At 72.9% G+C, this 49,776-nt stretch carries 49 protein-coding genes and 1 pseudogene (1 of these 50 only partly in view); 34 read left to right on the top strand and 16 right to left on the bottom strand.

Annotation, left to right across the window (positions count from 1 at the left end; all coding sequences use genetic code 11):
- Positions 1–158: the end of a DsrE family protein gene (locus AQJ30_RS17580; protein WP_067234575.1), read on the top strand. 205 nt of this gene lie to the left of the window's left edge; only the last 158 of its 363 coding nucleotides appear in the window; its start codon lies beyond the left edge, outside the window; its stop codon occupies positions 156–158.
- Between the two features lie 89 nt (positions 159–247).
- Here AQJ30_RS17580 and AQJ30_RS17585 read toward each other — a convergent pair whose 3' ends face one another.
- Positions 248–508 carry a DUF3099 domain-containing protein gene (locus AQJ30_RS17585; protein WP_067234578.1) on the bottom strand — a complete coding sequence of 87 codons (261 nt, stop codon included), beginning with the start codon at positions 506–508 and terminating at the stop codon, positions 248–250.
- A gap of 79 nt (positions 509–587) precedes the next feature.
- On the opposite strand from AQJ30_RS17585, the gene AQJ30_RS17590 reads away from it, so the two are divergent.
- The 6 genes from AQJ30_RS17590 (at position 588) to AQJ30_RS17610 (ending at position 4,618) form a co-directional block, all read left to right on the top strand.
- Positions 588–842 (top strand): MoaD/ThiS family protein, encoded by a 255-nt coding sequence (locus AQJ30_RS17590; RefSeq protein WP_067234582.1) that lies wholly within the window; start codon positions 588–590, stop codon positions 840–842.
- Positions 843–852: 10 nt separating this feature from the next.
- Entirely contained in the window at positions 853–2,148 is a 1,296-nt protein-coding gene (locus AQJ30_RS17595) for a hypothetical protein (RefSeq protein WP_067234583.1), read from the top strand.
- Positions 2,149–2,263: 115 nt separating this feature from the next.
- The gene (locus AQJ30_RS17600) at positions 2,264–2,986 is read left to right on the top strand and encodes an LmeA family phospholipid-binding protein (protein ID WP_067234586.1); all 723 of its coding nucleotides are present in this window, start codon (positions 2,264–2,266) and stop codon (positions 2,984–2,986) included.
- Between the two features lie 241 nt (positions 2,987–3,227).
- Entirely contained in the window at positions 3,228–3,308 is an 81-nt protein-coding gene (locus tag AQJ30_RS40125) for an Ms5788A family Cys-rich leader peptide (protein ID WP_350751515.1), read from the top strand.
- A 135-nt stretch (positions 3,309–3,443) separates the two neighbouring features.
- Positions 3,444–4,289 carry a sulfurtransferase gene (locus AQJ30_RS17605; RefSeq protein WP_067234589.1) on the top strand — a complete coding sequence of 282 codons (846 nt, stop codon included), beginning with the start codon at positions 3,444–3,446 and terminating at the stop codon, positions 4,287–4,289.
- A gap of 41 nt (positions 4,290–4,330) precedes the next feature.
- The gene (locus tag AQJ30_RS17610) at positions 4,331–4,618 is read left to right on the top strand and encodes a DUF1416 domain-containing protein (RefSeq protein ID WP_067234592.1); all 288 of its coding nucleotides are present in this window, start codon (positions 4,331–4,333) and stop codon (positions 4,616–4,618) included.
- A 104-nt stretch (positions 4,619–4,722) separates the two neighbouring features.
- Here AQJ30_RS17610 and AQJ30_RS17615 read toward each other — a convergent pair whose 3' ends face one another.
- Positions 4,723–5,577, bottom strand: a complete 855-nt coding sequence (locus AQJ30_RS17615; protein ID WP_079084111.1) for an alpha/beta hydrolase family protein — start codon at positions 5,575–5,577, stop codon at positions 4,723–4,725.
- A gap of 170 nt (positions 5,578–5,747) precedes the next feature.
- Between AQJ30_RS17615 and AQJ30_RS17620 the strand changes: the two genes are divergently transcribed.
- The 6 genes from AQJ30_RS17620 to AQJ30_RS17645 all read left to right on the top strand — a co-directional run bounded on the left by AQJ30_RS17620 (position 5,748) and on the right by AQJ30_RS17645 (position 12,578).
- Entirely contained in the window at positions 5,748–6,536 is a 789-nt protein-coding gene (locus tag AQJ30_RS17620; protein ID WP_067234597.1) for a winged helix-turn-helix transcriptional regulator, read from the top strand.
- A 96-nt stretch (positions 6,537–6,632) separates the two neighbouring features.
- Complete coding sequence (locus tag AQJ30_RS17625) at positions 6,633–7,655, top strand: LacI family DNA-binding transcriptional regulator (protein ID WP_079084112.1); 1,023 nt, start codon at positions 6,633–6,635, stop codon at positions 7,653–7,655.
- A gap of 143 nt (positions 7,656–7,798) precedes the next feature.
- On the top strand, positions 7,799–8,890 hold the full coding sequence (locus AQJ30_RS17630; RefSeq protein ID WP_067234602.1) for a S1C family serine protease: 1,092 nt from the start codon (positions 7,799–7,801) through the stop codon (positions 8,888–8,890).
- 242 nt (positions 8,891–9,132) lie between these two features.
- Positions 9,133–9,867 carry a response regulator transcription factor gene (locus tag AQJ30_RS17635; protein WP_067234605.1) on the top strand — a complete coding sequence of 245 codons (735 nt, stop codon included), beginning with the start codon at positions 9,133–9,135 and terminating at the stop codon, positions 9,865–9,867.
- Positions 9,864–11,357: a HAMP domain-containing sensor histidine kinase gene (locus AQJ30_RS17640; RefSeq protein WP_067234607.1), complete on the top strand. Its 1,494-nt coding sequence runs from the start codon at positions 9,864–9,866 to the stop codon at positions 11,355–11,357. Before AQJ30_RS17635 ends, AQJ30_RS17640 begins: the two co-directional genes overlap by 4 nt.
- 99 nt (positions 11,358–11,456) lie before the next feature.
- Positions 11,457–12,578 carry a pectinesterase family protein gene (locus tag AQJ30_RS17645; RefSeq protein ID WP_067234610.1) on the top strand — a complete coding sequence of 374 codons (1,122 nt, stop codon included), beginning with the start codon at positions 11,457–11,459 and terminating at the stop codon, positions 12,576–12,578.
- A gap of 153 nt (positions 12,579–12,731) precedes the next feature.
- On the opposite strand, the gene AQJ30_RS17650 is transcribed toward AQJ30_RS17645, so the two are convergent.
- Positions 12,732–14,534 (bottom strand): bifunctional metallophosphatase/5'-nucleotidase, encoded by a 1,803-nt coding sequence (locus tag AQJ30_RS17650; RefSeq protein WP_067234613.1) that lies wholly within the window; start codon positions 14,532–14,534, stop codon positions 12,732–12,734.
- Between the two features lie 180 nt (positions 14,535–14,714).
- Here AQJ30_RS17650 and mshD point away from each other — a divergent pair, with 180 nt between their 5' ends.
- Positions 14,715–15,641 (top strand): mycothiol synthase, encoded by a 927-nt coding sequence (mshD, locus tag AQJ30_RS17655; protein ID WP_067234616.1) that lies wholly within the window; start codon positions 14,715–14,717, stop codon positions 15,639–15,641.
- A gap of 81 nt (positions 15,642–15,722) precedes the next feature.
- Here mshD and AQJ30_RS17660 read toward each other — a convergent pair whose 3' ends face one another.
- The 5 genes from AQJ30_RS17660 to AQJ30_RS17680 form a co-directional block, all read right to left on the bottom strand.
- The gene (locus AQJ30_RS17660; protein ID WP_211279003.1) at positions 15,723–16,436 is read right to left on the bottom strand and encodes an ABC transporter; all 714 of its coding nucleotides are present in this window, start codon (positions 16,434–16,436) and stop codon (positions 15,723–15,725) included.
- Positions 16,420–17,976, bottom strand: a complete 1,557-nt coding sequence (locus AQJ30_RS17665; protein WP_067234620.1) for an ABC transporter — start codon at positions 17,974–17,976, stop codon at positions 16,420–16,422. Before AQJ30_RS17665 ends, AQJ30_RS17660 begins: the two co-directional genes overlap by 17 nt.
- The gene (locus AQJ30_RS17670) at positions 17,973–18,842 is read right to left on the bottom strand and encodes an ABC transporter ATP-binding protein (RefSeq protein WP_067234622.1); all 870 of its coding nucleotides are present in this window, start codon (positions 18,840–18,842) and stop codon (positions 17,973–17,975) included. Before AQJ30_RS17670 ends, AQJ30_RS17665 begins: the two co-directional genes overlap by 4 nt.
- Before the next feature lie 193 nt (positions 18,843–19,035).
- Positions 19,036–19,875 (bottom strand): cupin domain-containing protein, encoded by an 840-nt coding sequence (locus AQJ30_RS17675; RefSeq protein ID WP_067234625.1) that lies wholly within the window; start codon positions 19,873–19,875, stop codon positions 19,036–19,038.
- 181 nt (positions 19,876–20,056) lie between these two features.
- Entirely contained in the window at positions 20,057–20,599 is a 543-nt protein-coding gene (locus AQJ30_RS17680) for an RNA polymerase sigma factor (RefSeq protein WP_067234628.1), read from the bottom strand.
- 181 nt (positions 20,600–20,780) lie between these two features.
- Here AQJ30_RS17680 and AQJ30_RS17685 point away from each other — a divergent pair.
- From AQJ30_RS17685 to pstB, 11 genes and pseudogenes are all read left to right on the top strand, one after another.
- Positions 20,781–21,155: pseudogene (locus tag AQJ30_RS17685) on the top strand (GntR family transcriptional regulator); the annotation flags it as partial.
- A 194-nt stretch (positions 21,156–21,349) separates the two neighbouring features.
- Positions 21,350–22,306 carry an ABC transporter ATP-binding protein gene (locus AQJ30_RS17690; protein WP_067234630.1) on the top strand — a complete coding sequence of 319 codons (957 nt, stop codon included), beginning with the start codon at positions 21,350–21,352 and terminating at the stop codon, positions 22,304–22,306.
- Complete coding sequence (locus AQJ30_RS17695) at positions 22,303–23,412, top strand: ABC transporter (RefSeq protein WP_067234633.1); 1,110 nt, start codon at positions 22,303–22,305, stop codon at positions 23,410–23,412. The genes AQJ30_RS17690 and AQJ30_RS17695 overlap by 4 nt, the downstream gene beginning before the upstream one ends.
- Entirely contained in the window at positions 23,409–24,389 is a 981-nt protein-coding gene (locus AQJ30_RS17700; protein WP_067234634.1) for a hypothetical protein, read from the top strand. The genes AQJ30_RS17695 and AQJ30_RS17700 overlap by 4 nt, the downstream gene beginning before the upstream one ends.
- 313 nt (positions 24,390–24,702) lie before the next feature.
- Positions 24,703–26,934, top strand: a complete 2,232-nt coding sequence (locus tag AQJ30_RS17705; protein WP_067234637.1) for an RNA degradosome polyphosphate kinase — start codon at positions 24,703–24,705, stop codon at positions 26,932–26,934.
- A complete protein-coding gene (locus tag AQJ30_RS17710; RefSeq protein WP_067234640.1) occupies positions 26,915–28,246 on the top strand; it encodes a CHAD domain-containing protein in 1,332 nt (443 codons plus the stop codon). Before AQJ30_RS17705 ends, AQJ30_RS17710 begins: the two co-directional genes overlap by 20 nt.
- A gap of 52 nt (positions 28,247–28,298) precedes the next feature.
- Positions 28,299–28,766 carry an NUDIX hydrolase gene (locus AQJ30_RS17715; protein WP_067234642.1) on the top strand — a complete coding sequence of 156 codons (468 nt, stop codon included), beginning with the start codon at positions 28,299–28,301 and terminating at the stop codon, positions 28,764–28,766.
- Between the two features lie 232 nt (positions 28,767–28,998).
- Entirely contained in the window at positions 28,999–30,132 is a 1,134-nt protein-coding gene (pstS, locus tag AQJ30_RS17720; RefSeq protein ID WP_067234645.1) for a phosphate ABC transporter substrate-binding protein PstS, read from the top strand.
- 126 nt (positions 30,133–30,258) lie between these two features.
- Positions 30,259–31,269 (top strand): phosphate ABC transporter permease subunit PstC, encoded by a 1,011-nt coding sequence (gene pstC / locus AQJ30_RS17725; RefSeq protein WP_067234647.1) that lies wholly within the window; start codon positions 30,259–30,261, stop codon positions 31,267–31,269.
- Positions 31,266–32,318 carry a phosphate ABC transporter permease PstA gene (pstA, locus tag AQJ30_RS17730; protein ID WP_067234649.1) on the top strand — a complete coding sequence of 351 codons (1,053 nt, stop codon included), beginning with the start codon at positions 31,266–31,268 and terminating at the stop codon, positions 32,316–32,318. Before pstC ends, pstA begins: the two co-directional genes overlap by 4 nt.
- A 73-nt stretch (positions 32,319–32,391) precedes the next feature.
- Positions 32,392–33,168 carry a phosphate ABC transporter ATP-binding protein PstB gene (pstB, locus tag AQJ30_RS17735; protein ID WP_067234651.1) on the top strand — a complete coding sequence of 259 codons (777 nt, stop codon included), beginning with the start codon at positions 32,392–32,394 and terminating at the stop codon, positions 33,166–33,168.
- Between the two features lie 172 nt (positions 33,169–33,340).
- Here the strand turns inward: pstB and AQJ30_RS17740 are convergent, their stop codons facing one another.
- A complete protein-coding gene (locus AQJ30_RS17740; RefSeq protein ID WP_067234654.1) occupies positions 33,341–34,339 on the bottom strand; it encodes an inorganic phosphate transporter in 999 nt (332 codons plus the stop codon).
- An 8-nt stretch (positions 34,340–34,347) separates the two neighbouring features.
- Positions 34,348–34,968: a DUF47 domain-containing protein gene (locus tag AQJ30_RS17745; protein WP_067234655.1), complete on the bottom strand. Its 621-nt coding sequence runs from the start codon at positions 34,966–34,968 to the stop codon at positions 34,348–34,350.
- Between the two features lie 206 nt (positions 34,969–35,174).
- On the opposite strand from AQJ30_RS17745, the gene AQJ30_RS17750 reads away from it, so the two are divergent.
- Positions 35,175–35,540: a metal-sensitive transcriptional regulator gene (locus AQJ30_RS17750; protein ID WP_067234658.1), complete on the top strand. Its 366-nt coding sequence runs from the start codon at positions 35,175–35,177 to the stop codon at positions 35,538–35,540.
- 109 nt (positions 35,541–35,649) lie between these two features.
- On the opposite strand, the gene AQJ30_RS38735 is transcribed toward AQJ30_RS17750, so the two are convergent.
- Both AQJ30_RS38735 and AQJ30_RS17755 read right to left on the bottom strand, forming a co-directional pair.
- Positions 35,650–35,826: a hypothetical protein gene (locus AQJ30_RS38735; RefSeq protein ID WP_168375120.1), complete on the bottom strand. Its 177-nt coding sequence runs from the start codon at positions 35,824–35,826 to the stop codon at positions 35,650–35,652.
- A 133-nt stretch (positions 35,827–35,959) separates the two neighbouring features.
- Entirely contained in the window at positions 35,960–36,817 is an 858-nt protein-coding gene (locus tag AQJ30_RS17755) for an SCO4651 family lipoprotein (RefSeq protein WP_067234661.1), read from the bottom strand.
- A gap of 175 nt (positions 36,818–36,992) precedes the next feature.
- Here AQJ30_RS17755 and AQJ30_RS17760 point away from each other — a divergent pair, with 175 nt between their 5' ends.
- Together AQJ30_RS17760 and AQJ30_RS17765 are read left to right on the top strand one after the other, a co-directional pair.
- Positions 36,993–37,175, top strand: coding sequence for a hypothetical protein (locus AQJ30_RS17760; protein WP_067234664.1), 183 nt, complete (start codon positions 36,993–36,995; stop codon positions 37,173–37,175).
- A gap of 96 nt (positions 37,176–37,271) precedes the next feature.
- Positions 37,272–38,852, top strand: a complete 1,581-nt coding sequence (locus AQJ30_RS17765; RefSeq protein WP_067234666.1) for an FAD-binding oxidoreductase — start codon at positions 37,272–37,274, stop codon at positions 38,850–38,852.
- Positions 38,853–38,879: 27 nt separating this feature from the next.
- On the opposite strand, the gene AQJ30_RS17770 is transcribed toward AQJ30_RS17765, so the two are convergent.
- From AQJ30_RS17770 to AQJ30_RS17780, 3 genes are all read right to left on the bottom strand, one after another.
- Positions 38,880–39,590, bottom strand: coding sequence for a phosphatase PAP2 family protein (locus AQJ30_RS17770; RefSeq protein WP_067234668.1), 711 nt, complete (start codon positions 39,588–39,590; stop codon positions 38,880–38,882).
- Positions 39,591–39,782: 192 nt separating this feature from the next.
- Complete coding sequence (locus AQJ30_RS17775; RefSeq protein WP_245726969.1) at positions 39,783–40,790, bottom strand: C40 family peptidase; 1,008 nt, start codon at positions 40,788–40,790, stop codon at positions 39,783–39,785.
- A gap of 69 nt (positions 40,791–40,859) precedes the next feature.
- Entirely contained in the window at positions 40,860–41,606 is a 747-nt protein-coding gene (locus tag AQJ30_RS17780; protein ID WP_067234670.1) for a trypsin-like serine peptidase, read from the bottom strand.
- Positions 41,607–41,974: 368 nt separating this feature from the next.
- Here AQJ30_RS17780 and AQJ30_RS17785 point away from each other — a divergent pair, with 368 nt between their 5' ends.
- The 6 genes from AQJ30_RS17785 to AQJ30_RS17810 all read left to right on the top strand — a co-directional run bounded on the left by AQJ30_RS17785 (position 41,975) and on the right by AQJ30_RS17810 (position 49,160).
- Positions 41,975–42,283 carry a hypothetical protein gene (locus tag AQJ30_RS17785; protein WP_014673544.1) on the top strand — a complete coding sequence of 103 codons (309 nt, stop codon included), beginning with the start codon at positions 41,975–41,977 and terminating at the stop codon, positions 42,281–42,283.
- 177 nt (positions 42,284–42,460) lie between these two features.
- Positions 42,461–43,324 (top strand): DUF8175 domain-containg protein, encoded by an 864-nt coding sequence (locus AQJ30_RS17790; RefSeq protein ID WP_067234673.1) that lies wholly within the window; start codon positions 42,461–42,463, stop codon positions 43,322–43,324.
- Positions 43,314–44,666 carry a hypothetical protein gene (locus AQJ30_RS17795; protein ID WP_067234675.1) on the top strand — a complete coding sequence of 451 codons (1,353 nt, stop codon included), beginning with the start codon at positions 43,314–43,316 and terminating at the stop codon, positions 44,664–44,666. Before AQJ30_RS17790 ends, AQJ30_RS17795 begins: the two co-directional genes overlap by 11 nt.
- Positions 44,663–46,222 carry an SCO6880 family protein gene (locus tag AQJ30_RS17800; RefSeq protein WP_067234678.1) on the top strand — a complete coding sequence of 520 codons (1,560 nt, stop codon included), beginning with the start codon at positions 44,663–44,665 and terminating at the stop codon, positions 46,220–46,222. The genes AQJ30_RS17795 and AQJ30_RS17800 overlap by 4 nt, the downstream gene beginning before the upstream one ends.
- A 7-nt stretch (positions 46,223–46,229) precedes the next feature.
- Positions 46,230–47,645, top strand: coding sequence for an ATP-binding protein (locus AQJ30_RS17805; RefSeq protein ID WP_067234681.1), 1,416 nt, complete (start codon positions 46,230–46,232; stop codon positions 47,643–47,645).
- 54 nt (positions 47,646–47,699) lie between these two features.
- A complete protein-coding gene (locus AQJ30_RS17810; RefSeq protein ID WP_067234683.1) occupies positions 47,700–49,160 on the top strand; it encodes a type IV secretory system conjugative DNA transfer family protein in 1,461 nt (486 codons plus the stop codon).
- Between the two features lie 3 nt (positions 49,161–49,163).
- On the opposite strand, the gene AQJ30_RS17815 is transcribed toward AQJ30_RS17810, so the two are convergent.
- Complete coding sequence (locus tag AQJ30_RS17815) at positions 49,164–49,718, bottom strand: GNAT family N-acetyltransferase (RefSeq protein ID WP_067234685.1); 555 nt, start codon at positions 49,716–49,718, stop codon at positions 49,164–49,166.
- Positions 49,719–49,776: the final 58 nt, after the last annotated feature.

Raw genomic sequence — 49,776 nt, forward strand, 5'->3', positions numbered from 1 at the left:
AGGCGGTCCTCGCGGGCGGCCGTCTCACCCTGTGCACCCAGTGCGCGGCCCGCCGGGACATCACGGAGAAGGACGTCATCGAGGGCGTGCGCATCGCGGGCGCCCAGGTCTTCGTGCAGGAGTCCCTGGCGGACGACACCCAGGCACTCGTGTACTGACGCGGCACGGGACCCCGGCCCGCCCCTAGGCCGTGTCCGCAAAGTCCCGCCTGCCCTCCGGGCGGACGACGGGACTTTGCGGACACGACCTACCGCGGGCGCTTGCGGCCGTCGAGTTCGTCCCACCACTCGTCGGACTTGGGGTCGCCGGACGGGTCGTCCCACCAGCGGTCCTCGGGTCCGCGGCGGTTGGCGACCATCGCGGCGAGGGGCGGGATCACCATGGCCACGACGCACATGCCGACGGCCGCGGGGACCGACCAGATGCGCACGACGCCCCAGGCCAGGACGAAGAGGGCCAGGCAGGTCCCCATCATGGCGAAGTACACGTGCCGTCGCCTTGCGTACATGGGTCCAGGGTAGGCCGCGCGGGCCCAGTAGCCTGAGCGGTGTTCACAGCCGATTCCGCATGACCGACAGAGGGACGAGATGGCAGAGGTCACGGTGCGCTACTGGGCCGCCGCCAAGGCGGCCGCGGGCGTCGCCGAGGAGCCGTACGACGCGGTCACCCTCGCCGAGGCGCTCACCGCCGTGCGCGCGCGGCACCCCGGTGAGCTGACGCGCGTCCTGCTGCGCTGCTCGTTCCTGGTCGACGGCGACCCCGTGGGGACCCGCGCGCATGAGACGGTTCGGCTGGCCGAGGGCGGCACGGTCGAGGTGCTTCCGCCGTTCGCAGGAGGGTGACGAGACACCGATGACCGATCAGCCGTACCAGCCGTACCAGCAGCACCCGCCGTACCCCGAGGGGCAGGACGGGCCGGAGCCCCACGGGTCCCCGCAGTCCGCCGCCTGGCCGGGGCAGCAGCCGTACCCGCAGGAGCCGGGGTACGGGCGGTACGAGGAGCAGCCGTACGACGACCAGTACACCCAGCAGTGGCAGGGCCAGACCTGGGAGACCAGCACGCAGCCGCCGGTGACGGCGGCCGGCCCGGCCGAGACGTCGTACCTGCCCCCGGTCCTGGCGGCGGACGCCTGGCAGCAGGCACCGCAGTCCCCGCAGGACTCGTACGCCCCGTCGGCGTACGGGCAGCCCGCGCAGCAGTACCCGGACGCGCAGGCCTACGCCTACGCCCCGCAGCACGCCGCCGCGCAGCCGACCCCCCAGCCGTTCGACGCGGCGCTGCCCCCGGCCGAACCGGTCGCCGCCGCTCCCGCCGCTCCCGCCGCCGCCCAGGCGGCCGCCTCCGGCCAGGCACCCGAGTACGGTCCCGCCACGCTCGCCGGGAACGCCCGGATCACCGACGCCCAGCGGGCCCGTCTGGAGGGCCGTTCGCCGGTCATAGAGCCCGGGATGCAGCCGGCGGCGCTCACCGCGCTGCTCGGGCTGCTCCTGTCGGGCACGGCGGCGCTCGGGACGTACGCGTTGCTCGTGCCGCTGGTCGTGCTGCAGGCGGTGACGGCGGCCGGCTGGTTCCGGCTGAACGGCATGTGGCCCGCCCGGCAGGGCATCGCGCTGGCGTTCCTCGGCGCGCTGGTCTCCGACGCCGCCCTGCTGGTGGCCGGCCGCGACAACGGGCCGGCCGCGATCCTCGGCACGCTCGGCGTGTGGGTCCTGCTCTGCCTGGTGCTCCAGCTGCGCTCGCACGCCGACCCGGACGAGCGGATGTACGGCCTGATGGCGACGGTCGCCTCCTCGGCCCTGGCGATCCTGGCGACCGGCTTCCTCGCCGCCGAGCCGGACGCGGTGACGGTCGGCGCGGCCGCGGTGGCCGTCGCCCTGGTGGCCCGGGCGCTGCCGCTGCCGACGCCGGCGTCCGTGGTGGTGGCGCTGCTCGCCGCCGCGGGCGCGGGCGTCGCGGTCGGCGGGCTGACCGACGTCGGCGCGCGGGGCGCGCTGCTCGGCGCGGGCGCCGCGGTGTGCGCGCTGGTCGGCCACCGGGTCGCGAGCTACGACTACCCGTCCCGCTTCGTGCACTTCACGGCCGGCGTGGCCCTGCCCCTCGCGGCGGCGGCCCCGGCGGTGTGGGTGCTGGGGCGGGCCCTGGTGTGACGGCGGTCCTCTGTCACAGCTGATCGACAAATCACCGGCCGGTCTTGCCCCCAGGTTTACCGTGAGTGGTCACTGACCGTCAGGCCGGCCGTCCCGGGTGGGGGAAACAACTGCAATGCGTGCGCTGCGAATACTGCTGATCGTCGTCGTGGTCCTGGGTGGCCTGTTCGTGCTGGCGGACCGGCTGGCCGTCCACTTCGCCGAGGGCGAGGCCGCCGACAAGCTGAGGACCAGCGAGAACCTGGCCTCCACCCCGGACGTGTCCATCAAGGGCTTCCCCTTCCTCACCCAGGTGGCCGGCGGCTCGCTGGACGACGTCGAGGTCGGCATCAAGAGCTACCAGGCGGACACCGGCAACGGCAGGGACCCGATCCGCATCGACGACCTCAAGGCGTCGATGAAGGGCGTGGAGTTCTCCTCCGACTTCGGCTCCGCCACCGCGTCGACGGCCCGCGGCACCGCGTCGATCACCTACGACCAGCTGCTGAAGGCGGCCAAGTCGCAGCCCACGGAGCTGGGCTTCGGGCTGACCGCGCGCGTGGTGAGCCTGGCCGACGGCGGCAACGGCAAGATCAAGGTGGGCGTCAGCGCGGCGGGCCTGCCGACGGTGTACGTGCTGAGCTCCGTGTCCGTCGAGGGCGACACCGTGCGGGTGCACGCCGACTCGCTGCCGAGCATCGGCGGGGTCAGGATCGGCGAGAACCAGGTCCGCTCGGTCACCGACTTCGAGCAGAAGATCGACGACCTGCCGGGCGGCATCGGCCTGGACACGGTGGTGCCCGCGAAGAACGGCGTCGAGATCACGGTGAAGGGTTCCGGCGTCCGCCTGGCCGGGTAGGCAGCACCTGGCCGGAACACGTCGTACGGCCGGGCGCCGCCGCGCAGGGCCACCACGGACGGCAGGTGTCCGACAGGCGAGACGGTGCCGTCCGTACCGCAGCCGCCAGGGCCCGCGGGGTGCTCCGCCGTGCCCGCGGGCGGGGTCCGGACACCTCACTCATCCCGCTATTCGGACGATCGCGTCTCGCCATATGACACGGCGGTGACACACGTCCCGATCCGTCCCTACGATCGGGACCATGAAGCGACAGGCGGACCTCACGAAGCGGCGGGCAGTAGACCTGTGCCGCGTCGCCGCCATGCTCTGTCGCCCCTTCTGAGCGGACCCCGACCCCAGAGCCGGGCACCCGCGTTCCCCGCCGCCCTGCCCAGGGCGTCCGTGCGCCCCGCCCCTGCGCCCGCGCACGTCCCTCACCTGCACACCCCCGCCGCGACTGCCCCGGAGGAGAACGAGCATGAGCCGCAGCGACGTCCTGGTCGACGCCGACTGGCTCCAGGAGCACCTGGACGACCCGACCATCGCCATCGTCGAGGTGGACGAGGACACGTCCGCCTACGAGAAGAACCACATTAAGAACGCGATCCGCATCGACTGGACCAAGGACCTCCAGGACCCGGTCCGCCGTGACTTCGTCGACCAGGAGGGCTTCGAGAAGCTCCTGTCGGAGAAGGGCATCGCCAACGACACCACGGTGATCCTCTACGGCGGCAACAACAACTGGTTCGCGTCCTACGCCTACTGGTACTTCAAGCTCTACGGCCACGAGAGCGTCAAGCTCCTCGACGGCGGCCGCAAGAAGTGGGAGCTGGACGCCCGCGAGCTGGTCCCGGGCGACGAGGTCCCCGAGCGCCCGAAGACCGACTACAAGGCCAAGCCGCAGGACGCCTCGATCCGCGCCTTCCGCGACGACGTGGTCCAGGCCATCGGCGCGCAGAACCTGGTCGACGTGCGCTCGCCCGACGAGTTCTCGGGCAAGCTGCTCGCCCCGGCCCACCTGCCGCAGGAGCAGTCCCAGCGCCCCGGCCACGTGCCGTCCGCGAAGAACATCCCGTGGTCGAAGAACGCCAACGACGACGGCACGTTCAAGTCGGACGAGGAGCTCAAGGAGCTCTACACCCAGGAGGACGTGGACCTCGCCAAGGACACGATCGCCTACTGCCGCATCGGTGAGCGCTCGGCCCTGACCTGGTTCGTGCTGCACGAGCTGCTGGGCGTGGAGAACGTCAAGAACTACGACGGCTCCTGGACCGAGTACGGCTCCCTGGTGGGCGTGCCGATCGAGCTCGGCACCGGCAAGTAACCCCACCCACCGACCGCATCCGACCCCTTCAGGAGTACGACATGTGTGGAGCGAAGGCCGGCGGGCCGGACGCCTCGACGATCAAGCCCGGTGAGACCACCATCCAGGGCCAGGTGACCAAGGACGGCGAGCCGGTGCAGGGCTACGTGCGCCTGCTCGACTCGACCGGCGAGTTCACCGCGGAGGTCCCGACCTCCGCCACCGGACAGTTCCGCTTCTACGCGGCCGAGGGGACCTGGACCGTCCGCGCCCTCGTGCCCGGCGCCAGCGCCGACCGCACGGTGGTCGCCCAGCACGGCGGCCTCGCGGAGGTCGCGATCGCGGTCTGAGCGGACCGCACCGCACACGAGGGCCGCACCCCGCGGGTTGGACACCTGGGGTGCGGCCCTCGCGCGTGCCCGCACGGCCACGAGGGGCACCGGCCGCCCGGCGGTCAGCCGTCCTCCCGGAGCCGGGCCACCGTCCACTCGGCGATCCGGGTCATCAGCGGGTCCGCGGCGGCGTGCTCGGCGTGGCCCATGCCGGGTTCGAGCCAGAGCGCGGCGTGACCGGCGGCGGCCTCGGCGAGCATCCGCGGGTGGTCGACGGGGAAGTAGCCGTCCTGGTCGCCGTGGACGACGAGCAGCGGGGTGGGGGCGATCCCTGGCACCGCCTCCACCGGGGACAGCGGCACCGGGTCCCAGTCGCGGTGGTGGATGCGGGTGCGGAAGCCGTAGCGGCCGACCAGGCGGCCCGCCGGCCGGGTCACCAGCCAGTGCAGCCGCCGCATGGGGGCCGTCCCCCGGTAGTACCAGCGGGCGGGGGCGCTGACCGAGACGACGGCGTCCGTGCCCTCGGCGTCCCGGTGCAGGGCCGCGTGCCGCAGCACCACCGAGCCGCCCATGGAGAAGCCGACCGTCGCCACGCGCGTGTGCCCGAGCGAGCGCGCCCAGCCGACCGCGGCCGCCAGGTCCAGCACCTCCCGGTCGCCGACCGTGGAGCGCCCGCCGGAGGCCCCGTGGCCGCGGAAGGAGAAGGTGACGACGGCGCCGTACCGCGCGAGGACGCGCACCACCCGGCGAACGTGCGGACGGTCCACGTCGCCGGTGAACCCGTGCGCCACGACGAACACCGGATGATCGGCGGGTGACGGTGACGTGTCGTATACAACGGGTCCCGGATCGTATACGGAATCGATCGAGATCCCGTCTTCCGTGTACAGGAACGTCCGCAATGGTGCGGTTCCCGTCGTCTCGCCATGCGGACGAACGGGGGAACGTGCCCCACGACCTGCCGAACCGTTGCTCATGTCGGCTATTGTGCTGGGAAGAGGACTCGGGCAGTGAAGCCCCCGGGTCCTTTCGTGCTTTCGGAAGCGTTGTATACGAGTGGGGAAACCGCTGGTGTACGGGGCCCCGGGATCGCAGAGCAGTGCCGCACCGCCCACGTCCTCGCAGGGACCGAGGAGGAACCAGACGTATGAGTTCTCTGCTGCTCCTGACCAACGCCCTCCAGCCGTCGACGGAGGTGCTGCCCGCCCTCGGACTGCTGCTGCACACCGTGCGCGTCGCCCCGGCGGAGGGCCCCGCCCTCGTCGACACCCCGGGCGCCGACGTCATCCTGGTCGACGGCCGCCGCGACCTCCCCCAGGTGCGCAGCCTCTGCCAGCTGCTGCGCTCCACCGGGCCCGGCTGTCCGCTCGTCCTGGTCGTCACCGAGGGCGGCCTGGCCGCCGTCACCGCCGACTGGGGCATCGACGACGTCCTCCTGGACACCGCCGGACCGGCCGAGGTGGAGGCCCGCCTGCGGCTCGCCATGGGCCGCCAGCAGATCGTCAACGACGACTCCCCCATGGAGATCCGCAACGGCGACCTGTCGGTGGACGAGGCGACCTACTCCGCCAAGCTCAAGGGCCGGGTCCTGGACCTGACCTTCAAGGAGTTCGAGCTCCTGAAGTACCTCGCCCAGCACCCCGGCCGCGTCTTCACGCGCGCCCAGCTGCTGCAGGAGGTCTGGGGCTACGACTACTTCGGCGGCACCCGCACGGTCGACGTCCACGTACGGCGGCTGCGCGCCAAGCTCGGCCCCGAGCACGAGTCGCTGATCGGCACCGTCCGGAACGTCGGTTATCGATTCGTTACTCCCGAGAAGGGCGACCGCTCCGCGGACGAGGCGAAGGCCCCGAAGGCCGCGGCGGACCGGCCAAAGCCGGGCGATGCGGACAACGCGGCCAGGATCGGTGCCGAAGAGGTCGCGGCGGACGTGTAGCACCCCCGCCACCTGGGCGTTGCCACCGCACGGGCGTCCCGGGGCAAGCCCCCGGACGCCCTGCCCAGGGCGGGTCTCTCCGCGTAGACTCCGCGCGTGGCCAAGGTGACTCGGGACGACGTGGCGCGGCTGGCGGGGACTTCGACCGCCGTCGTGAGCTACGTCATCAACAACGGACCCCGGCCGGTCGCCCCGGCCACGCGCGAGCGTGTCCTCGCCGCCATCAAGGAGCTGGGGTACCGGCCCGACCGGGTCGCCCAGGCCATGGCGTCCCGGCGCACCGACCTCATAGGCCTGATCGTCCCGGACGCCCGCCAGCCGTTCTTCGCGGAGATGGCGCACGCGGTCGAGCAGGCCGCCTCCGAGCGCGGGAAGATGGTCCTCGTCGGCAACTCCGACTACATCGGCGAGCGCGAGGTCCACTACCTGCGGGCCTTCCTCGGGATGCGCGTCTCGGGCCTGATCCTCGTCTCCCACGCGCTCAACGACTCCGCCGCCGCCGAGATCGACGCGTGGGACGCCCGTGTGGTGCTGCTGCACGAGCGGCCCGAGGCCATCGACGACGTGGCCGTGGTCCTCGACGACGTCAACGGCGCCCAGATGGCCGTCCGGCACCTGCTGGAGCACGGCTACGACTACGTCGCCTGCATGGGCGGCACCGCCGAGACGCCGGCCGTGGGCGACCCCGTCTCCGACCACGTCGAGGGCTGGAAGCGGGCCATGGAGGAGGCCGGCCTGCCCACCGAGGGCCGGGTCTTCGAGGCCCCGTACAACCGCTACGACGCCTACCGCGTGGCGCTCGACATCCTCTCCGGACCCCGGCGCCCGCCCGCGGTGTTCTGCTCCACCGACGACCAGGCCATCGGCCTGCTGCGGGCCGCCCGCGAGCTGCGCATCGACGTGCCCGGCGAGCTGGGCGTGGCCGGCTTCGACGACATCAAGGAGGCGGCCCTCGCGGACCCGCCGCTGACGACGGTCGCCTCGGACCGCTCGGCGATGGCCCGCGCGGCGGTCGACCTGGTCCTGGACGACGGGCTGCGGGTCGCGGGCTCGCGCCGGGAGCGGCTGAAGGTGTTCCCGTCGCGGCTGGTGGTACGGCGGTCCTGCGGCTGCGCGTGAGGCCGCGGGCGGCTTTCCTGAGAGCTGCCTGAAGGACCCGCCCAGGTCCGCAGCAAGCCACTTATACGGGGCGAACGAGCTTCTGCCGGGCTTCTCAGGGAGCACTCAGGGAGCTCTCATGGTCGGGCGGCAGTCTCGGGGACATGACCGAGAGCTTCCGCCGCGAAGGCGAGTACGACAGCGCGTACCCCCACCCTCACCAGGGCGCCCAGCAGCACGCCTCCACCCCCGCCGCCCCCTCGCCGGTCAACCCCGAGTGGCCGCCCCCGCCGCAGTACCGGCCCCTCACGGCGCAGGGCGCCGGGGACGGCGACGGCGGCACCGCTCTCCTCACCCCCGGCACGGCCGAGCCGGCGCCCCGCGCCCGCAGGCGCACCCGCGGCCCGCTCGGGCTGCTGGCCGCCGTCGCGATCGTGGCCGCGGCCATCGGCGGCGGCACCGCCTACGGCATCCAGGAGCTGACCGGCAAGAACGAGGTCGTCTCGTCCTCGACCACCACCAGCGTGGTGCCGACCGGCAGGACCGGCAGTGTCGCCGCCATCGCCGCGGCCGTCAGCCCGAGCGTCGTCGAGGTCCAGGCGACGTCGGGCTCCGGCCAGTCCACCGGCTCCGGTGTGATCATCACCAGCGGCGGCGAGATCGTCACCAACAACCACGTCGTCGCCGGCGCCTCCTCGGTCAAGGTGAGGACCAGCACCGGCAAGACCTACACCGCGCAGGTCGTCGGCACCGACAGCAAGAAGGACCTCGCGCTGATCAAGGTGCAGGGCGCCTCCGGGCTGAAGGCGGCCACGCTCGGCGACTCCGCCGGCGTGCGGGTCGGCGACACCGTCGTCGCCATCGGCTCCCCCGAGGGCCTCAGCGGCACCGTCACCAGCGGCATCGTCTCCGCCCTGGACCGGGACGTCACCGTCTCCACCGACGAGGGCCAGCAGCAACAGCAGCAGGGCGGCGGCTGGCCGTTCGAGTTCGGCGGCCGGCAGTTCAACGGCGACACCGGCTCCTCCACGACGACCTACAAGGCGATCCAGACCGACGCCTCGCTCAACCCCGGCAACTCCGGGGGCGCGCTGATCGACGCCGGCGGCAACATCATCGGCATCAACTCCGCCATGTACTCGGCCAGTTCCTCGTCCTCCTCGGACGCCGGCAGCATCGGCCTGGGCTTCGCCATCCCGATCAACACCGTGAAGTCCGACCTGGCCACGCTGCGGGCCGGCGGCGCGGACAACTAGCGGACCACCAGCGCACCACCAGCGGACCACCAGGAGGACGTCATGATCCAGCAGGTCGTCCACGCGCCGCACCGCTCCCCCGTCCCGCGGCACCCGCCGCCGCCCGGCCCGACGGGCCGCCTGACCGGCTCCCGCCGGGGGGCCTCCTCGTGTCCGCCGGGATTCGTGCGACGCTGAGAAGGCCCGGGCCCGTCCGTGCCCGTCAGCACACCGTCCCGCCCGCACCCGAGGAACCCACGCCCATGAGCCCCGCCGAAGGCGACCGTGACACCCAGCGCATCCTCATCGTCGACGACGAGCCGGCGGTGCGCGAAGCACTCCAGCGCAGCCTCGCCTTCGAGGGCTACGACACCGAGGTCGCCGTCGACGGCGCGGACGCCCTGGACAAGGCCACCCGCTACCGCCCCGACCTGCTCGTCCTCGACATCCAGATGCCCCGCATGGACGGCCTGACCGCCGCCCGCCGCATCCGGGGCGCCGGCGACACCACGCCCATCCTCATGCTCACCGCCCGCGACACCGTCGGCGACCGGGTCACCGGGCTGGACGCCGGGGCCGACGACTACCTGGTCAAGCCGTTCGAGCTGGACGAGCTGTTCGCCCGCATCCGGGCCCTGCTGCGGCGCAGCTCCTACGCCGCCGCCGTGTCCGCCGAGGCCCAGGCGGACGAGGCGCTCACCTTCGCCGACCTGCGCATGGACCTCGCGACCCGGGAGGTCACGCGCGGCGGGCGGCCGGTGGAGCTGACCCGCACGGAGTTCACCCTGCTGGAGATGTTCATGGCGCACCCGCGCCAGGTGCTCACCCGCGAGCAGATCCTCAAGGCCGTGTGGGGCTTCGACTTCGAGCCGTCGTCCAACTCGCTGGACGTGTACGTGATGTACCTGCGGCGCAAGACCGAGGCGGGCGGCGAGCCGCGCCTCGTGCACACCGTGCGCGGCGTCGGCTACGTCCTGCGGCAGGGCGGTGCCGAGTGAACAGGCTCACGCGCCGCTTCCGCACGCTCCCGATCCGCGCCCGGCTGTCCCTGCTGGTCGCGGCGGCGGTGGCGTTCGCGGTGGCGGCGGTGTCGGTGACGTGCTGGTTCATCGTGCAGGGGAAGCTGTACGACCAGGTCGACGACGACCTGCGGGAGATGGCGCGCAAGCCCGGCACGGTCGGTGCGCTGCTCGAGCGGTGCACGCAGAGCCCGCAGGGGAACACCCAGGTCTTCCCCGGGCGGAACGACTACGTCCAGGCGATCAAGGAGGAGGGCGCGCCCTGCGTCGATCCGAACTCGCCGAGCGCCGTCAAGGTCACCGGCGGCGACCGGACCGTCATCCGGAACGCGAAGGGCGGCGAGGGCTACTTCCGGGACGGTACGGACGAGAAGGGCAACGCCGTACGGGTGCTGACGGCGTACCTGGGCGTCGACACGTCCGACGGCAAGGGAGTCGCCTTGGTCCTGGCGGCCCCCCTCAAGGGCACCCAGTCCACCCTGAACGAACTGGCGCTGATCCTGCTGCTCTTCTCCGGCGTCGGCGTCATCGGTGCCGGGGTCGCCGGGCTCGCCGTCGCCCGGGCCGGGCTGCGGCCCGTGGACAAGCTGACCGAGGCCGTCGAGCACATCGCCCGGACCGAGGACCTCAGCGTCCGCATCCCCGTGGAGGACGACGCCGAGGACGAGATCGCCCGCCTGTCGCGGTCGTTCAACTCCATGACGAGCTCCCTCGCCGACTCCCACGAGCTCCAGCAGCAGCTCATCGCGGACGCCGGGCACGAACTGCGCACGCCGCTCACCTCGCTGCGCACCAACATCGAGCTCCTCACCCGCAGCGAGGAGACCGGCCGCCCCCTCCCGGAGGCCGACCGCAAGGCGCTGCTCGCGTCGGTGAAGGCGCAGATGACCGAACTGGCCTCGCTGATAGGGGACCTGCAGGAACTGTCCCGCTCGGAGCGCCAGCGCGGGGAGCGCGTGCAGGTCGTGTCGCTGGAGGACACCGTCGAGTCGGCCCTGCGCCGGGCGCGGCTGCGCGGCCCGGAGCTGACCGTGACCGCGTCGCTGGAGCCCTGGTACACCCGGGCCGAACCGGCCGCGCTGGAGCGGGCCGTGGTCAACGTCCTGGACAACGCGGTGAAGTTCAGTCCCGAGGGCGGCACCGTGGAGGTGCGACTGGCCGGCGGCGTACTGACCGTGCGCGACCACGGCCCCGGCATCCCCGAGGACGAACTCCCGCACGTCTTCGACCGGTTCTGGCGTTCCCCGAGCGCCCGGGCGCTGCCGGGGTCGGGGCTCGGCCTGTCCATCGTGGCCCGGACGGTGCAGCAGTCCGGCGGCGAGGTGACGCTGGCCCGCGCGGAGGGCGGCGGCACGGTGGCGACCGTACGGCTGCCGGGGGCGCCGACGCCACCGCCGGAGCTGCCCGAGACGCCGGAGACACCGGGGACGCCGGGTGCCGGGACCGCGCCGGGGACGCCGGCGCCGTAGGACCGTGCCGCTCCGGCCCCCTCCGGTGGGTCGGCAACCTTTCCGTTCCCCGTGGCGACCCCCTGTCGGTCACCTCCCCCACACGGAACGGACAGTCGCATGAGCGCTGGCACAACGCACCGCAGCAACGGCACGGCCCGGCCCCGCCGGCGCAGGCGGCCGAGGAACCCGGCCCTCGGTCTGCCGCTGGCCCTGACGGCGGCCGGCACCCTCGCGTACGGCACGGCCGTGGTGGTCGGCGGACAGCAGCAGGCGGCAGCCGCGGCGGCGGCCACGCTCACCGTGGCCAAGGACGGCACCGGTCAGTACACGACGGTCCAGGCGGCGGTGAACGCCGTACCGGCCGGCAACACCTCCCGCGTGGTGATCTCGGTGAAGCCGGGCACGTACCGCGAACTGGTCAGGGTGCCGTCGAACAAGCCGCACGTGACGATCCAGGGCACCGGCGCGAGCCGCAAGGACACGGTGATCGTCTACAACAACGCCTCCGGCACCACCAGGCCCGACGGCTCCGGCACGTACGGCACCGGCGGCAGCGCCACGGTCGCCGTGGAGGCCGACGACTTCCAGGCCCGCAACCTCACCGTCGCCAACGACTTCGACGAGGCCGCCCACCAGGACATCGCCCCGCAGGCGGTGGCGCTGCGCACGGCCGCCGACAAGGTGCTCCTGGACTCCGTCATCGTCGAGGGCGACCAGGACACCCTGCTCGTCGACACCGCGTCGAAGGACAGGCTCGGCCGGGTGTACGTCACCAACTCGTACGTCGTCGGGAACGTCGACTTCCTCTTCGGCCGGGCCACGGCGGTCGTCGACCGGTCCGTCATCACGCTGAAGAAGCGCTGGAACGGCACCTCCGCCGGCTACGTCACCGCCCCCTCCACCGCGGCCGGCCGCCGGGGCATCCTCATCGCCAACTCCACGGTGAACGGCGACGTCTCCGACCGCACCTTCTACCTCGGCCGCCCCTGGCACGCCGGGGGCGACGCCACCCTCGACCCGCAGACGACCGTGCGCAACACGACCCTCAGCGCCGCGATCAAGTCCACTCCCTGGACCGACATGAGCGGCTTCTCCTGGAAGTCCGACCGCTTCGCCGAGTACGCCAACCAGGGCCCCGGCTCGGGCCCGGCGAGCAGCGACCGCCCGCACCTGACGGCCGCCCAGGCGGCGGACCAGGAAGTCGCGGACTGGCTGGGCGACTGGACGCCCACCGCCTGACCGCCCGGCGCGCAGCCGTACGATCTCCCCGCCCGGACGGACGCGCCGCCGGGCGGGGAGGGGACGCGGCCCGTTGCAACACGTCGGGATCGACATGCAGAAGGGCCCCGTCCGTACGACGCGCGTACGGACGGGGCCCTCGTCGGCCGAGGCCTACTGCACGATCGTGATCCGGTTCGGGACCGGCGGGGCGATCGGGCTGGTGGCCGAGGAACCGGCCGTCAGGTACTGCGCCAGGGCCGCCAGGTCGTCGGTGCCGACCAGGTCGTTGGTGCCGAGGCCCAGCGTGGTGAAGCCGTCACCGCCGCCCGCCAGGAAGCTGTTCGTCGCGACCCGGTAGGTGGCCGCCGGGTCGATCGGCGCGCCGTTCAGCCGGATCGAGTCCGTGACCACGCGGTCCGCGCCCGCCTTGGTCAGGTCCAGCGTGTACGTCAGGCCCGACGACGGCTGGAGGATCTTCGGGGCCGCCGCGTTGGAGCCGCTCACCTGCTCCTTGAGCGCCTGGATCACCTGGGCGCCCGTGAAGTCCTGCAGGTTCACCGTGTTGGCGAACGGCTGCACCGTGAAGCCCTCCGCGTACGTCACCACGCCGTCGCCCTCGCCGGCCTTGGCCGCGTAGGTCAGGCCCGCGCGCACACCACCCGGGTTCATCAGCGCCAGGTCGGTCTCCGGGTCCAGCTGCTTGCCGTACGCCAGTTGCGCGTCGGCGATCAGGTCGCCCATCGGGGACTCGGTGCCCGTGTTGGGGACGTCGGCGGAGATGTAGCCGATGGGACGGTTGCCGATCGGCGCGGCCAGCGTGTTCCACTTGCTGATCAGCTGCGTCATGTCGGGCGCCTTGGGGACGTCCCGGGTGACCACGTGGTTCGCCGACTTCACCGCCGTGCGCGCGATGTCACCGGTGAACCGGTCGTACGTCAGCGTGGTGTCCGTGTACAGGCGGCCGAAGCTCGACGCCGAGGTGACCATGCGGGGCCGGCCCGCCGGGTCATTGACGGTGCACACGTACGCGTTGTGGGTGTGGCCGGTGACCAGCGCGTCCACCGCCGGCGTCACGTTCTTGGCGATGTCGACGATCGGGCCGGAGATCCCGGCGCCCGCACCCGGCGCGTCACAGTCGTAGTTGTACGCCGACGAGGCCGGGAAGCCGCCCTCGTGGATCAGCGCCACGATCGACTGCACGCCCTGGCGCTGGAGCACCTTGGCGTACTTGTTGATCGTCTCGACCTCGTCCTTGAACTGCAGGCCCTTGACGCCTTCCGCGGAGACGATGCCCGGCGTGCCCTCCAGGGTCACCCCGATGAAGCCGATCTTGACGTCCTTCTTCTTCCAGACCCAGTACGGCTTGAGGATCGGCTTGCCGGACTTCTCGTTCAGCACGTTGGCCGCGAGGTAGGGGAAGTCCGCGCCCTCGAACGGCGTGTCCGTGTAGCAGCCGTCGGTCGGGTGGCACCCGCCGTTCTGCAGCCGGCCCAGTTCCTTGGCGCCCTCGTCGAACTCGTGGTTGCCCACCGACGTGACGTCCAGGTCCAGCTTGTTCAGCGCCTCGATGGTGGGCTCGTCGTGGAACAGGCCCGAGATCAGCGGCGAGGCGCCGACCATGTCACCGCCGGCCGCGGTGACGGAGTACGGGTGGCCCTGGCGGGCCTGGCGCAGGTGCGTGGCCAGGTACTCCACACCGCCCGCGTCGATCGTCTTCGTCGTGCCGTCCGCCTGCCGTTCGGTGACCCGGCCGGAGGAACCGGACGGCGGCTCCAGGTTGCCGTGCAGGTCGTTGAAGGACAGCAGCTGCACGTCCTGGTAACGGCTGGGCAGCGGACGGGAGTGCGTGCTGTCGTGCGCGTCCGCCGGGAGCGCCGCGGCCAGCGCGCCCGCGCTGGCGAGCGTGACGGCCGCCGCGAGCATGCGGTACGTCCGGCGTCGGCGGCTCGGATACGACTGGGAAGTGGCTGGCATGCGCCCCCCTGTGCTTCAACTGTGGTGAGTGGTTCGCCCGGCGCAGCCTAAAGTCAACGCGCGTAGCGCGACAGGGGGTTCATGGTTACATCCTGGTTTCCCTTTTCCGACGTCTTTGCCGTCGCCGCCCGCCCGGGCGCTGCCGCCACTTCGGCCGGGGCGAGCCTTACCCTCGTACGCATGACCAGCGACGACCCCGCACGGCTCCCCTCCTCCCGATCCCTCGAGACCACTTCGGCGCTCACCCCGGACCAGACCGACGCCGTCCTCGACCTGCTCGCCGAGGCCGCCCGCGCGGACGGCCAGCAGGCGGTGTCCGAGCAGGGCCGGCTGCAGCTGCGCGGCGGCGCCCGCGCGGGCGTGTCCCACCTGCTGCTCACCGTGGGCGACGAACTCGTCGGCTACGGCCAGCTCGAGGACACCGACCCCGTCGAGGCACCGGCCGCCGAACTCGTCGTCCACCCCGGTCACCGCGGTCACGGGCACGGCCGTGCGCTCGGGTCCGCGCTGCTCGCCGCCTCCGGCAAGCGGCTGCGGGTCTGGGCCCACGGCGGTCACCCCGCCGCCCGGCACCTGGCCCAGGTGCTCGGCCTGACCCTGTTCCGCGAACTGCGCCAGATGCGCCGGTCCTTGACCGACCTCGACCTGCCCGCCCCCGTCCTGCCCGAGGGCGTCACCGTACGGGCGTTCGTGCCCGGCACCGACGACGCCGCCTGGCTGGCCGTCAACTCCGCGGCCTTCGCCCACCACCCCGAGCAGGGCTCCCTCACCCAGGTGGACCTCGACGCCCGCAAGGCCGAGCCCTGGTTCGACCCGGGGGGCTTCTTCCTCGCCTTCCGCGGGGAGCACCTGGTCGGCTTCCACTGGACGAAGGTCCATGCGGAGGAACAGCTCGGCGAGGTCTACGTCGTCGGCGTCGCCCCCGGTGCCCAGGGCGGGGGCCTCGGCAAGTCCCTCACCACCATCGGCCTGCGGCACCTGGCGGCCCAGGGGATGCCCACGGCGATGCTGTACGTGGACGCCGACAACAAGGCGGCGGTGTCCGTGTACGAGCGGCTGGGCTTCGTCACCTACGAGACGGACCTGATGTACCGCACGGAGACGTGAGACCCCGGGGGACCTTCCCGCTGGTGGAGGGCCGGACGGCTGAGTACGCCCGGCAGTGGACGACGGCCCTGGTGCCCGGGGTCAGCGTGCGGGTGACGTGCGCCCCGGCCGGCCGGCGAGCGGTCTGCGTCCCGGGCTCCACCGCCGCAGCGGCTCCGGTGTCCCCGCCCCGACCAGCAGCGCCGTCAGGACCAGGGCCGAGGCCCATCGCTGCTGGGTCCCGGTCCACCACGGGTCCCCGGGCAGGTTCAGCAGTCCCCAGCGGTCCGGGACCAGCGCCACGGCCAGTGCGGCCAGGGCCAGCCGGACCGCCGTCGCCCTGCCCGGCCTGGTCGCGTCCGTGCAGCGGATCACCGTCGTCGCGAGGGCGAGCGCGGTCGTCGCCATGGCGGCGGCTTCCAGCGTGACCGGGCCGGCCGGGGGACGCGCGGGCCCCGGTACGAGGAACAGGGCCGCCGTCCACCAGGCCGCCGCGACCGGGAGGGCCAGCCCCGCCCGCAGGCCGGCCCGGACCGCCCGGCCCACCGGTGTGGCGGCGGTGGTGTGCCGGGCCGGGTCGTCGAGGAGGAACCCGAACGCGAGGGCACCGAGCAGCGCGACCAGCCGCAGCACGGCCCATCCCGCGTCCGCGTCGGGCACCCGCTCCGGAAGTCTGGTGCTCCCGGCCAGCAACAGGCCCCCTGTGCCGGCCACCGCGGCCGCCCGCCAGGGCAACGTCCGCCACACCGGCGGCACGAGCGCCCGCAGCAGCGGGCCCCTCCCCCTGCGCAGGAGGGACCTACTCGTCGTCCGCACAGGTCTCCACCCCCTTCGGCACCGGCACGCCCAGCAGCCGCGCGGTCTGTGCCGTCGTCGTCCGGGGGGACGTCAGGTCCCGCCAGTGGGCCTTGACCCGGGCGGTCACCTCCGCGCGCGGGCGGTCCAGGAGGGCACGCAGGACCTCGGTCTGCTGGGCCGTCAGGGACAGCGGGTCCGTCGGGGCCAGGACCACGCCCGAGCCGGTGACCTCGTCGTCGAGGCGTACGTTGCGGAAGGTCGTCAGGGGGTGCGGGTCGCTGCCCAGGGCCAGCCACATGACGGTGACCATGCGCCCGTCGCACAGCGCGTCGGCCCTGGCCTCCGTACCGGCCACCAGGACCGCGGCCACGCCCACCGCGAACTCGCCGACGCGGTTGCCGCCCCAGCGGGTGCCGACCGTGACCTCACCGGGAGTGGTGGAGGGGGCCAGCGTGCTGTCGACCTCCAGTCCGCCGCTGGTGTCGATGCGCTGTCGTACCGTCAGGCGCAGGTCGGACGCCGGGGCGCCGGCCGCCGCGCGCACCCGGTCCACGACCTTCGCCCACTCCCGCCGCACGCCGTTCCACTCGGGGAAGGAGCAGTACGTCGCCCCGTCGCGGGTCGTGCAGGACTGGACCCGCTCGGGTGCCGTGGAGGCCGTCTTCCGCGCTGCTTCCAGGGCCGCCGTGTCCCGCGGGAGCTGACCGACGGCGCCCGCCGCGGTGACCGCGAGGGCGACCGCCGTCACGGCCTTCAGCGCGCGCGTGCGGCCGCCGGCGACGAGCAGCGCCGCGCAGGCCAGCAGGGCGCACAGCCCGGCCAGGTACAGCGCGTGCCAGGAGGCCGGGCGGCCCAGCAGGTCCGAGGGGACCGGGTCGCCCCCGCCGCCGCCCGCGTCGAGGACCGGCGCGAGCCGCCGCACGCCCTCCGGCGCGCCGTCGGTCATCAGCAGGCTCGTGATCAGGAAGTACACGGCGACCGCGAAGAGTATGGGCACGAGGCTCGACGGGAGCAGCCGGGCCAGCAGCACGCCCACCACCCCGGTGAGGAGCACCATCAGCGGTCCCACGGCCAGCTCCCCGAGCGAACCGTGGCCGACGGCACCGGGCTTGAGCGCCGACCAGCCGTACTCGACGGCGACCAGCAGCGCGGCCAGCAGGGCGAACGGCACCACCGACAGCAGGTGCGCCAGGGTGCGGCGCCAGGGCTCCAGGGGCAGCACGCCGAACTGCTGGGCCGTGCCGTTCCTGCGGTCGCGCTGCACCGCCACGTTGACACAGATCAGCAGGGCGATGGAGGCGAGCAGCGGGCCGGACTGGGTGTCGCGGTCCACCGTGTTGAGGACCGGGAAGGCGTCCATGCCCTCCTCGTCCCAGCACTTCCAGACGAGCAGGCCGGCTTCGAGCAGGAAGAAGAACAGCACCGGGATCTGCATCACCAGCTCCCGTGCCTCGACGCGGGCGAGGGCGAGGACGGCCGCCGTGCGGTGGGCGGCGCGGGCCGGGGCGGCGTCGGCCGGGGTGGGGTCCGTCGTGGGCTCCTTGACCGTGGTGCTCATGCCGTCACCGCCGCGCTGTCGCCGTCCAGAGTGAGCAGGTAGCCGTCCTCCAGGGTGGGTTCGAGGAGGTCGGCGCCCTCGGGCGGGTCGCCGACGTTGCGGAAGGTGCCCGTGCCGGTCCGCCAGCCGGCACGTGCGGCCGGGTCGCGCCGGGCACTGCTCCATACCCGGCCGGCCGCCCGCGCGGTCAGCTCGGCGGGGGTGCCCTCGAAGCGGACCCGGCCGTGGGCCAGGACCACCACGCGGTGGCAGAGCATCGCCACGTCCTCCGTCTGGTGGGTGGACAGCAGCACCGTGCGGCCCTCGCCCGCCTCGGCGACCAACTCCCTGAACCGCATTCGCTGTTCCGGGTCCAGGCCGACGGTCGGCTCGTCCAGGACCAGGAAGCCGGGGTCACCGACGAGGGCGGCGGCCAGGGCGACGCGCTGGCGCATCCCGCCGGACAGCCGCTTGATCCGCTTGCCGCGCACCTCGCTCAGGTCGACGGCCTCCAGGACGCGGCGCACCTCGCGGTGGCGTGCCCCGCGGTCGGTCAGCTCCTTGAGGATCGCCACGTAGTCGACGAACTCGAAGGCCGTGAAGTCCGGGTGGAACCCGGGGGTCTGGGGCAGGTAGCCCAGCTCCCTCCGGAGCGCGAGCCGGCCCGCCGAGGTGCGCGGGTCGTGGCCCAGCGCCCTGAACCCGCCCCCGTCGGGCGGCACGGCGGTGGCCAGCACCCGCAGCAGGGTGGTCTTGCCCGCGCCGTTGGGCCCGAGCAGCCCCGTGACCCCGCGTGTCAGGCTCAGCGAGACGTCGTCGAGGGCCCGTGTGCCGCCGTAGCGGAGGGTGAGGCCGGAGGCCGTCAGCGTGGTGGGTGCGGGGGTCATGCGGTGCTCCCGGAAGGGCAGTGGCCTGCGCGGCCGTCGGGTGAAGGGCGGTGGGCGGGGGCGCCGACCGGTGGGTGGCTGTGGGGGCGGGGGCCGTCGGGTGAAGGGCCGTCGGGTGAAGGGCCGTCACCTGCCGCCCACCGGGACTGCGAGGCGCGGGTCGGCAGCAAGAACGCCGTACGACGGTCGGTCGTCATGGCAGGTCCCCTCCCGCGAAGTGGCCCGCGCGCCCGGTGTCGAAGCGGTCCCGTGACTGCACGAGCAGCACGGTCGCCAGGGCCGCCAGTCCTGCCGCGGCCGACTGCCCGGCCGCCGTGAACGGCACGGGCGTGTGGCCGTCGGCCCGCGTGGTGGCCACCAGCAGCAGCGCCAGCCATCCGCCGCCGACCAGCGCGGGCGCGAGCACCGGGCCCAGCCGGGCACTGAGCGCCAGTCCGGTCGCGGTGAGGGCGAGCGCGGGCAGCAGCCAGGCCAGGGCCGACAGGCCGTACCCCGGCAGGGCCAGGGTCGCCAGGCCGTTGCAGACGAGCCCGGTGGTGAGGACCGCGACCGTGCGGATCATCAGCAGCCGGAAGCCGTGCAGCGGGGCGACGACCGCCATCTCGAACGTCGGGTCGAGCGACGGACCGAAGGACAGCGCCACCCCGGCCAGCGGCAGCAGCGGCGCCAGCGCCAGGAACAGACCCGGAGTGTCCGCCACCCGGACCACCAGCACGGTCATCATCAGCAGCGACAGCACCGCCAGCAGCCAGGAGCGGCGCAGTACCGGTGTCGCCGTCAGGAGGCGCGCGGTGTGGTCGGCGACGCCGAGCCGCAGCAGCACCCGCTCGAACGGTCCCGGCCGGGGCGCGTCCAGCTCCGCGTCCAGCCGCTCCCAGCCGGCGTCCAGCACGGCCGGCTCGGTCGCCCCCGCCAGCCGTGCCCGGCACTGCGCGCAGGCCGTGAGGTGCGTGTCGGCCGACCACAGCGAGGGGGGTGCCAACTCTCCGCGCGCGTAGGCCCGCAGGTCCTCCTCGGCCACGTGCCACGTCATGCCGCCACCTCCTGCTGCCGTCGCTGCCGCTCCTGCCACCGCGCGACTCCGCCGCCGCGCGACAGGGCTCCCTGGCCGTCCACCGGGGCTCCGCCGTTGTGCGCCGGGACACCCCCGCCGCACAGCGGGCCACCCCGTCCGGTCACGGGCCGGCTCCCGTCCATGACCTGCTCCGTCCGCCTCACGCCAGCGCCTCCCGCAGTTGCTTGCGGGCGCGCTGGGCCCGCGTCTTGACCGTGCCGGCGGGAATGCCGAGCAGGACCGCGGCCTCCCGGGTGCTCAGGCCGTCGATGACCGTCGCCTGGAGGACCGCCCGCAGCTCGGGGGAGAGCCGTATGAGGGCCCCGGCGAGGTCCCCGTGCTCCACCCCCGCGAGCACGCGGTCCTCCGCCGACGCCTCGTCCCGGTGGCGCAGCCGTGCCAGCGTCTGGCGCAGTCGTCCGCGCGCCCCGTCGTTGCGCAGTGCGTCGACCAGCCGGCGCGAGCCGATGCGCCACAGCCAGCCGGCCACGTCGCCCTCCTCGCGGTAGCGCGCGGAGCCGCGCCACACCGCGAGGAACGTCTCCTGGACGACGTCGTCGACTATCCCGGCGTCGGCGCAGCGGCTGCGCATGCGTGCGCTCAGCCACGGCGCATAGCGCCGGTACAGCTCCTCGAAGGCGTGACGGTCCCCGTGCGCCGCGATGGCCCGCAGCAGCTCCCCGTCGCTTCCCGTTTCGCTCACACCCCCTCATCGGACGAGCCCCGCCCATCGGTTCACGATCCGCGGCCCGGATTTCCGGAACCGGCCGCCGGTCCACCCCGTACCTGCCTCGGGCACCTCATCACGGCTCCGGCCCCCGGCTTGACTTCCGCCCCACCCTGCACCACCCTTTCACTACTCAATTAGTGAAAGGGTGGTTGCCGTGGTCGAATACCGCATCGACCGCCACAGCGGCGTCGCCACCTACGTCCAGATCGTCCAGCAGACCAAGCAGGCCCTGCGCCTGGGCCTGCTGCGGCCCGGGGACCGGCTCCCGACCGCCCGTGAGGTCGTCGAGGCGACGGCCATCAACCCGAACACCGTGCTCAAGGCGTACCGCGAGCTGGAGCGGGAGGGCCTGGTCGAGGCCCGCCGGGGGCTCGGCACCTTCGTGCGGCGCTCCCTCGGCGCGACCCCCGCCGACGACTCCCCACTGCGCGCCGGACTGGGCGCCTGGGCGGCGGAGGCCCGCGAGGCGGGGCTGGACCGGGAGGACGTGGCCGCGCTCTTCGCCGCCGTCCTGGACGAGGTCTTCCCGGACCCGGGCAGCCCGCCCGGCCCACCGAGCCCGAGCAGACGCGACGCCCCACACAACCCCGGCGCCCCCAGCAGCACAAGCAGTCCCAGGACCCCCAGCGACCCCAGCAACCTCAGTAGCCCCTGCCGCCCCAGTAGCCCCAGTAGCCCCAGCAACCCGAGCGGCAAGCCTGCGCTCCAGGGGGGAGACCCTTCATGACCAGCCGCCCCACCCCGTACGCCCTGCGGGCCACCGCGCTCGGCAAGCGGTTCGGGCGCCGCGGCGCCTGGGCCCTGCGCGACTGCTCGTTCCGGCTGCCCGCCGGCCGGGTCTGCGCCGTCGTAGGCCCCAACGGCGCCGGGAAGTCCACCCTGCTCGCCCTCGCCGCCGGACTCACCACGCCCTCCGAGGGCGAGGTCATCGTGCTGGGCACGGACCCGGCGTCGGCCCGCGCGCGGGTCGGCTACGTCGCCCAGGACAAGCCGCTCTACCCCCAGCTCACCGTCGCCGAGACGCTGCGCCTGGGCGCCGACCTCAACCCCGGCCACTGGGATCCCTCCGTCGCCGAGGCCGTCGTACGGGCCGGGGAGCTGGCGCCCGGGTCGAGGATCCGCTCGCTCTCCGGCGGTCAGCGCACCCGGGTCGCCCTCGCGCTCGCGCTGGGCAAGCGGCCCGAACTGCTGCTGCTGGACGAGCCGATGGCCGACCTGGACCCGCTGGCCCGGCACGAACTGATGGGCACGCTGATGGCGCAGGCGGCGCAGTACGGCACCACGATCGTGATGTCCTCGCACGTCGTCGCCGAGCTGGAGGACTCCTGCGACCACCTGCTGCTCGTCGGGGGCGGCCGGGTGCGGCTGGCCGGTGAGATCGACGAGCTGACCGAGGCCCACGCACGCGTGAGCGCGTCCGCCGAGACGGCCGACCTGACCGGGCACACGGTGGTGGAGTCCCGCACCACCGGCCGTCAGCTCACCGCACTGATCCGGCCGGACGGCCCGCTGCCGGCCGAGTGGCGCACCGCGTCGCCCACCCTGGAGGAACTGGTCCTCGCCTACCTCCGCAACCCGCGGGCCGCCTCCCTCACCCCCGCGGAGCCCGCCGACCGGGCCGGGACCACCACGAAGGCCGGCACGGGGAACGCCACGGCCGACACGGGGGCCGCCGCATGAGCGCGCTCACCTCCCCGCTGCCGACCGCTCCCGGCCCGCTGCCCGCGGCCCCCGGACGTCCCGCCGCGCTCGCCCGCGACCTGCGCTGGCTGCTGCGCCTGCACCGTCCCACCCTGTACGTCTGGGCGGCCCTGGTCGTCGTGCTGGCCGCCGCGCTGCTCTGGCTGGCGGGCCCGCTGACGGACGCGTCGGCCGACGCGTGGCGCGACTACAACGCGTGCCGGGACGGGGGGCGTTGCTCCTACTACCAGGACGCGATCCTGCGCTACAAGGACGTGTACAGCTACACGACGGTCGCCCTGACCGCGTTGCCCTTCCTGGTCGCCGCCTGGTCCGGCGCCGCCCTGATCGGCCGTGAGCTGGAGTCCGGCACCGCGCACCTCGCCTGGACGCAGGGTGTCTCCCCGGCCCGCTGGCTCGCCGTCAAGCTGGCCGCGCCGGCCGTCCTGGTCACCGCTGGCACGGGGCTGCTGGTCTGGCTGCACCACCGCGCGTGGTCGGCGGCGCACGGCCGCGTGGACACGGCGAAGTCCTGGTACGACGGCCTCACCCTGCACGCCAACGGCCCGACCACGGTCGGCCTCGCCCTCGCCGGGCTCGGGTGCGGGGCGCTGGCGGGCCTGCTGTGGCGCCGTGCGCTGCCCGCGCTGGCGACGGGCCTGGTCGCCACCGCGGCGGTCCGGGTCCTCGCGGACCGGCTGATGCCGCACCTGTGGGCGGCCGACACGGTGGTCACTCCCCTCAGCCGCGGCCCGGGGGGCGTCGGCATCACCGTCGACGAGGGCATCGTCACCTCCACGGGCGCGCACGTCCCGCTCCCGCACTGCCCGCCGGAGGACGCGGTGCACGGCTGCACGGCCACCTACGCCGAGGCGGACGCGGTCGGCTTCTTCCACACGTACCACCCCGCCGCGCACTACTGGCCGCTCCAGCTGACCACCACGGCCGTCCTGCTGGCCCTGGTCGCCGTGCTCACGGTGATCGCGTTCCGCCTGCTCGGGCGGTCGACCGGCGGAGCCGCCCGGGGCCGCCGGACGGCGGGAGCCGGCCAGGAACGCCAGGGCCGTCGGACCGCAGCCGCCCGTCGGACGGGAGTCGCCGCATGACCGCGCTCACCGATGAGCGGGCCGTCACCGCGCCGTCCGCCGCCCCGCGCGCGTGGGGCACCGCGCGGACCGTCCTGCGGCTGCACCGCACCGCGCTGCTGCTGTGGGTGGCTGTCGTGGCGGGACTGTCGGGCTGGCTGGTATGGCTGACGCTGGTCACGGCCCCCGCCGAGCGGGCGGCCATCGACTGCGCCGGCGAGGACTTCTGCGACAGCACCGTGCCCGGCCTCGGCTTCGGCACCCCGGTCGGCTGGATCGGGATGCTCGTGGCCTACGCCTTCCTCGCGGTGGCCGCGTTCGCGGGCGGCGCGCTCATCGGCCGGGAGGTGGAGTCGGGCACCGCGCGCCTCGCGTGGACCCAGTCCGTCACGCCCGCCCGCTGGCTGGCGGCCAAGCTCGCCGTGCCGGCGCTGGTGATCGCGGGCGGCATGACCGTGCTGGTCCTGGTGTTCCGCTGGTCCTGGCACTCCGATCCCCACCTGGTGTTCGAGGAGTGGAGCGGGGCCGCGCCGTTCCTGGCCCGTGGCCCGGCCACCGTCGCGTACGCCCTGTGCGCCCTGGCCGTCGGCGCGCTCACCGCGCTCCTGCTGCGCCGCGCCCTGCCCGCGCTCGGCGTCTCGCCGGCCGTCATGGGGCTGCTGAACCTGGCCCTCACCCGCCTGCGCCCCTCCCTGTGGCCGCAGGTGCACCGCACCTCGGCGACGGTGGTCGTCACGCCGGAGCACGCGTGGGTGCTGGACGAGGGCGCCCTGGTCCACGGCCGGCCCCGGACCGGCGTCCCGTACTGGAACTGCGGCGGCGCCCCCGCCGCGGCCCGGCGCTGCCTGGACGACCTGGGCGTCACCGGCTACTACGCCTCGTACCACCCGCAGTCCCACTTCTGGCCGCTGCACCTGGTCGAGACGGCCGTCGTGCTGGCGGTGGCCGCGCTGGCGACCGCCGCGGCCTTCGCCGTCGTACGCCACCGGACGCGCTGACGCGGGGAGGCCGCGGCGCGGTACCACCGGCGTCGTCCACGCCCTGCACCCCCCGCGCGTACGCACGCGTGACCCACGACCGGGACGCCACGCGTGCGTACGCGCCCCACGACCCCCACGAACCCCCGCGGGACCCTCCCCGCTATCCCGCACGTCATGTCTCCGTAACCGGTGATTCAGACGACCTTGCGACGCTCGGCCAATGAACGCCGCCGTGCCCGAGCCCTCGCCGCCCCCCGACGGGACCGCCGCCGTGCTCCCGCCCGCGCGTTCCGACGCGCCTGTCCCGCTCGTAGCGCGGAACAATGAATCCATGAGCCAGCAGAACTCCCAGGCCAAGGTCCAGCACGCGCAGCCCTCCGTGGGCTCCATCGCCGCGCACCGCCCGCACACCGTGGCCGCCGTGGTCTCCGATCTGGAACCCGACCTCGACGCGGACCTCGACGCGTACGAGGACACCGTGGTGGACGGCGTCCAGCTGCCGCAGGGTCGTTTCCTCGACCGGGAGCGCAGCTGGCTCGCGTTCAACGAGCGGGTCCTGGAGCTCGCCGAGGACCCCGACACCCCCCTGTTGGAGCGGGCGAACTTCCTCGCCATCTTCGCCAGCAACCTCGACGAGTTCTTCATGGTCCGGGTGGCCGGCCTGAAGCGCCGCATCGCCACCGGTGTCGCCACCCGCTCCGCGTCCGGCCTCCAGCCGCGCGAGGTGCTGGAGATGATCTGGGCCCGCTCGCGCGAGCTGATGGCCCGGCACGCCGCGTGCTACCACGAGGACGTCGCCCCCGCACTCGCGGAGGAGGGCATCCACCTGGTCCGCTGGAGCGAGCTGGCCGAGAAGGAGCAGGCGCGGCTGTTCACGCTGTTCCGGCACCAGATCTTCCCGGTCCTGACCCCCCTCGCGGTCGACCCGGCGCACCCCTTCCCGTACATATCGGGCCTGTCGCTGAACCTCGCGGTGGTCGTGCGCAATCCGGTCAGCGGCCACAAGCACTTCGCGCGCGTGAAGGTGCCGCCGCTGCTGTCCCGGTTCCTGGAGAGCTCCCCGGGCCGCTACGTCCCCATCGAGGACGTCATCGGCGCGCACCTGGAGGAGCTGTTCCCGGGCATGGAGGTGCTGGAGCACCACGCGTTCCGGCTCACCCGCAACGAGGACCTCGAGGTCGAGGAGGATGACGCGGAGAACCTGCTCCAGGCGCTGGAGAAGGAGCTCATGCGGCGCCGCTTCGGGCCGCCGGTGCGCCTGGAGGTCGAGGAGTCCATCGACCGCGAGGTGCTGGACCTGCTGGTGCGCGAGCTGAAGATCTCCGAGGCGGAGGTCTACCCGCTGCCCGGCCCGCTCGACCTGACCGGCCTGTTCCGCATCCACGGCCTGGACCGGCCCGAGCTGAAGTACCCCCGGTTCATCGCCGGCACCCACCGTGACCTGGCCGAGGTCGAGTCGGCGTCCGCGCCGGACATCTTCGCCGCGCTGCGCCAGCGGGACGTGCTGCTGCACCACCCGTACGACTCGTTCTCCACGTCCGTGCAGGCCTTCCTGGAGCAGGCGGCGGCCGACCCGGACGTGCTGGCCATCAAGCAGACCCTGTACCGCACCTCCGGCGACTCCCCGATCGTCGACGCGCTGATCGACGCGGCCGAGGCCGGCAAGCAGGTCCTGGTGCTGGTGGAGATCAAGGCCCGCTTCGACGAGCACGCCAACATCAAGTGGGCGCGCAAGCTGGAGGAGGCCGGCTGCCACGTCGTCTACGGCCTGGTCGGGCTGAAGACGCACTGCAAGCTGTCCCTCGTGGTCCGCCAGGAGGGCGAGACGCTGCGCCGCTACTGCCACGTCGGCACCGGCAACTACCACCCCAAGACGGCCCGGCTCTACGAGGACCTCGGGCTGCTCACCGCCGACCCGCAGGTCGGCGCGGACCTGTCCGACCTGTTCAACCGGCTCTCCGGGTACTCGCGCCGCGAGACCTACCGCCGGCTGCTGGTCGCCCCCAAGTCCCTGCGCGACGGCCTGGTCTCGCGGATCAACGCCGAGGCCCAGCACCACCGCGCGGGCCGCCCGGCGTTCATCCGCATCAAGGTCAACTCGATGGTCGACGAGGCGGTCATCGACGCCCTGTACCGCGCGTCGCAGGCGGGCGTGCCGGTCGACGTCTGGGTGCGCGGCATCTGCGCGGTACGCCCGGGGGTCGCGGGCCTGTCGGAGAACATCCGGGTCCGCTCGATCCTCGGCCGCTTCCTGGAGCACTCGCGGGTCTTCGCCTTCGGCAACGGCGGCGAGCCCGAGGTGTGGATCGGCAGCGCCGACATGATGCACCGCAACCTCGACCGCCGCATCGAGGCGCTCGTGCGGGTCGTCGACCCGGGCCACCGCGCCGCGCTCAACCGGCTGCTGGAGACCGGCATGTCCGACGCCACCGCGTCCTGGCACCTGGGCGCGGACGGCGAGTGGACCCGGCACGCGACCGATGCGGACGGCGCGCCCCTGCGCAACGTCCAGGAGATGCTCATAGACGCCCGGAGGCGCCGGCGTGGCACAGCGACACCATGACCTGACGGACTCCGCGGCCGGGGCTCCGGTGACGGGGGACGCCCTCGCGGGCTACCTCCGCGCCCGGGCCACGGAGTTCCTCCGCGCGCTGCGGCTGCAGCGCGCGGGCGGGTCCCACGGGGGGACCGACGAGGCGGCCGAGGCGGCGCGCGCCCTGCGCCGCTCGGCCCGCCGCATCAGCGGCAGCCTGCACACCTTCCGGGCCCTCCTGGACGCCGACTGGTCGGAGGAGATCCGCCCCGAGCTGGCCTGGCTGTCGGGGACGCTGGCCCTGGAGCACGCGTACGAGGCCCGGCTGGAGCGGCTGCTGCTGGCGCTCCAGCGGCTGTCGGGCGCGACGGCGGTCCCCGGGCAGGGAGCGGGCGGGGGCGCCCCCCTGCCCGGGACGGCCGCCCTCCCCGACCCGGCCGAGGCGTCCACCGCGCCCCGGACCGCCCCCGGCACGGCCCACCCACCGGCCACCTCCCGCACCGCCGGAAGTCCTGCGGCCGCCTCCCGCACTGCCGGGGGCGCGCCGGTCACCTCCCGCGCCACGGGGAACGGGGCCGTCACCTCCCGGGCCACCGGGAGCACGTCCGCCGCGTCCCGTGCCGCGGGCGCACCGGCCGACTCCCGCGCCACGGGCACCGCCACCGCCTCCCCCGGGCCCGTGGCCACCGCGCCCGCCCCCGGCCCCCTGGTCGAGCGCGGGAACCTCACCGTCGGCGCCGCCAAGGCCGGCGCCCTGCTCGACCGCCAGCTCACGCTCGCCCGCACCCGCGCCCACTCCACGGCGCTGCAGGCGCTGGGCTCTTCCCGCTTCCACGCCGTCGCGGACAAGGTCGCCGTCCTGGCCAGCGAGGTCCCGCTGACCCCGGACGCCCCCGGCACCGACCTGGTGCCGCTCGCCACGGCCGCCGAGGAGCGGCTCACCGACGCGGTCGCCGCGCTGCCCCTGGTCACCGCGGGCCACCCGTACAACGCCGAGGCGCTGGTCCACGGCCTGTCCCCGGACACCGCCCCGCACCCGCAGGACGCGCCCTGGCACCAGGTACGGCTGCTGCTGCGCCTGCACCGGTACGCGCTGGAGGTGCTGCACGACGGCGACTGCCCGCCCGACGCGCGCCTGATCGCCGCGGGCGAGGCCCTGGACCGGCACCGGGACGCCTCGGAGGCGGCGGCCGCCGCGGCCCAGGCGGCCCGCACCCCCCGGATCGCGCCCGCGACGGCGTACGCCCTCGGGGTGCTGCACGCCGACCAGCGGCACGAGGTGGAGGCGGCCCGGTACGCGTTCCAGCGGGCCTGGCAGAGACCCGCCGTCACCACAGCCTGACCCCTACTCCCCTTCCCGTCCCCTTCGCCCTCCCTGAGGCGGTGACCCCACGGTGAGCTCCCCGAAGGACCCTCAGTACCCCCAGGGCGCGTACGGCCCGGAGGACCCCGGCGACACCCCCGTCCTGGCGGCCGGCTGCGTCCTGTGGCGCCGGTCCGCCACGGGCGGCAGCCTGGAGGTGTGCCTGGTCCACCGGCCGAAATACGACGACTGGTCCCACCCCAAGGGCAAGCTTAAGCGGGGGGAGGACGCGCTCGCGGGCGCGCTGCGCGAGGTGGTCGAGGAGACCGGCTACACGGCCGTGCCCGGCGCCGAGCTGCCCACGCTGCGCTACCGGGCCCAGGGCCGCCCCAAAGAGGTCCGCTACTGGGCCGCCGAGGCGGGAGCAGGCGGTTTCGTACCGAACCTGGAGGTCGACCGGGTGCTGTGGCTGCCGCCGGCGTCCGCCCGCGCCCGGCTCACCCAGCCCAGGGACCGCGACCTCGTCGACGCGCTCATGGAGTCCCTGCGGTCCGCCTGACGGGCCGGGAACCGGGACCGCGCCGTGTCCTCGGCGTAAGCCTTCCGTGACCTAACCGCACCGTCCACCAGGGTTCACCGCGCGTTCATTTACGCCCATAGGCGCCTTCACCTGTTCTGCCTAATTTCGGCCTTACCCGGTGCGGACCGCGACCTGTGGGTCGCATCCGCGCAACCCAGACTTTCGCACGCCGCCGGATCAGGACGGCGGCTCCTGGAAGGAATCACCCTCAGTGAAGCTTCAGCGCATGAACCGGCGGGCCCTCACCCTCGGTGCTCTCGCCGTCTCCGGCGCCCTGGCCCTCACGGCGTGCGGCTCGGACGACACCGGCTCCAGCGGTGACAGCAGCAGCTCCGCCTCCGCCACCACCGCGGCCGGCTCCATCAAGTGCGACGACGCCAAGGGCCAGCTCCTGGCCGACGGCTCCTCCGCGCAGAAGAACGCGATCGACGCCTGGGTCAAGAACTTCACCCAGGCGTGCAACGGCGTCCAGATCAACTACAAGGGTTCGGGTTCGGGCGCCGGCATCACCGCCTTCACCCAGGGCCAGGTCGCGTTCGCCGGCTCGGACTCCGCGCTGAAGCCCGAAGAGGTCACCGCCTCCAAGCAGGTCTGCTCCGGCGGCCAGGGCATCGACCTGCCGATGGTGGCCGGCCCGATCGCCGTCGCCGTCAACATCTCCGGCGTGGACAGCCTCACCCTCGACGCCCCCACGATCGCCAAGATCTTCGACGGCAAGATCACCAAGTGGAACGACGCGGCGATCAAGAAGCTGAACCCGAGCGCCAAGCTGCCCGACCTGAAGATCCAGGCGTTCCACCGCTCGGACGAGTCCGGCACCACGGACAACTTCACCAAGTACCTGATCGCCGCCGCCCCGAACGACTGGAAGTACTCCGGCGGCAAGGCCTGGCAGGCCAAGGGCGGCCAGGCGGCGCAGGGCTCCTCCGGTGTCGCCCAGGGCGTCAAGCAGACCAACGGCGCGATCGGCTACATGGAGCTGTCGTACGCCAAGGACGGTCTGAAGACGGTCGACATCGACACGGGCGCCTCCGCCCCGGTCAAGGCCTCCTCCGACGGCGCCACCAAGGCCGTCGCCGCCGCCCAGGTCGTCGGCACCGGCAGCGACCTGTCGCTGAAGCTCGACTACACCACCAAGGCCGACGGCGCCTACCCGATCACCCTCGTCACCTACGAGATCGTGTGCGACAAGGGCAACAAGTCCGCCACCCTGCCCGGCACCAAGGCGTTCCTGAACTACATCGCCTCGCAGGAGGGCCAGTCGATCCTCTCCGGCATCGACTACGCCCCGATGCCCGACGCGATCATCTCCAAGGTCCGCAGCACTGTCGCGAGCCTGAGCTGAACTGAAGGCGCGGTCCGGACCGGCTGACCCGGTCCGGGCCGTGCCGTCCGGTGCACCGCCGCCAGGGGCCGCCGAGCACGGCCCCGCCCGGGCCGCCGCGAGCGGCTCCGCAGACCGGAGAACCCCATGGACATATCGACACAGAAGACAGACGAAGCCCCACCCCCCACCACGCTGCCGACCCCGACCGAGCAGAAGCGCGCCGCGCGGGGCGCCACCCGCCCCGGTGACCGCATCTTCCTCGGCCTCTCGCGCGGCTCGGGCATCCTGCTGCTGGCCGTCATGGCCGCGATCGCGATCTTCCTGACCTACCGTGCCTCGCTGGCCATCAGCAAGGACGAGGCCAACTTCCTGACCACCTTCGAGTGGAACACGAGCCTCGTGCCGCCGAAGTTCGGCATCGCCGTCCTGGCGTTCGGCACGGTCGTGTCCTCCGTCATCGCCATGGTCATCGCGGTCCCGATCGCCGTCGCCATCGCGCTGTTCCTCACCCACTACGCCCCCCGCCGGCTGAGCGGCCCGATCGCCTACGTGATCGACCTGCTCGCCGCGGTGCCGTCCATCGTGTACGGCCTGTGGGGCGCCCTGATCCTGGTACCGCACATGGACGGCCTCTTCGGCTGGCTGAACGACTACCTGGGCTGGACCGGGGTCTTCAGCTGGGAGGAGGGCGCGCCGCGCTCGATGCTCACCGTGGGCATCCTGCTGGCGATCATGATCCTGCCGATCATCACCAACGTCAGCCGCGAGGTCTTCCGCCAGGTCCCGCGGATGCACGAGGAGGCCGCGCTCGCCCTGGGCGCCACCCGCTGGGAAGTGGTCCGCATGTCGGTCCTGCCCTTCGGCCGCTCCGGCGTGATCTCCGCCTCGATGCTCGGCCTCGGCCGGGCGCTCGGCGAGACGATGGCCGTGGCCACCGTGCTCTCCCCGGACTTCGACATCCACGCCAGCCTGCTCAACCCGGGCGGCGGCACCTTCGCCCAGAACATCGCCAGCAAGTTCAACGAGGCGAACGAGTTCGGCCGGGACGCGCTGATCGCCTCCGGTCTGGTCCTCTTCGTGATCACCCTGCTGGTCAACGGCGCGGCGCGCTGGATCATCTCCCGCCGCAAGGAGTACTCGGGGGCCAACGCATGAGCCACGCAGCCATCGCCGACAAGCGCCCCAGCTCCCTGCGCGGCGCCAGCCTGCCGAAGTGGACCCCCTGGGCCATCGCCGCCGGGTCCGTCGCGCTGGGCCTCGGCATCAGCGCCGCCGCCGGCCTCGACAGCAAGATCCAGTGGGCCCTGATGGCCGGGGTCCTGTTCGTTGTCGGCACCTACGCCATCGCCGCCCGCGTCGAGGGCCGGCGCCAGGCCAAGGACCGGGTCGCGACCAGCTTCGTCTGGGTCGCGTTCCTGCTCGCGGTGATCCCGCTCCTGTCGCTGGTGTGGGCGACCGTGCAGCGCGGTCTGAAGGTCCTCGACGTCTACTTCCTCACCCACTCCATGGGCGTCGTCGCCGACTTCGAGGCCGGCGGCGGCATCTACCACGCCATCATCGGCAGCCTGGAGCAGGTCGGCCTCGCCACCCTGATCGGCGCCCCGATCGGTGTGCTCACCGCGATCTACCTGGTGGAGTACGGCCGGGGCAACCTGGCCCGTGCGGTCACCTTCTTCGTCGACGTGATGACCGGCATCCCGTCGATCGTCGCCGGCCTGTTCATCCTCAGCCTGATGCTGATGTGGGACATGCAGCCCTTCGGCTTCGCCGGGTCCCTCGCGCTCGCGATCCTGATGATGCCGGTGGTCGTGCGCTCCACGGAGGAGATGCTCAAGCTCGTCCCGAACGAGCTGCGTGAGGCGTCCCTCGCACTGGGCGTGCCCAAGTGGCGCACCATCCTGAAGGTGGTCCTGCCGACCTCGATCGGCGGCATCACCACGGGCATCATGCTGGCGATCGCCCGTATCGCCGGTGAGACCGCCCCGGTCCTGCTGCTGGTGTTCGGCAACCCGTTCATCAACAACAACCCCTTCGAGGGCGCCCAGGCGTCGCTGCCGCTGTTCATCTACCAGCAGTACTCGCAGAGCGCCGGTTCGACGGCGGCGTACGACCGGGCCTGGGCCGCGTCCCTGACGCTGATCGCGTTCGTGATGATCCTCAACCTGGCGGCCCGCGGCATCGCCCGCTGGAAGGCCCCGCGCTAACCCTCCGCGGCTACCGCCGCGCGGCCGGTCGCTGACGGCGACCCCAAGGCGACTATCTGGAAGTGAAGAAGCAATGGCCAAGCGAATCGACGTCAGCGGGCTGACCGCCTACTACGGATCCCACAAGGCGATCGAGGACATCTCGATGACCATCGAGCCCCGCTCGGTGACCGCCTTCATCGGCCCCTCGGGCTGCGGCAAGTCGACGTTCCTGCGCACGCTCAACCGCATGCACGAGGTCACGCCGGGCGGCCGGGTCGAGGGCAAGGTGCTGCTGGACGACGAGGACCTGTACGGACACGGCATCGACCCGGTGTCGGTGCGCCGTGAGGTCGGCATGGTGTTCCAGCGCCCGAACCCGTTCCCCACCATGTCGATCTTCGACAACGTGGCCGCGGGCCTGCGCCTGAACGGCAAGTACAAGAAGTCGGAGCTGTCCGACGTGGTCGAGAAGTCCCTCAAGGGCGCGAACCTCTGGAACGAGGTCAAGGACCGCCTGAACAAGCCGGGCTCCGGTCTCTCCGGCGGTCAGCAGCAGCGGCTGTGCATCGCCCGGGCGATCGCGGTGGAGCCGGACGTCCTGCTCATGGACGAGCCCTGCTCGGCCCTGGACCCGATCTCCACGCTCGCCATCGAGGACCTCATCGGCGAGCTGAAGGAGCGGTTCACGATCGTCATCGTGACGCACAACATGCAGCAGGCGGCCCGGGTCTCGGACCGCACCGCGTTCTTCAACCTGGCCGCGGTCGGCCAGCCCGGCAAGCTCATCGAGATCGACGAGACGGAGCGCATCTTCTCCAACCCGTCGGTCCAGGCGACCGAGGACTACATCTCGGGCCGCTTCGGCTGACCGGGCCGTCCCGGTTCGCCGGGCCGACCCGATGGACCCCTCGCGGTGCTGCATGGCGGTGCCACCGCGAGGACGCAAAGGGCCCGCCCCTGGCTCCCGGGGGCGGGCCCGCTGCTGTTCCGAAACGTTTCCTCGGGTGTGTGAGCCGGTGGGGAAACGAACCCGGCGGCGCCTACAGCACCGCCAGCTTCACCACCCCGTAGGCCAGCGCGGCGACGACCCCCGCGGCCGGCATCGTGATGAACCAGCCCAGCACGATGTTCTTGGCGACGCCCCAGCGCACCGCGTTGACCCGCTTCGTCGCACCCACGCCCATGATCGCCGAGGTGATGACGTGCGTCGTGGAGATCGGCGCCTTGAACAGGAACGCGGTCGTGAACATGATCGACGCGCCGGTCGTCTCCGCCGCGAACCCCTGCGGCGGGTCCAGCTCGATGATCTTGCGCCCCAGCGTCCGCATGATCCGCCAGCCGCCGGCGTAGGTGCCCAGCGACAGCATCAGGGCGCACACGAGCTTGACCCACACCGGGATCGGGTCGCCGTAGTCCTCGACGTCGGCGATGACCAGGGCCATCACCACGATGCCCATGGTCTTCTGCGCGTCCTGCAGACCGTGCCCCAGCGCCATGCCGGCCGCGGACACCGTCTGCGCGATGCGGAAGCCCCGCTTGGCCTTGTGCGGGTTGGACCGCCGGAAGAGCCACAGGATCGCGGTCATCACCAGGTAGCCGACGACCAGGCCGACCACCGGCGAGATGAACATCGGCAGGACGACCTTGTCCAGCACGCCGCTCCAGTACACGGTGGTGCCGCCCGCGAGCGCCGCCCCGACCATGCCGCCGAACAGCGCGTGGGACGAGGAGGAGGGCAGCCCGAAGTACCAGGTGACGAGGTTCCAGGTGATCGCACCCACCAGCGCCGAGAACAGGATCGCCATTCCCGTCGAGCCCTCGGGTGTCTGGATCAGCCCCTCACTGACGGTCTTGGCGACCCCGGACCCGAGGAACGCGCCGGCGAGGTTCATCACGGCCGCCATCGCCAGCGCGGCCCGCGGCGTGAGCGCCCGGGTCGACACCGACGTGGCGATCGCGTTCGCCGAGTCGTGGAAGCCGTTGGTATAGGTGAAGAAGAGCGCGACCATGATGGTCACGACCAGAGCGAAGGTGTCCATGGAGGGGCTCAGGACTCCTTGACGGCGATGGTCTCCACCGTGTTCGCCACGTGCTCGAACGCGTCGGCCGCTTCCTCCAGGACGTCCACGATCTGCTTCAGCTTCAGCACCTCGATCGCGTCGTACTTGCCGTTGAAGAGCTGGGCCAGCAGCTTGCGGTGGATCTGGTCGGCCTGGTTCTCCAGCCGGTTGACCTCGATCCAGTACTCGGTGAGGTTCGTCATGGTCCGCAGGTTCGGCATCGCCTCCGCCGTGAGCTCGGCGGCCCGGGCCAGGACCTCGATCTGCTGCTCCACGCCCCGCGGCAGTTCCTCGACGTTGTAGAGGACGACCAGGTCGACGGCCTCCTCCATGAAGTCCATGATGTCGTCGAGGGACGAGGCCAGGGAGTAGATGTCCTCCCGGTCGAACGGCGTGATGAACGAGGAGTTCAGCTGGTGGAAGATCGCGTGCGTGGCGTCGTCGCCCGCGTGTTCGGCCGCCCTCATGCGTTCCGCGATCTCGGCCCGGGCGGACGCGTCCGCTCCGAGCAGTTCCATCAGGAGTTTGGAGCCCGTGACGATGTTGTCCGCGGATGCGGCGAACATGTCGTAGAAGCTCGTCTCCCTGGGGGTCAGACGAAAGCGCACGTGGGGTCCTCGGGGTGCATCGGTTTCGGTCAGGGTGATGCTAAGCGCATCATCCGGCCACGGCTAAGGGGCCGTCCCCCAGTGTCGCCCATGAGGCAGAGTGATCAGCACAGGGGCGACCAAGGGTCCTGTACCCGCCAAAGTTGGCTACCATATACCCGGCAGGGGTATATATCGCCCGCCACCATCCGAAACGGGAGGACGCGATGACGACGACCGAGGCCGGCGCGACCCCGGCGCCCTCCCCCGAGGCCGGCGCGGACGCGGTGGTCACCGACCACGACCGCGGGGTGCACGGCTACCACCACCAGAAGGACGAGCACCTCAAGCGGCTGCGCCGCATCGAGGGCCAGATCCGCGGCCTGCAGCGGATGGTCGACGAGGACGTCTACTGCATCGACATACTCACGCAGGTCTCCGCGTCCACGAAGGCCCTGCAGTCCTTCGCGCTCCAGCTCCTCGAGGAGCACCTGCGGCACTGCGTCGCCGACGCCGCCCTCAAGGGCGGGGGCGAGATCGACGCGAAGGTCGAGGAGGCCACAAAGGCGATCGGGCGCCTCCTGCGCACCTGACCGCGCCCGCCCGCACGGCCGGCCCGGGGTCGCCTTTCGGCCACGGCCGCGCGGCGCACCTCACTCGCACCCGGCGTCCGGGCCCGCCCGGACACGTCGCCGGCAGACGTCACTCCCGTCCGGCGGTCTCCCGCTCCTCGGCCACCCGGAGCACCTCGTCGATGCTCTCCAGGCTGAGCCGTTCCTCGGCCGCCGACGCCGCGATGATCAGCTCCCCGCACAGTTCGATCTCGGCGAGGGCCACGTGGTCCTGCACCGCCGTACCGCCGCCCGGAGCCACGCGCATCACCTCGTCCCTGCCGTCACCGGCTTCCTAGAGTAGGGAGCGGGCCACACACCGCGCATGGCACGGACGGGCTAGTTCACGGCGTAGTCACCGCCTACCGCGCCCCGCGTACGCAGGCCGTGCCACGGGGTCGCTACTCCTCGGCGACCCGCCCCGCGTAGATGTCGCGCGACGCCGGCAGCCGTACGTCCACGGGGGCGCCGAAGCCGTAGAGCAGGGTCGTCGAGGCGACCGCGACCGCCCGTCCGTGCTGGCCGTTGACGAAGCTGAACCGGTAGCGGACCTTGCGGATGCGGCCCTGGTCGTCGAGGTAGGCGTCGAACGGCACCCGTGCCGTGGCGAACCCTTTCGCCGCCGCGGCCAGCGACGCCCGGTTCCCGCCGGTCGCGTTCCGCGCGGCCACCGTCAGGTCGGCCGTGCCGCGGTAGTGCCGCACCGCGGTCCCGGCCAGCTCGGTGCGCCCCAGGTACGCCGCCGTGCGCGTGCCGCGCAGCACCTCGGCCGCGGCGAGCGGATCGGTCGCCCCGCCGGTGACCAGGTTGCCGTCCGACAGCGACGCCGTCTCCACCCGCACCCACTTGTCGGCGGGCACCCCGGCACCCCGGTTCTTCATGAACAGCGCCTCCGGCGTGAGGAGTTCGGTGATCGGACGGTGCCGGCTCTCGCCCGCGGGGTCCTGCGGGAGCACCACCTTCAGCCGGCCGAGCCGGTGGCGGTAGTCGTAGACCCCCTCCCCGCGGATGGTCACCCGGGTCCCGCCGGTGGCCATCTCCATCGAGGTGCGCGCCTGGGAGCTGCCGGCGCCGACCAGGGTGTCGGCGGCCCGGTGCAGCGTCCCGACCGGGTCGGTGGTGGCCCTGCCGCCCTCGGGGCCCCGCCCGCCCTCGGCGGCCGCCCCGCTGCCCGCGCACCCGGCGGTCCCCGCGCAGACCGAGGCCACGAGCCCCGCGACGGCCACCGCACCCGCCCACCTGTGCTGTCGCTGTGCCATCGCTGCCTACCCCCAGCCGGTCACGTCCGTCACGGGCGCCCTGTCGTCCGGTTAACGAGGTGCGGGGGCCACCGTCACGCGCGGCCGGGGCGTGCGCAGGGCGTGCGCGGGGGCGCCCGGAAAGCGGTGCGCGCGGCGGGGAAAGCCTTTGCCGAGCGTGGGTACCTTAGTCGTCGTGACGCAGCAGGACGGACCCAAGGCTCCCCCCGCACCCGGGGAGCACCGCACCGACACCGTCGAGCAAGGCCGCTTCTGTTTCGCCCGCTGCGCCTGCGGCTGGCGCGGCCCCGCCCGCCGGGCGAGGAGCCTGGCGCGCACGGACGCCCGGGGACACGCCGCGGACGGCTGGAACCCCTGAGGCCCCGCCGCCGTCTCGCTCCATGAGGCGCGGTCCCGCCGGTCGACGGGCCCGTGCAGGACGGCGCCCCCGGGCGCCCCACACCAGGGACGGACCATGGAACGGCGTACGTTCATAGGCGGCGCCGCCGCGCTCACGGCGGCCGTGACCGCCGGGTGCAAGGGCGGCGACAGCAACGGCTCGGGCCCGGCGGGCGGCGGCACACCCGGGGGCTCCTCGTCCGCTTCCGCGGGCGGCATCACCGCGCTCACCGCGAGCGGGGCCACCGCCCCGGCCGACTGGACCGCGCTCGCCCACGACCTCGACGGTGCGCTGATCCGCCCCGGCGACGCCTCCTGGAAGACGGCCCACCAGCTGTACAACACCCGCTTCGACGGCCTGAAGCCCGCCGCCGTCGCCTACGTCGCCCACCCCGACGACATCCGTACGGCCCTGTCGTTCGCCCGCGCCCACGGCACCAAGGTCGCCATCCGCAACGGCGGCCACTCCTACGCCGGCTGGTCCTCGGGCGACGGACGGCTGATCGTCGACGTCTCCCGGCTCAGCCGGATCCGGGTCAGCGGCAGCGAGGCCGTCGTCGGCGCCGGCGCCAAACTCATCGACGTCTACCGGGCGCTGGCCGCCAAGGGCGTGACGATCCCGGCCGGCTCCTGCCCCACGGTCGGCGTCTCCGGCCTGGTCCTCGGCGGCGGCCACGGCGTGGTCTCCCGGGCCTACGGCCTGACCTGCGACAGCCTCACCCAGGCCACGCTGATCACCGCGGACGGCAAGCAGCTCGTGGCCAATGCCACCCAGAACAAGGACCTGTTCTGGGCGCTGCGCGGCGCGGGCAACGGCACCTTCGGCGTCGTCACCGAGCTGCGCTTCCGCACCCACCCCGCCCCGCAGGCGGTCACCGGGTACCTCACCTGGCCCTGGTCGCGGGCGGCCGCGGTGGTGCGGGCCTGGCAGGAGTGGGGTCCGTCCCAGCCCGACGAGATCTGGTCCTCGCTGCACCTGGAGAACACCCCGGGCGGCACGCCCAAGGTGTCGGTCGCGGCCTTCGGCATCGGCACCTACGGCCAGCTCCAGAACGCCGTGGACCGCCTCGCCGACCGCGTGGGCGCCCCGGCGACCAGTGTCTCCCTGCGCCGCCGCTCCTACGAGCAGGCCATGGAGGCCTACGCCGGCTGCTCCTCGTTCGCCTCCGACGCCCAGTGCCACCTGCCGGGATCGACCCCGGGCCGCTCCCCGCAGGGCGCGCTGGGCCGGGAGACGTACGCGGCCCGCTCCGACTTCTTCGACCACTCACTGTCGGCGGCCGGGATCCAGGCGCTGCTCGCCCAGGTCAAGCAGGTGCGCGGCGGGGGCGGCAGCATCGCGCTCACCGCGCTGGGCGGCGCCGTGAACCGGGTCGCGCCGACCGCGACGGCCTTCGTGCACCGCCGGTCGCGGATGCTGGCCCAGTACCTGGTGTCCTGGAAGGCGGGCACGGCCGGCACGTCGGCGCAGTCCTGGCTGGCGTCGGCGCACGGCGCGATGAAGCCGTACGCGTCGGGTGCGGCGTACCAGAACTACACGGACCCGACCCTGACGGACTGGAAGAAGGCCTACTACGGCGACGCGGCCGCCCGGCTGACGCAGCTGAAGAAGCAGTACGACCCGAACCGCTTCTTCACCTTCCCGCAAGCTCTGTAGGCCCTGTGGGCGCTCGGGGGGCGCCGCTCAGGCCGCCAGGTCCCGGTCCTCGGCCGTGGCCTCGCGCCGGGCGCCCGCGACCACGGCGTCGTGGGTGGCGAGGCGGGCCGAGCGGCTGCGCACCAGCCCGCCGACGCGCGGGGACCGCTCGACGGCCTTGAGGAGCGGGGTGAGCAGCGCGGAGGCGAGCGGCGACAGCAGCAGCGCGACGGCCGTGCCGAGCGCGAACCCGCCCACCACGTCGGTCGGGTAGTGCACGCCCATGTACACGCGGCAGAAGCCCTCCAGCAGCGCCAGCCCTATGCCGACGAGCCCGAACCCGCGGTGGGCGACGAACAGCGCGACCGCCATGGCCATGGTGAGGGTGGCGTGGTCGCTGACGAAGGAGTAGTCGGTCTTGCCGGAGACCAGGACGTCGAGCCCCTGATGGGTGCGGAACGGCCGGGGCCGCTCGACGAAGCCGCGAATGGGCACGTTGACCAGGACGGCGATGCCGGCGGCCAGCGGCGCCCACACCAGGGCGGCCACCGACGAGGCGGCCTCCTCCCCGGAGCCGGCCCGCCGCCGCACGCCCGCCCAGCACCAGAGCACGAGCAGCACCATGGCGAGCAGCAGGCCGTACTCGCCGACGAACTCGACGACGCGGTCGAACCAGTGCGGCGCGTCCTTGGCCAGCCCGTTGATGTCGTAGAGCAGGTCGACGTCGGGGTTCGACCCGGATTCGGCGAGTCCAGCCATGGTGCGCGGCCCCTTCGTCGTGTTCCGCCCGGCACACGGTGCGCCGGCTCGCCCACCCCCGTGGTCGATGTCCTACGTCAACAGGAACGCACGGCCCCGCTTGATACGTTCCGCTCTCCACTGAATGATCACGCAGACGTTATCGAAGAGAGATACGTCGTCGCAGCTCAGAGCGGTCGGACTGAGCCTTTTTCAGACAGCTGTGGGCAACGCTTTCGCGCCGTCCTGGGTGACCCGGGTGGCCCCGAAGTAGTCCTTGGTGTCGATCGGGTCGAAGCGGATCACGGCGCCGGTGCGCGGCGCGTCGATCATGTAGCCGCCGCCGACGTAGATGCCCACGTGCCGGATGGCCCGGGAATTGGTCAGGTCGTCGGAGAAGAACACCAGGTCGCCGGGGAGCAGCTCGCCGCGCGAGGGGTGCGGCCCGGCGTTGTACTGGTCGTTGGCGACGCGCGGCAGCGTGATCCCGACGCTCTCGTAGGCGGCCTGGGTCAGCCCCGAGCAGTCGAAGCGCCCGCCCTGGCCGGCCGTTCCGGTGCCGCCCCACAGGTAGGGCGTGCCGAGCTTGGTCTGCGCGTAGGAGATGGCCCCCGCGGCCTGCTGGGTGGGACCGAGCCGGCCGACGGGCGCCGCGAAGGAGTCCTCGAGGGAGGTGATGATCCGGACGTAGTTCCGCGTCTCCTTGTACGGCGGCACGCCCCCGTACCGGATGACGGCGTCGGGGCCCGCGTTGTACGCGGCGAGCATGTTCTCGGTGATGTTCCCCGGCACGCTCTTGACGTAGGAGGCGAGCGAGCAGTCGTACGACGCGGCCGACGGGATGGCGTCGGCGGGGTCCCAGACGTCCCGGTCGCCGTCGCCGTCGCCGTCGACGCCGTGCGTGGCCCAGGTGCCCGGGATGAACTGCGCGATGCCCTGCGCCGCGGCGGCGCTCTGGGCGCGCGGGTTGAACCCGCTCTCCTGGTACAGCTGGGCGGCGAGCAGCGCCGGGTTGATGGCGGGGCACAGGTTGCCCCACTTCTGCACCGTGGCCTGGTAGGCGGCGGGCACGGACCCCTTGGCGAGGGCCCGGGTGCCGGAGCCGACCCCGTTCACCATGTTCCCGGCGACCATGTAGACGCCGACGACGAGCACCATCACGAAGGCGGCACCGGCGCCCACGGCGGCGGTCGCCACGATCCACGCCTTACGCACCGTCAACCGCCCCTCACCGTCCGGGAGTCCGCCTCGGTCAGTGTAGGGCCGGGGGCCTCACCTGGGAACGATCACTCACGGGTCGGCGGAGGCCTCCCGGTAGAGCGCGGCCGCCTCACGGCCGAGGACGACGCTGTAGGAGACGTCGGCGGTGGTGCCGCCCTGCTCGTGCCCGCCGAGCACCCCGACGACCTCGCCGTCGCCGTTCACCCAGGGGCTCCCGCTCGTCCCGCCGGTGAAGCCGGGACAGGTCAGGCGCTGTTGGGTGGCGCTGTGCGCGCGGGGCCGGTTGGAGCAGGTCACCGGCGCCTCGCGGGCGTTGGGGTAGCCGGTGAGGGTCACGGCGGTGGCGCCGACGGCCGTCCCGGCCACGAACCGGTACGCCCCGACGACGTCCTCCACCTCCCGCCCGCCCCGCGGGTCGAGCACGGCGAACGCGACGTCGCTGTCCTCGTCCTGCCCCGCGGCCCACCCGTCGGGCAGGAACTGCCGCCGCACGTGCCAGACCCCGTGGGGCGCCTTCCCGTCCCGGTAGCCCGGCACGAACACCAGGTCGGTCCCGTCGGCGCCCTCCAGGCAGTGCGCGGCCGTCACCACCAGGTCGTGGTGCGGGGAGTGCACGACGGACGCGGTGCAGAAGTGCCCGCCGGCCAGGCGTCCCGCCCGGTCGGCGCCGAACAGCGCCCCGATCCGCGCGAACGGGCGCCCGCCGGACGCCACGACGGTCGTCCCGAGGGGTCCGGGCCCGTCGTCGGCCGCGGCGGCGGAGGCGGAGGGCGCGGCCAGCAGCACGGCCGCCACGACCCAGGCGGTTCGCTTCATCGGAAGCACTGTGCCGCACGAAGGTGAGAGAACGAAGGTGAGAGAACCCTCGGACCGGACGGCGGAAGGGACCTGACGCCTCATGAGACCATCGAACGGCGGGGGCTCACCCGACCGGCCGTCAGAAAACGCGACGACCGTGAAGAGGGGTCAACGACGGAACCACACCACAGGTTCCGCCCAGATCTCGTTGCCCGGCGTGAACCTCCGTGATACACAGAGTAACCGTACGGTGGTATTCGTACGAATCCAGTCCATCAATGACGTCAAGTCGACATCCGACGGCGCCGTTGTCGGCGAGAATGAGGCGTGACCTCTGCACACCGGCAGGGGCCGTGCGGAACTACCCACCAGGGGCGGTGACTTACATGCTCTTTGCGGCCGACAAGGGAGACATCAACACCATCATCGGCGGGATCGCTCCGGACTGGGGCCCCTTCGGCAGCCTGGGCAACGAGGCCAAGGTGATGATCGAGGTCGTGATGGCGGTGGCCATCCTGCTCTGCCTCGGCATCGCGGTCTGGGGCGCGGCGAAGCAGCGCATCGGCGCCACGGCCCTGCGCGACACCTTCAGCGCCGAACAGGGCAAGGGCCTCATCATCGCCGGCCTCACGGGCGTCTTCATCATCGGATCGCTCGGCACCCTGTTCACCATCGTGTACGGCATGGCGGTGTAGCCCCTCCCGCGCACTCCGGGCGCGCCCGGCCCCCTCCACCCACCCACCCGTCGTGCCCACCGGCTGAGGTTGCGTTTCCCTGATGTCGAGTCACCACACCGCGCCCGCGCGGGAACCCGCACGGCTACCGTCGTACTACCACGCGTTCCGGTACGGCAACGAGGGGGCGTACAGGGCATGAGTCCCGGCGACGAACACGGCTACGGCGAGCCCGCCCGCGCCGGCGAGGACGGAGGGTACGTCTACGGCGGCGGAGGCGGCCAGACACGCCTGCGCGTCCCCGACAACGACCCCTACGGCGGCGCCCGGCGCGGCGGCCGCTCCTCCTCGCGCAGCCTGGTCACGGTGGTCGGCGTGGTCGTCCTCCTCATCGCGGCGATCGCCTTCGCGAACCGCGGCGGAGACGACGCCGCGACGTCGTCCGGCACGAACAGCTCCAACCCGAAGGCAGCACCCACGGCAGCCTCGGGGGCGAAGCCGGTGCGGACGAAGAACGGCGCGGGCATCCCGGCCGGCTTCGCCCGGAGCCAGGAGGGCGCCCAGTCGGCCGCGGCCAACTACGCCGTCGTGCTCGGCTCGACCGGCATGTTCCAGCCGGACACCCGGCACACCATCGTGGACGCCGTCTACACCGCCGACGCCGCCTCCCGGCTGCGGACGGCCCTCGACCAGGCGTACTCCGCCGACTTCCTCGCCAAGATGGGCCTCGACGCGGCCGGCAACGCCCCGCAGGGCAGCACCTTCGTCTCCCGCGTGATCCCGGCCGGCACCACCGTGCTCGCCTACAGCGACACGACCGCCCAGGTCTCGGTCTGGTACGTCGGCCTCATCGGCATGTCCGGCCAGAAGTCCACCGACCCGGTCACCACGTCCTGGAAGACCTGGACCTTCAGCCTGCGCTGGGCCGACGGCGACTGGAAGGTCGTCACCGACACCCAGACCGACGGCCCGTCCCCCGTCCCGGGCGACGACAAGGCGGCCACCTCCGACGAGATCAGCAAGGCCATCGAGACGTACGGAGGGTTCACGTATGCCCGGTAACCCCCGCCGCGTGCTGACGCTCGCCGGTGCCGTGACCGCCGTACAGACCACGGCCGTCCTGCTGGCCACCCGTGCCTCCGCGCTGCCCACGCCGGACCCGTCCCCCACGCCCACCGGCGGTCCGTCACCGTCCTCGAGCGTCGACTGCTCGCTGATCCCCGGCCAGGCCAAGAAGTACTGCGAAAAGGGCAACGGCACCTCGGGCACCACCAACCCCGGCGTCTCCGACACCCTCGACCCCCTGTCCTCGCTCGCGCGAGGCTGCGCCGACGCCGCCTCCTGGACCGTCGACAAGCTCAGCGAGGCCGTGAAGGAGACCGCGAACGTCGACTTCACCAACACCAAGTTCCTCCAGCAGTACGCCGTCGTCTTCGCCGCCTCGACGATCCTCACGCTCGTGCTGTGGCTCCTGGCCGTCGCCAAGCGCGCCGTCCGCGGCGTCCCCCTCACCACCGCGATCTCCGAGGCCATCGGCTTCCTCTGGCTGACCGTCCTCGCCTCCGCCTTCACCCCGCTGATCCTGTACACGGTCGTCTCCGCTACGGACGGCGTCAGCGAGGTCCTCGCGAAGGCCACCGGCGACCAGACCGACACGTTCTTCGGCACCTTCTCCGGCGCCCTCGCCAAGGGCCAGGACATCGGCGGCGGCCCGATCATGCTGATCGTGGTGTCCCTGGTCAGCATCCTCGCCGCCGGCGTCCTCTGGCTGGAGCTCGTCGTCCGCGCCGCCCTGCTCTACGTCGGCGCCCTCCTCGGCACCGTCGTCTACGCCGGCCTCGTCGACAAGAACCTCTGGGGCCACGTCCGCCGCTGGGCCGGCATCATGATCGCCGTCATCCTGGCCAAGCCGGTCATCGTGATCGTCCTCGGCCTGGCCGGCGCGCTGTCCTCCAACGACGGCCCCGGCGCGTTCTCCGCCGTCGTCTCCGGCCTCGCCATCATCCTGCTCGCCATCTTCGCCAGCGCGATGATCTACCGCTTCGTCCCCGGCTTCGGCGACGAGATCGCCAACTCCCGCAACAACCGCATCATGCAGGGCGCCGAGAACAAGGCCGCCGCGGTGATCTCCTCGCCCGCGTCCCTGGTCGCCCAGGGCATCAAGACCCACAGCACCCGCGCCGACAGCAACGGCGGCGGCTCGTCCGCGGGAGCGCCCCGCCCCGCCAACACCACCGCCGGCGGCATCGCCGCCCACAGCTCGCGCCCCGCCTCCGGCGGCGGGGGCGGCGGACCCGTCCCCTCCGCCGCACCCGCGCCCCGCGCGAGCAGCCCCGTCAACACCCCGCACGCCGGCAACAACCGCAACAGCAGTACCAACCGCACGGGAGGTGAAGGGCGTTGACGACCGAGTCCCACGTGTCCCATGCGGTCACGCCCCGCCGTACATATCTGATCGGCCGCGCCCGGCCGAACGCGATCATCGGCCGCAACCGCGAGACCGGTGAGATCGCGCTGATCGTCGCGGGCGCGTTCCTCGGCATGATGTGCGGGCTCCTCGTCCCCGTCCTCGCCCTGCGCATCGTGCTGCTCACCGGCTTCCCGCTGATCGCGCTCGCCGCGGTCTACGTGCCGTACAAGCACCGCACGTTCTACAAGTGGTTCGAGATCAACCGCAGCTACAAGCGCACCCTGCGCCGCGGCACCGTCTACCGCTCCGCCGCCATGGAGGCCGGCACCCGCCTCGACGGCCGCGAGGTCGAGGTCCCGCCGCCCCCCGGCATCGGCCGCATCAGCTGGCTGGCCGCACCCTTCGGCCCCGACGAGATCGCGGTCCTGCTGCACGCCGACCGCCGCACCGTCACCGCCGCCATCGAGATCGAGGGCCCCGGCGTCGGCCTGCGCGACAGCGAGGACCAGGAGGCCCTCGTCGACCGCTTCGGCACCCTGCTCAAGCACGTCGCCAACGGCGACGGCTTCGTCACCCGCCTGCAGATGCTCGCCCGCACCCTCCCCGCCGACCCCGACGCCCACGCCAAGGACGTCGCCCAGCGCGGCGACGACCGGTCCCCGGGCTGGCTGCAGCAGTCGTACGACCAGCTCCAGTCGATGGTGTCCACCAGCAGCGAGCAGCACCGCGCCTACCTCGTCGCCTGCATGCACTACTCCCGGGAGCTGGCCGCCGAGGCCCACGCCATGGCCCGCGCCGCGCGCCCGCAGAACGGCCGCAAGCTCGACCGCGACGCCGGCCTCGCCGTCGTCATGGCCCGCGAGCTCACCGACATCTGCTCGCGCCTGCAGGAGGCGGACATCCGCGTCCGCCAGCCCCTCGGCCAGGGCCGCCTCGCCTCGCTCATCCACTCCATGTACGACCCGGACCACCCCATCGACCACATCCAGGCGATGACCCGCCGCAACGCCTGGCCGGCCGAACTGGACGCCATGGAGCCCACCTACCTCCAGGCCAAGACCCGCGAGTCGGCCACCCGCCACCCCTGGTGCCACGCCACCGCCTGGGTCAAGGAGTGGCCGATGACCCCGGTAGGCGTGAACTTCCTCGCCCCGCTGCTGGTCCACACCCCGGACGTCATCCGGACGGTCGCCGTCACGATGGACCTCGAACCCACCGAGGTGGCCATCGAACGCATGCTGACCGAGAAGACCAACGACGAGGCCGAGGCGTCCCGCGCCGCCAAGATGAACCGCACCGTCGACCCCCGCGACGTCGCCGCGAACAGCCGCCTCGACCAGCGCGGCGAGGACCTGGCGAGCGGCGCGGCGGGCGTCAACCTGGTCGGCTACATCACGGTCTCCTCCCGCACCCCGGAGGCACTCGCCCGCGACAAGCGCACGATAAGGGCCTCGGCCGGCAAGTCGTACCTCAAGCTGGAGTGGTGCGACCGCGAGCACCACCGCGCCTTCGTGAACACCCTCCCGTTCGCCACCGGCATCCGAAGGTAGGGCACCCATGCGGGACCCCCTGTCGATCCTCACCGAAGCGTTCACGTCCTTCCTCTTCGGGAAGGTCGAGACCACGCGCCTCCCGGTGCGCACCTCCACGGGCCAGGCCCAGGCCGTCTACCTGCCCACGGCCGCCCCCGGCCTCGGCGACTCGGGCGTCATCATCGGCCGCGAGGTGTACTCCGGGAAGGGCTACATCTACGACCCCTTCCAGCTCTACGGCCAGCAGCTGCCGGCCCCCCACTGGCTGGTCCTGGGCGAGTCCGGCAACGGCAAGTCCGCCCTGGAGAAGACGTACGTCCTGCGCCAGCTGCGCTTCCGCGACCGCCAGGTCGTCGTCCTGGACGCCCAGGGCGAGGACGGCGTCGGCGAGTGGAACCTCATCGCCGAGGAGCTGGGGATAACCCCCATCCGCCTGGACCCCACGGCCGCCCTGAACCACGGGATCCGCCTCAACCCGCTCGACCCGTCGATCACCACGACCGGCCAGCTCGCGCTGCTCCGGACGATCATCGAGGTCGCCATGGGCCACGGCCTGGACGAACGCTCCGGCTTCGCCCTCAAGGTCGCCCACGCCTACGTCAACGAGACGATCGTCGACCGTCAGCCCGTCCTGACCGACATCGTCGACCAGCTCCGGCACCCCGAACCGGACTCGGCCGAGGCGATGAACGTCGCCCTGGACGACGTCCGCGCCTGGGGCCTGGACGTCGCCCTGGTCCTGGACCGCCTGGTCGACGGCGACCTCCGCGGCATGTTCGACGGCCCGACGACGGTCGGCATCGACCTCGACGCCCCGCTGATCGTGTTCGACCTGTCCCACATCGACCGCAACTCCATCGCCATGCCGATCCTCATGGCGATCGTCGGCGTGTGGCTGGAGCACACCTGGATCCGCCCCGACCGCAAGAAGCGCATCTTCCTGGTCGAGGAAGCCTGGCACATCATCAACAGCCCGTTCGTGGCCCAGCTGTTCCAGCGCCTGCTGAAGTTCGGCCGACGCCTCGGCCTGTCCTTCGTGGCGGTGGTCCACCACCTGTCCGACGTGGTCGACGGAGCGGCGGCGAAGGAGGCGGCGGCCATCCTGAAGATGGCCTCCACCAGAACCATCTACGCCCAGAAGGCCGACGAGGCCCGCGCGACCGGCCGCGTCCTGGGCCTGCCCCGCTGGGCGGTGGAGATCATCCCCACCCTCACCCCCGGCATCGCCGTGTGGGACGTCAACGGCAACGTCCAGGTGGTCAAACACCTGATCACCGAGACCGAACGCCCACTGGTCTTCACCGACCGCGCCATGACGGAGTCCTCCAGCGACCTCCTCCAGGGCGACGACGCCCTGCGGGCCGCCGAACTCGAGGCGGAACAGCGCGCGGCCGCCTTCGTGGAACAGCACCTGGGCGACTCCGAGTCGACGGTGGCGTAGGGACGAGCGGGCCCGCGGGAAAGAGCAGGGAAGGGCCCGGAGAGCGAGGAAGCCGTGAGACCGGTCGACGACGGCCCCGCCCGCCGGGGCACCCAGGGCGGTGTCCCCGACGGACTGCTGCTGGGCTTCCTCGCCTTCCTGCTCGGCATGACCCTGCTGGTCTGGACGGCCACCGGCCTGGCGGCCCTGTTCTCCCACGGCGCCTGGCCCGACGGTGTCACCTTCACCCACACCCCCCTGGCCATGCGCCACCTCATCGGCCGGCCGCACGACGTCCCGGGCGCCTGGCCCGACGCCCCCGCCGACGCCCTCTCCGGCTACGGCCTCTTCTGGGGCCTGCTCATCGGCCAGCTGATGATCCTGTTCGTCCTGACGGTGTTCACGATGGGCACGCTGGCGAGGTGGAGGGCGGTACGGGCGCGGAGGAAGCTGGGCCTGGAGCGCCCGCCGGAGCCGGTACCGCACCCCCGGCAGGAGGTCAGCGAGGTGGTCGCACCTCCGGCACCGATGCCGGTCGAGCAACCGGAGGAGCCGCCGGCCGCTCCTCCGTCCCAGGGCGAACCGGTGACCGGCTGGGACACCCACCGCGCCGAGGGCACGGTGCTCTACGCCCCCCGGGACGCCCGCGAGCTCACCGCGGCCCAGGCCGTCCGCGACGCCGAGGGCCCCGTCCTCGTCGTCACCTCCAACCCCGCCCTCTGGCAGTCCACCAAGGACGCCCGCGCCAAGCTGGGCCCCGTCCACGTCTACGACCCGGCCCACCTCTGCGACACCCCGGCCCGCCTGCACTGGTCCCCCACCACCGGCTGCGAGGACAAGAACACCGCGGCCCACCGGGCCACCGCCCTCCTCGCCCCCGTCCGCCCCGCCTCCCGGCTGGACCAGGCCGTCAGCGACACCGCCGAGACCCTGCTGCGCAGCTACCTGCACGCCGCCGCCGTGGACGGCCGCACCATCCGCCACGTCCACCGCTGGTCCCAGGGCAGCCAGGTGCAGGACGCCGTCCGCATCCTCCGCACGAACCCGAAGGCCGCCTCCGGCTCCGCCGGCGAACTGGAGGCCGCCCTCACCGCCCACCCGGAACGCCGGGACATCGCCCAGGAGCTGGCCACCCGCGCCCTGTCCGCGCTCACCATGGTCAACGTCCGTGAGGCCTGCACCCCGAACCGAACGGACGCCCTCGCACTGGATTCCTTCATCGACGAAGGGGGCAGCCTCTACGTAGTGGGTGAGTCCCTCGAGGACCCCCGGACGACGCCGGGCGCGATGCCGTTCCTCACGGCCCTCGCCGCAAGCGTGGTCGAGCACGGCCGGCGCATGGCCGAACGGTCATCCTCCGGTCGGCTCGACCCACCACTCACCCTCGTCCTGGACGACGTGGCCGCCGTGGCGCCCATCCCCCAGCTCCCGGCCCTGCTCACCACCGGCACCGACCGCGGCCTGCCGACCCTGGCCCTGCTGCGCTCCCGCGAACAGGCCCGGACCCGCTGGCCGCACGACGAACTCCCGGTGTGAGCCCTACGACCGCTCCAGCACGAACTCCAGCTCGGCCTCGTCGTCGCCGTGGCCCAACGGCACGGTCACCCCGCTGGGCACGAACCCGACCCGCCGGTACAGGGCCTGGGCGACGCCGTTCTCCTCGTGCACGATGAGCCGCACCCGCTCCACCCCGCTGTCCCAGGCCCAGCCCAGACCGGCGTCGAACAGCGCACGGCTGACGCCCCCGCCCCGCCACTGGGGGCGCACGTAGACCCCGACGACGTGCCCCTGCCGTCGCTCGACGGGAAACCCGGCCCAGTCGACGGTGCCGGCCTCCTCGACGAGCACGGTCAGCGTGCCCACCAGGTCCCCTCCGGGCGCCTCGGCCACGAACTGCCGTGCGCCGGGGGCCCCGTCGGCGGCCCCGGCCGCCCGCCCCTGCCAGAACTCGTCCGGCCGGGCGAGGGCTTCCTCGTACGTCTCCAGGAACGCCAGGTGCGCCACGGGGTCCTGCAGCGCGAACAGCCGGAGCTCCTTCACCGCCGGCCACTCCTCGGCACGCACGGTCCGCACGACGACGCCAGCCTTTGTCATGTCCCTAGTACTCACAGGCCCACGGTAGTACCGGACCCGGGACGGCTTCACCTCATAT

Origin of the sequence: Streptomyces longwoodensis (genome assembly GCF_001514125.1) — a bacterium.
Classification (GTDB): domain Bacteria; phylum Actinomycetota; class Actinomycetes; order Streptomycetales; family Streptomycetaceae; genus Streptomyces; species Streptomyces longwoodensis.

Bases quoted from the DNA above. Each gene is read 5' to 3' on its own strand.
- AQJ30_RS17620 (WP_067234597.1), top strand. From the start codon at position 5,748: ATGAGTTCTCTGCTGCTCCTGACCAACGCCCTCCAGCCGTCGACGGAG.
- AQJ30_RS17675 (WP_067234625.1), bottom strand. From the start codon at position 19,875: ATGACGTGGCACGTGGCCGAGGAGGACCTGCGGGCCTACGCGCGCGGA.
- AQJ30_RS17670 (WP_067234622.1), bottom strand. From the start codon at position 18,842: ATGACCCCCGCACCCACCACGCTGACGGCCTCCGGCCTCACCCTCCGC.
- AQJ30_RS17635 (WP_067234605.1), top strand. From the start codon at position 9,133: ATGAGCCCCGCCGAAGGCGACCGTGACACCCAGCGCATCCTCATCGTC.
- AQJ30_RS17700 (WP_067234634.1), top strand. From the start codon at position 23,409: ATGACCGCGCTCACCGATGAGCGGGCCGTCACCGCGCCGTCCGCCGCC.
- pstA (WP_067234649.1), top strand. From the start codon at position 31,266: ATGAGCCACGCAGCCATCGCCGACAAGCGCCCCAGCTCCCTGCGCGGC.
- AQJ30_RS17665 (WP_067234620.1), bottom strand. From the start codon at position 17,976: ATGAGCACCACGGTCAAGGAGCCCACGACGGACCCCACCCCGGCCGAC.
- AQJ30_RS17585 (WP_067234578.1), bottom strand. From the start codon at position 508: ATGTACGCAAGGCGACGGCACGTGTACTTCGCCATGATGGGGACCTGC.
- AQJ30_RS17630 (WP_067234602.1), top strand. From the start codon at position 7,799: ATGACCGAGAGCTTCCGCCGCGAAGGCGAGTACGACAGCGCGTACCCC.
- AQJ30_RS17650 (WP_067234613.1), bottom strand. From the start codon at position 14,534: ATGCCAGCCACTTCCCAGTCGTATCCGAGCCGCCGACGCCGGACGTAC.
- AQJ30_RS17610 (WP_067234592.1), top strand. From the start codon at position 4,331: ATGTGTGGAGCGAAGGCCGGCGGGCCGGACGCCTCGACGATCAAGCCC.
- AQJ30_RS38735 (WP_168375120.1), bottom strand. From the start codon at position 35,826: ATGCGCGTGGCTCCGGGCGGCGGTACGGCGGTGCAGGACCACGTGGCC.
- AQJ30_RS17815 (WP_067234685.1), bottom strand. From the start codon at position 49,718: ATGACAAAGGCTGGCGTCGTCGTGCGGACCGTGCGTGCCGAGGAGTGG.
- AQJ30_RS40125 (WP_350751515.1), top strand. From the start codon at position 3,228: ATGAAGCGACAGGCGGACCTCACGAAGCGGCGGGCAGTAGACCTGTGC.
- AQJ30_RS17785 (WP_014673544.1), top strand. From the start codon at position 41,975: ATGCTCTTTGCGGCCGACAAGGGAGACATCAACACCATCATCGGCGGG.
- AQJ30_RS17600 (WP_067234586.1), top strand. From the start codon at position 2,264: ATGCGTGCGCTGCGAATACTGCTGATCGTCGTCGTGGTCCTGGGTGGC.
- AQJ30_RS17780 (WP_067234670.1), bottom strand. From the start codon at position 41,606: ATGAAGCGAACCGCCTGGGTCGTGGCGGCCGTGCTGCTGGCCGCGCCC.
- AQJ30_RS17805 (WP_067234681.1), top strand. From the start codon at position 46,230: ATGCGGGACCCCCTGTCGATCCTCACCGAAGCGTTCACGTCCTTCCTC.
- AQJ30_RS17770 (WP_067234668.1), bottom strand. From the start codon at position 39,590: ATGGCTGGACTCGCCGAATCCGGGTCGAACCCCGACGTCGACCTGCTC.
- AQJ30_RS17645 (WP_067234610.1), top strand. From the start codon at position 11,457: ATGAGCGCTGGCACAACGCACCGCAGCAACGGCACGGCCCGGCCCCGC.
- AQJ30_RS17615 (WP_079084111.1), bottom strand. From the start codon at position 5,577: ATGAGCAACGGTTCGGCAGGTCGTGGGGCACGTTCCCCCGTTCGTCCG.
- AQJ30_RS17750 (WP_067234658.1), top strand. From the start codon at position 35,175: ATGACGACGACCGAGGCCGGCGCGACCCCGGCGCCCTCCCCCGAGGCC.
- AQJ30_RS17695 (WP_067234633.1), top strand. From the start codon at position 22,303: ATGAGCGCGCTCACCTCCCCGCTGCCGACCGCTCCCGGCCCGCTGCCC.
- pstB (WP_067234651.1), top strand. From the start codon at position 32,392: ATGGCCAAGCGAATCGACGTCAGCGGGCTGACCGCCTACTACGGATCC.
- AQJ30_RS17740 (WP_067234654.1), bottom strand. From the start codon at position 34,339: ATGGACACCTTCGCTCTGGTCGTGACCATCATGGTCGCGCTCTTCTTC.
- mshD (WP_067234616.1), top strand. From the start codon at position 14,715: ATGACCAGCGACGACCCCGCACGGCTCCCCTCCTCCCGATCCCTCGAG.
- AQJ30_RS17790 (WP_067234673.1), top strand. From the start codon at position 42,461: ATGAGTCCCGGCGACGAACACGGCTACGGCGAGCCCGCCCGCGCCGGC.
- AQJ30_RS17755 (WP_067234661.1), bottom strand. From the start codon at position 36,817: ATGGCACAGCGACAGCACAGGTGGGCGGGTGCGGTGGCCGTCGCGGGG.
- AQJ30_RS17605 (WP_067234589.1), top strand. From the start codon at position 3,444: ATGAGCCGCAGCGACGTCCTGGTCGACGCCGACTGGCTCCAGGAGCAC.
- AQJ30_RS17595 (WP_067234583.1), top strand. From the start codon at position 853: ATGACCGATCAGCCGTACCAGCCGTACCAGCAGCACCCGCCGTACCCC.
- AQJ30_RS17795 (WP_067234675.1), top strand. From the start codon at position 43,314: ATGCCCGGTAACCCCCGCCGCGTGCTGACGCTCGCCGGTGCCGTGACC.
- AQJ30_RS17690 (WP_067234630.1), top strand. From the start codon at position 21,350: ATGACCAGCCGCCCCACCCCGTACGCCCTGCGGGCCACCGCGCTCGGC.
- AQJ30_RS17765 (WP_067234666.1), top strand. From the start codon at position 37,272: ATGGAACGGCGTACGTTCATAGGCGGCGCCGCCGCGCTCACGGCGGCC.
- AQJ30_RS17590 (WP_067234582.1), top strand. From the start codon at position 588: ATGGCAGAGGTCACGGTGCGCTACTGGGCCGCCGCCAAGGCGGCCGCG.
- AQJ30_RS17705 (WP_067234637.1), top strand. From the start codon at position 24,703: ATGAGCCAGCAGAACTCCCAGGCCAAGGTCCAGCACGCGCAGCCCTCC.
- pstC (WP_067234647.1), top strand. From the start codon at position 30,259: ATGGACATATCGACACAGAAGACAGACGAAGCCCCACCCCCCACCACG.